This is a genomic window from Bacillus sp. BP-3, from assembly GCF_028401955.1.
Lineage (GTDB): Bacteria > Bacillota > Bacilli > Bacillales > Bacillaceae_G > Bacillus_A.
In genome coordinates, this window is sequence record NZ_JAQOTJ010000002.1 from 57672 (window position 1) to 115342 (window position 57671).

A 57671-nucleotide genomic window follows, 5' to 3' on the forward strand; every position below is an offset into this window, starting at 1 on the left:
ATAAAATGAGCGATTATGCAAAAGAAATATGTGACATTATTTGTAAGGATTAAGATGACTTTTGTATCTCTTTTGTTTTTGGAGAAAAAGGGATAGGTTCTTTTTGGACTTTTTTTGAAACGATAAAAAATTGTCGGCTAACAAATTTAGATTGGTTTTCAACAGCGAAAAATTATGCGACATTAGCGATGTGAAGAAGGAGGTTGATAAAGTACTCGATTATATAGAAGAGCATAGATTGAAATAGAATGTAAGGGCAGGGATAAGCCAGGTGATAGAGGATAACTTTAGAAGATTTTATGTTTAACAGTTTGGAAGTAAAAAGGTATAATTTTAAAAACGAGGGGAAATTTTCACGAAAGAGGGGAGATGAGATTAAATGACAATAGGGATCATATGTTTAATTATAGGAATAGATTTAATTTGGTGGAGTAACGGGAATTTATGGTTATTGATACCTGGCATTCTATTTACAGCTGTGGGTGCTATATTAATCGTGACGTTTATGAAGTTGGATAAAGAAGTAAGAAAATCACAGAAGAATAGTTAGAAGTTATATAAATACAAAAGTGAAACTTCCATTAGTGGAAGTCTTTTTGAAAGAATAGTTTTGTAAGCCTAGTAAACAATTACTTCAAAGTGATAAAAAATCCTGAGAAAGTTCTCAGGATTTTTTATCACGCATTTATATATCTTTAGCGTAATATCGAACTTCTATATCAGAATGGTTAATTTCACCATTGGATTTTTTAACGCAAAGATTGCTGTTATGCAGAATACAACATGCCCGCTACTGGCCTGCTCCTTTTGTTTAAAGCCTGGCATGTGGCAGAAAAAGGCCTTGACCGCTTCTATGCGCGGCCAGACGATCTCGTCCTCCCCTAAAAAAAGGAGTTTTTTTCAATTTGGATTTATATATATTAGGGTTAAAAACAGTTTCTATTTGTTCTCTAAATCTTTAAGTAGATTATTTTCCCATGGAATATCCTTCAATAGAGTTTTTTTATAATTAAACAAGCGCAATACGGAATTAATACTATACTTATCTTTATTCCTGAATTCTATATCATTTGCGTTAAAGTGGCTGCCGATACGAAAGGCGTTAAAATACTCGTGCCAATCTGAATAAGAATGTTGTGAAAGTCGTGCAGCCTGTATCATAAAGTTCTTTGCTTCCTGTTTTGATAAATAACCGAGTCTTCTACCAACCCGACATAAACAAATGCACCATGCATAATCAAACGCTGCAATTCCGGAATCCGTCAAAATATGTAATCCGTAATTAGCAATATAAAGTTTTTCATAGTCAAGGTGGTCTTTCGATAACTGTTTTCGCGCTGCTTCGGAAAGAGGAGTCAATTGATGGCGTATACGATTAAACTCCTGCCGTTTTCCTTCTTCTAAAAACCAAATGATTTTCTCTTTTAACTCCGTCGAATTTTCAATCTTCCATGTCCATAACACGTTCTTCAAAAAACGTTTCCCAATAAGGCGGTCTCTGATAAGGGTGAATTCATATTGGGTAAAGTAGTTTGTAAGATAAACACACTCCAAACAAACGGAAGACAAACAGCGGAAATATAGTTCGAGCTGTTTCTCTTGTTTTCTTTTATATAAAATAGGCATTCTGTCTCCTCCTTATGCCAATGTTTTAAGCCTAATGAATTTCCATGCTTCCCAAATAAGAGGGAGTAGGAGAAGTAATGCATATTTAGATGGCAATGGGGTTAAAACAATAAGAATCATAAAGATCAAATAAACCCAGGTGCGGCTAATAAATATAAATAATAAGTATAGCGCATAGTGAATAATAAACTTCATATTTATTTCTTGTTTCTGTCTCTTCTCTGGAATTTCAGTGTGAACTTGAACGCTGTATGAACGAAATTCTAAGCGTTCCGGATAACGATTTATTACATCCAGCGCCCTAGTGGCTACAGTTTCTATATCACCTGATTCGAACGAATATTTCACTAATAAGAACTGTGCGTCCATATGCTCCGGCTGAACCGAAAGTAGATGCTCACAGTCCTTGATAGCATTGGTAATTTGGCCGCGGCTATAATAAATTTCAGCGCGGTACAGTAAACCATCCGGATTATCTGGATCAATAGAAAGTAAGTCGTTAAAGGATTGTAGCGCACGCTCTTTATTTTCTATACGTAAATAATAAACACCTCGCATGCGTAAAAGTTCAGGGTCTTCTTGATAAAGATCGTATGCAGAATCCAACGAACTCTTTGCTGCTTCTAAGTTATTGTTCATAAGTGCATGCTGGGCTTTTTCACGTAAGTATAAATATGCTTCAAAATATAAATCGTCACTTTTCTTGAAAATATCGTAACGCATTTCTCCTGCGCCGCTAATTCTTTCTAGTAAAAATTGTACTGTTTCTTCACCATATTCAAACTGTAATTCCTCTGTTTGTTCACTAAAGCGAAAAACTTTGTCGATAAGTTCCCAAATCGAACTAGAGAAATGGTAATGATATTCTAAAAAATCTATTAATCTATCTCGAATCACTTCGGCATATTCTACATTCCATATTACATCGGAACTTAATAAATCTTCCCAATTTTTTAGTTCTATTCGTGCAAAAAAATCGTCATACAGTGTCTCGACTTTTTCCATAAATGCGTGAACAGGATGCTCTGAAACGAGAGTGGAAGCAAGTTCAGAGTTATTGTCAATCCAAGTAGGGAATACGTGATTGACGTATGGATCTTCTTCGTTTTCATCTGTTTCTTCTGATTGAATGAGAGATTCTGCCTGCATTTGTTTTGCGTCTTTTATTGCCTTATCAAACGCTTCTCTTAGCCGCTGATATCCTTCTGGGTCATCTTCTGGATGGTGGACTTTTAGAAGTTTTGCGTAAGCTTTTTTGATAGCTGCAACATCGCCAGTAGGTTCAATCTCTAATGTTTTCCAAATGCTCATTAATGAGTAATCCACCTTTCTATACTTTCTAAATGCTCTTTCAATGCAATAGCAGCCTCCTTAATTTTTTTATCATTTTGTGAAGTGAGCACAGTTTCGAATTGTTGTAACAAGATGGAAACTTTCTTACGTTCGTCACCGAGTAGCTCTTCATAGAGACGTTCGCCTTTTGCGAGCAATAAGCGATTTTCAGTCCGGTCGCGGGGATGGATTTTAATTTCTTTCAATTCTAGTAGTCTAGCTTCAATTTCTTTTTCTGTAAGATTTCCGGCATTTTGTTGGATAATTGCTCTTTTTTTCTCTCCAGTCGTTGTACTTATTACCTCGACTTCGAGAATGCCGTTAATGTCATATGTATAACGAATGTCAATCGCCTCTTGTCCAGCAGGAGCAGGAGGGACTTTAATTTTGAGTTCGCCAAGTTTTAAGTTATTTTTAACCAAGCGGTTTTCTCCTTGATAAACATCGACAAGTATGGATTGTTGTCGATCATTGACAGTATAAAGTCGTTCCACTCGGCTTACAGGAATCGGTGTATTTCGTTCAATAATCGGGAAGAAGTATCCGAATTCTTTTTGTCCATTTCCTAACTCTTGAACAACACTAGTTCCTAAAGTATAAGGACAAACGTCCGTTAAGATAACTTCTTCTAGCGCTTTGTTGCGTTCTTTTAAAGCAACTTGAATCGCAGCGCCTAAAGCAACTGTTTCATCAGGATTAATATTTGCATAAGGCATACGTCCAAAAATTTTAGAAATGATGGATTTGATAAGCGGCATTCTGGTCGCTCCGCCAATTAGAATTACAGCATCTAAATCATTAGGATTTAATGATGCATCACGAAGTGCCCGTTCAATAGGATAGCGAAGCCGTAAAAGAAGCGGGGTTACTATTTTTTCAAATTCATTTCTGTTAATAGGAGTTTCATATGTCTCATTATGAATCGTGACTCTCATACCTGCGTTATGTTCATTACATAGTGTGAGCTTACAACGTTCTGCTTGCGTATAAATTAACGATTGAGTTTTCGAATCAAGTGAATTAAAGTCAAGTTGGTGTGACTCTAAGAAATAGGACATTAAGCTTTTTGTGAAGTCTTCGCCTCCAAGGTAATTATCGCCGGCGATGGATTTAACATCCATTACTCCTTCAAATAATTCCAAAATGGAAACATCGAATGTACCACCACCTAAATCAAATACAAGGAATTTTGTTTCTGTTGCCTCCTGGCATAGTCCGTAAGCGATCGCAGCAGCTGTTGGTTCGCTAATGAGTCGTTCAACTTTTAATCCGGCAATTTCCGCAGCACGTTTCGTGGCTTTGCGCTGAGCATCATTGAAATAAGCAGGTACGCTAATTACAGCACCGGTAACCGGTTCATTTAAATATGCTTCTGCATCTTGTTTTAAAGACTTAATGACAAAAGATGAAAGTTCTTCAGAAGAAAAAGTATACACACCTAATTCATATTTTTTCTCTGTTCCCATAAATCGTTTAAACGTTGATACTGTAAAATGCGGATGGGTAATCAGCCGTTCTTTTGCAATACGTCCGACTAAAATCTCACCGTTTTCTTCAACGCTGACGACCGATGGCGTAAGATATTCGTTAAGTACATTAGGGATAAGAATTGCACCATCATCTGTCCAATAAGCTACCAAACTATTTGTTGTTCCCAAGTCAATTCCAATCGTTGCCATGCCGATCACCTTTCTTTTTTTCTATATTTTTCTATATTTTACTATATCATTACAGTAGGGGGAAGTATCTAAAAAATAGAATAGAAAAGCTATAATGGGATATTCAAAAAATGTAAAGCAGAGGGAGATTAGGAGTGTAATAGGGGGATAAATCTTTCAAGAACTATATATAGATTATTATGTAATTCCTCAATCATACTATGAAAAAAAGGCAGAAAAGCATTTTTTCTTTATTCGACGAGATATGACAAATCAAAAAAAGTTTTATTTGTTATAATATTTTTGCATAATTAGATAAATGTGGAATTATGAAAGTTGAATAATAATTAAATCGCAAAGGTAATCTCTTTTGATAGAGAACAAAGTAGAACGTAAGGGTAGGGATAGACCAGATGATGGAAGATAATTTTAGAAGAATTCGAGATTTACTGAAGGTTGGCGATGCTGATCAGGCAAGGAAAGAAGCGGAAATGCTTATAAAGGAAGACCCAAAAGACTCTTCCGGATACTTTTGTTTAAGTCATGTTTATTTTTATGGATTTAACGATAAGAATAATGCAAGTAAGTATTTAGAAGAGGCGCTTAAACTGGATCGTTTAAACGAGCAAGAACCTGCGGTAGTTTCAACAACGAAATTATCACCAAAAGAAATTGAACCACAATTAGCAAGTTTTTTGAGCGCTGAAGCTGTGTTTGAGAAACAGCTGACGGAAGAAGTAGATGCAGTTGCACAACCACAGTTATCACCGAAAGAACATAAAAAAATTCAATCGGATTCAAAAGCTGAATCTCCGTGGTATAAAAAATGGCAAATCTATATAGTCATTACGTTGTCTATTACTCTCGTTTATCGTGCTGGAAAATTATATAACGTTTATCATAAATCAAATGAAAATACGATGCCAAATATAAGCCGAGAAGAGAAGAAAGTTATTACTGAGTCTGCAGATAACATACTTAAAAAAGGACTACCGAAGAACTTCCATGTGACTATGGCTGTACACACATTCCAATTATTTAAAATAAGTGACTTTAACGAGAATTCGCTTCGTATAAATGTATCCGATCAGTATGTACCAATTGTCATGGAAAAGGCTGGGCAACCAAGTGGAGAGAAATTAAAGAATTCACATCCTGATAAATTTTATGAAGAAGAGACAAGTATGTACTTGTCAGTGAAAAGTGATGATAGCACCTTTATATTAGAAATGGAAGAGGGGAAAATTAATCATATTTACGGAGAAAACTGGGATGATAGTGAGCAAGAAATGCAAAAATATCATGAATTACTGAATAAGTTGGAAACACAAGGTGTGGAAGCAAAAGTAAAAGAAAAAAAAGACTAAAGTATAAGCAGGACAATAAAAGTAAGCTGGATGTTTTTTCGCATCTGGCTTATTTTTGTTGTTTGCATCAGGCCGTTTCTGGTGCATCCCCAATTCGAAAAAAAGTGTTAAAATAAAGTGAAACTTTACCTACTAGTGGACTGTGAATGAGTGAAAAAACAACAAAAACCATTTTGTTTAGGTGGGCAAGAGCATCTGCCCATGCATAGAAGCGGTCAGGGCCTTTTTGGTCACATGCGAAGTTAAAACAAAGAGAGAAAGCGACTAGGCTCTTTTTTTCTGCATAGCAGTAACTTAGATATTGAAAAATCAAAATACATTTAGGCAGTAAGTCCTCCGTTTCAAGATTCAAAGGGAAACGAGAAAGATATGGGGGAGATAGCAAAGCCAGTATGGATTTGAGTGAGCAAAGTATGACGGAGAAAGGACGTTACGTTGTGAAAAAAGTAAAGTTTATTCATGCGGCAGATTTACATTTGGATAGTCCGTTTAAAGGGATGGAACTGAATGTGCCTATCTTTATATGGGAAAGAATGAAGGAAAGTACGTTTCGTTCGTTTCTACGCATTGTGGATAAAGCAATTCAAGAGCAAGTTGATTTTGTTTTGCTGGCGGGTGATTTGTATGATGCGGAGACGAGAAGTTTGCGGGCGCAGGTGTTTGTTCGTGAGCAAATGAAGCGTCTGGCGCAATATGATATTTCGGTGTATGTGATTCACGGCAATCATGATCATTTAGGCGGAAGCTGGGCGGCAATTGAGTTTCCGAGTAATGTACATATTTTTACAGAGCCTTATATAGAAGAAAAATCATTTTATAAAAATGGGGAGCTGCTCGCCTCGATTTACGGATTTAGTTATCAGCAGCAAGCTGTGACGGATAATATGACAGAGCAATATAAAAAGATGACAGGTGCACCGTTTCATATCGGTATGCTGCACGGAAGTGTGGAAGGAGATGCGGAGCATAATCGGTATGCACCGTTTCAAATTCGTGAGTTGAAGGAGAAAGGATTTGATTACTGGGCGCTTGGTCACATACATAAACGTGAAGTGTTAGCAGAAGAACCATGCATTGTGTATCCTGGAAATATTCAAGGGCGGCACCGAAAGGAAACGGGAGAGAAAGGTGCGTATGTTGTTTCTTTGTCTTCGCAAGGGACAGAACTAACATTTTTTAGTACGAATGATGTAATTTGGGATGAGATTTCGATTCCGATTGATGAGTTAGAAACGGTCGATGCTTTTATTAGCGCCTGTACGGAGAGTATGAACGATGTGCGAAGAGAAGAGGAAGGTTTGCTTGTAACGATGACGTTTACAGGACAAGGTCCGCTTGCTTCTTATTTGCGTGATGAGAAGCGTGTAGAAGAAATTCTTCATATTGTCTCATCTGGTGAGGAGCGCGGTAATTTTGTACATGTTGTGAAATGGAAAAATGAAACGATTTCGTTTGCGGAAATTGAGAAGTTGAAGAACGAGAACCATTTTATCGGGAATGTGCTGCAGGAGCTTGAATCGTTCTCGAGTATGGATGAGGTGCTACGGACAATTTGGACTTCACCTGTTGCGAGGAAGGTACTTCATTCATTTTCTGAGGAAGAAAAGAAAGAGATTCAAAAGGGCGCCGAGAATATTATTTTAGAGCAATTACTAGAGCAAGAAAGGAGTAAGGGATGAGAGTTGAGAATCTTCATATTTACGGATATGGAAAATTAGAAAATGTCCAGCTGAACCTTTCTATGCTTACCGTATTGTACGGAGAAAACGAGGCGGGAAAATCGACGATTCGTTCGTTTATGAAGAGCATTTTATTTGGTTTTCCAACAAGAGGACAGCGTCGTTATGAGCCGAAGGAAGGCGGGAAATACGGCGGTGCGCTCACGGTTTACACCGAAGAGTACGGACGAATAAAAATTGAACGTCTTCCGAAAACGGCGGCCGGGGAAGTGACGGTATATTTTGCGGATGGAAAAACAGGCGGTGAGGAAGTTTTAAAGCAGCTGCTAAACGGAATGAATGAGCAGTTGTTTGATTCGGTGTTTTCCTTTGACATGCATGGTTTGCAAAACATTCACCATATCGGCGCGGGAGATATTGGCAACTATTTATTTTCAGCAAGTGCAGTTGGCAGCGATGGGTTATTGCGCCTAGAAAAAATGCTGGAGAAAGAAATGGAGCAGCGCTTTAAGCCAAATGGCCGCAAACCGGAAATTAATGTGGCGCTGCAGGAGTTGAAAAAGCTGCAAGATCAACTCGCAGATTGGCAAGGGAAAATTGCCGCGTATGAAGAGCTTGTTGGTAAGAAAAAGAGTATGGAAGAGCGCCTTTCTATTATTCGCACCGAGCAGCAAGAAGCGGGGAAACGAAAGCAAGATTATGAAGTGCTAGAAGCGTTGCAGCCGCTGTTTTTAGAAAAGCGTGCGTGTGAATGTTTTTTAGAACAACATGCAGAGCATACGTTTCCAGTTGATGGTTTGCAGCGTTATGAAGGGATAAAAGTACGGCTTGAACCGCTTCAGCTCCAAGAAGAGGGACTGAAAAAGAAATTGGCTGGTGCACAGTTTGAAATAGAAGCATTACAAGTAAATGAAGAATTGCTTCAACAAGATATGTACGTAGAAGAGCTTCGTTTGCAGCATATGTCTTATGAAGCAGCCCTGCAAGAAGTGCGGGATTTGACGGGGCGCATTTTACATATCGAAGAAGAAATACAAGATTTGCAGCAGCAAATCGGATCTGCATTTGTGCGCGAGGACGTTCTTTCTTTCAATGTGAGCTTAGCGATGAAGGAAACGATTATGCAAATGGTGCAGCAAGCAAATGAGTTAGAAAAGCGTAAAGGGCAGTTAGATGAACGATTTAAAAGAGTGCAGGAGCAGTTAGAGGAACAAGAGGAAGCGGTGAAAAAGCTGCAGTCACAAACATTGCCAGACCGGGAGCGGGAGACATATTTGCCAAAAGTGCAAAGTGCCGCGTCTCGTCAGAAGCGAAATCAAACTGCACCGCAGATGAATAAAACGGCGCTGATTTTATTCACTATGGACGTTTTGCTGCTATTTGCTGGTGTTCTTATGGATAATCGTAAGTTGTTGTTTGCAGGGGTCTTTTTGTTAATTGGCCTTGTTGTTTTTTATGTGATGTATATGAAAGGTTCAGGTGAACAGGAAGGAAATGAAGCGCTTGAACTTCAGTATCGTCTTGAGAAAGATGCTGAAGTGCGGAAATTATTAGAGCGTGAGGAATTTAAGTTGAAGCAAATTGAGCGCGGGTATGAACGTGTTCTTTCTGAATATGACGAGTGGGAACGTGATTTGTTTGGCGTGAACGAACAGGTAAAATTGTATAAAGAGACGTATGCATTGCCAAATCATTTTACGCACGCTCACATATTGCCGGCGTTTGAACGGATCGAAAAGATGCAGCAATTGTACCGCGAGTTAGCAAAGCTGCAAGAGCGAAAAGAAATACAGGGAGACATGATTTCTCAATTTGAACATAAACTAATGAAGCTAACGGTTGTTACAGAAAGAAGTGTCGATACACCGTCGTTATTTTTGTATGGTTTAAGTAAAGATGTGCAGAAAGAAAAGGAAAAGCAATTGCAGAAAAAGCAGCTGGTAGAAAAGACTATGGCATGGGAAGAAGAGTATACGTCAGCGCAGCAGCAGATTCTTCATCTATTAGAAGAGCGTCAGCAGCTTTGGGACATTGCTGCGGCAACTGATGAAGAGGCCTTTTTAACGGCGGCAAAGCAAGCGGAGCAAATTGAAGAGAAACAGCAACAGCTTAATCGGTTAATTCCGCAAATGGACGTATTGGAAGGGCGACTAATGACATCAGCGCTAGAGAGTGGGTATCGTCTAGAAGGATATGAAGAGGAGCGGCAAAAAGAGCAGGGAAAAATAGACGGGCTGATGCGCGAGGAAAAAGAACTGACGCATACACTTGCCGCTCTGCGCCACGATATCGCGCAGTTAGAAGAAGGCCGGACGTATGGTGATGTCCTTCATGAGTGGGAACTGAAAAAATCACAAGTGCGTGAACAGGTGAAAAAGTGGGCCGCATATGCGGCGGCAAAGGCGGTATTAAGCAAAACAAAGAAGTATTATCATGAAGTGCAGCTGCCGCGTATTTTGCAAAAAGCAGAAGCGTATTTTGTATATTTAACAGGCGGAAATTATGTGAAAGTCTTTTCACCAGATGCAGAAGAACCGTTTATTGTAGAACGAAAAGATGGACTGCGTTTTTATAGTCATGAATTAAGCCAAGCGACAGCGGAACAGCTCTATTTATCATTGCGGTTCGCGCTCGCACATACTTTTGAAGGGCAGTATCCGTTTATTATTGATGATAGTTTCGTACATTTTGACGTGCTGCGAACGGAGAGAACCGTGCATCTTATGAAGGAATTAGCAAAAGAACGACAAGTGATTTTCTTTACTTGTCACAAGCATCTTTTATCTTTCTTTGCAGAAGATGAAATTCAACGATTAACGTAGTAAGGGAAAAGTACGATAATATGCTATACTAACTATATCGATGACGGTGGAGGAAAATATATGAAAAAGAAAATTGCACAGTATGAAGTTGGTGAGCAAGTCGATTTATTTTTAATGATAAAATCGGCAACGAAAGGAATCGCGAGTAACGGGAAACCATTCTTAACAGTCATTTTGCAAGATCAAAGCGGAGATATTGAAGCGAAGTTATGGGATGTATCACCTGAAGTAGAGCAGCAATATGTAGCAGAAACAATTGTGAAAGTAGCAGGAGATATTCAAAATTATAAAGGTCGTATTCAACTTCGCGTCAAGCAAATTCGCGTAGCAAATCCGGGTGAAGTAAACGATATCTCTGATTTTGTGGAAAAAGCACCGCTAAAAAAAGAAGATATGGTTGAGAAAATTACACAATACATATTTGAAATGCGTAACCCAAATATTCAACGTCTCACAAGACACTTGTTGAATAAGTATCAAGGGGAATTTTTAGATTACCCAGCCGCAACGAAAAATCACCATGAGTTTGTCTCAGGATTGGCATATCACGTTGTGTCGATGCTTGACTTAGCGAAAGCAATTGCAGCGCTATATCCGTCTCTTGATAAAGACTTATTGTATGCAGGCGTGATTTTACACGACCTCGGTAAAGTCATTGAATTATCAGGTCCAATTTCCACAACATATACGTTAGAAGGAAACTTACTAGGTCACATTTCTATCATGGTAAACGAAATTGGCAAAGCAGCAGACGAACTGCAAATTGAAGCAGAAGAAATATTAATTCTTCAGCACATCGTCTTATCACATCACGGCAAAGCAGAGTGGGGAAGTCCGAAGCCGCCGCTTGTAAGAGAAGCTGAAATTCTGCATTACATCGATAACTTAGATGCGAAGATGAACATGATGGACCGTGCACTAAGTCGCACAAAACCAGGTGAATATACTGAGCGTGTCTTTGCGCTTGATAATCGTTCGTTTTATAAACCGACGTTTCATAATTAAAAGAGAGGGCCGACTAAAAAGTGAACTTTTTGGTCGGCTTTTTTTATTTTTCGATATAATTTAGTACTAGTGGATGAATGATTCCTTTGTCGGATATTGTCGAAAGGTCTTTGAATTGTGCTGAAGCGGTGATATATTGGTGGGGGACATCATCGTAACTAAGAAGATTCTACTCTAGAAAAAAATTATTGTAGTAAAATAAATTGCAATCAATTTTCGATATATTACAAAAATATTGAAAATTACACCAATCGATAATAATATATAAATATCGACAAAAAGGGAAGAGTCGATAACTTATACATAATAGGGGAGGGACTACGTTGAAAAAGAACAGAAAATTAAAAACTTTTTCAGTGTTGGCAACTGGGGCTATGCTAAGTTCTATGTTTGCTTTCGGTGGCCATGCTGCTTATGCAGAATCACCATCAGCGTCATCTAGTTTCATAGATGAGCATTTAATACCGGAGGATCGCTTGGCAAATGCGTTGAAGGAGCGCGGGGTTATTGATCCTTCTGCATCACAAGCAGAAACGGCAAAGGCTGTAGAGAAATATATAGAGAAGAAGAAAGGCGAAAATCCTGGAAAGGAAACAACGCCAGAAGACAGCCTTACGCAAGAAGCTACTGACTTTATGAAAAAAGTAAAAGATGAAAAGATGAAAGAGAAAGAGCAGCAGAATCAAAAAGAGAATGGTGTAGGAAATGGACAAGTACCTGGATTAAATTCTGGAAAGCTAAATGGGAAAGTGCCAACTTCTTCAGCAAAGCAAGCACCTTATAACGGTTCTGTGCGCAAAGATAAAGTTCTTGTGCTTCTTGTAGAATATAGTGATTTTAAACATAACAATATCGATCAAGAGCAAGGATATATGTATTCAAATGATTTTAATCGTGATCATTATCAAAATATGTTATTTGGTGATGAGCCGTTTACATTATTCAATGGCACGAACATTAAAACATTTAAGCAATATTATGAAGAGCAATCAGGCGGCAGCTATACGGTTGATGGAACTGTAACAGAATGGTTGACTGTTCCAGGTAAAGCAGCTGATTACGGCGCTGATGCTGGCAGCGGTCATGATAATAAAGGACCTCTAGGACCACGTGATTTAGTAAAAGATGCATTAAAAGCAGCAGTGGAAAAAGGAATTAATTTAGCTGATTATGATCAATTTGATCAATACGATTACAACAATGACGGCAATAAAAATGAGCCAGATGGAATTATTGATCATTTAATGGTTGTTCACGCTGGTGTTGGTCAAGAAGCTGGCGGTGGAAAGTTGAAAGATAATGCAATTTGGTCTCACCGTTCAAAACTTGGTGCAAAACCTTATGCAATTGATGGCACGAAATCATCTGTACAAAGATGGGATGGAAAGATGGCTGCATACGATTACACAATCGAACCTGAAGACGGTGCAGTTGGTGTATTTGCTCATGAATTCGGTCATGATTTAGGTTTACCAGATGAGTACGATACAAAGTATTCAGGACAAGGTGAGCCAATTGAAGCTTGGTCTATTATGAGTGGCGGTAGCTGGGCTGGAAGAGTTGCTGGAACAGAACCGACAAGTTTCTCTCCGCAAAATAAAGAGTTCTTCCAAAAAAATATGAAGGGTAACTGGGCAAATATTGTTGAAGTAGACTACGATAAACTTCGTGGTGTCGGCGCTGCGATGTATTTAGATCAAAGTGTTACGAAATCAAAACGTCCAGGAATTGTTCGTGTAAATTTACCTGATAAAGAAGTGAAAAACATTGAACCTGGTTTTGGACAGAAGTTTTACTATAGTACAAAAGGAAATGACATCCACACAACATTAGAAACGCCGTTATTTGATTTAACAAATGCAACGACTGCAAAATTTGATTACAAAGCATTCTATGAATTAGAAGCAAAGTATGATTTCGTTGATGTATATGCGATTGCAGAAGATGGAACGAAAACAAAGCTTGATAGAATGGGTGACAAAGATATCAAGAATGGTGTCGATACAACAAATGATAAGTGGATTGATAAATCTTATGATTTAAGTCAATTCAAAGGTAAGAAAGTAAAACTACAATTCGACTATTTAACAGATATTGCGGTATCTTACAGAGGATTTGCGCTTGATAATGCGGCTTTAACAGTAGATGGTAAAGTTGTGTTATCTGATGATGCAGAAGGGCAACCAAGCTTTACTTTAAAAGGCTTTACTGTTTCTAATGGAATTGAATATAAGAAAAATAACTACTATTTAGAGTGGAGAAACTATTCTGGTTCTGACGAAGCACTGCAATATGGACGCGGTCCAGTTTACAATACAGGACTTGTTGTATGGTATGCAGACCAAAGCTTTACAGATAACTGGGTTGGCGTACATCCAGGCGAAGGATTCCTTGGAGTAGTAGATTCTCATCCAGAAGCGATTGTAGGAACATTAAATGGTCAGCCGTCTGTGAAAAGTAGCACGCGTTATCAAATTGCAGATGCTGCGTTCTCATTTGATCAAACACCAGCGTGGAAAGTAAATTCACCATCACGCGGAGTATTTGATTATAAAGGATTACCAGGTGTGGCGAAATTTGATGACTCTAAAGCATACATGAACACGTTAATTCCAGATGCAGGACGAAAAGTTCCAAAGCTTGGATTGAAGTTTGAAGTAGTAGGTCAAGCTGATGATAAGACTGCAGGAGCAGTTTGGATTCATCGCTAAGTTGAAGCTCTTTTCAGAAAGTAAACTTTAGTATATTCGTTTACAGTAATTTACGTGCAACTTAGGAATAAGAGTAGGTATTTTAACTACTCTTATTTCTTTTGTTTTCGTACTTACAACTAGTTTTATCCCGCCTTAATGAGCAGTAAGACTTTGCTGATAGAAAAAATATAGTAGTCATAAAATCTCTCTTTCTTTCATACAGTGAAACTAACAAAGCTTGTCTGATGAAAGGAAGGAAATCGAATGCAAACTTTACCGTGGTGGGTTTATCTTATTATTATTGGAATTGTTGTGAGCGGTTATATGGTCTTATACACGTCCAAAAAAGAGCAAGAAATGGATAATGAGTTTATTGAAAAAGAAGGCGAAGTCTACATGAAACGCCTTGCTGAAGAACGGGAGCGACGTCATCTGGATAAGGATGAGGATTCCGTTTTGCTTTAATAATTAAGAAAGGGGATGTGTAGCCGAACGGTTACCATCCTTTTTCTATTGTGAGGCTTTATAAATAATTATTTTGTGCTATTAAGTCTTGAGATTCTTTTCCCGTCTTTATAGTCAAGACAAGAAACCTCAATCATCAATCCATTAAATACTGTAAAGTAGAAGCCATAACTATTACCTCTCATCTTATAAGGTTCTTTATCTATTTCAATCCCTCCATCTATTAAGCGATTATATACTTGATCAACTTCACTAGGCTCTTCCACTAAGAAACCAATATGAAAAGCTTCTGGGTATGTCGCATCCTTTCCCTCTTTAAATGCTTTTGGATCACTTAATACAAGAATAAATCCATCATTATCACTCATTACTACAAGAGCTTTTCCTTTCGCTTCTAAAAATTGAAAATCAAAAAATGTTTCAAAGAAATTTCTCGCTGCCGTTAAATCATTTACACATAAATTCAAGTGATTTAGTTTCATATACTCATCTCCTTTTCATTCTATTTATATTTCAGGCATTTCATCTTTTAGAACACTTTCATGTGTAAGCTACAGGCTGCCATATTTCAAGAAGGAAGAGGTTAGATTGAGCACAATCTAACCGAATGGCTGGTTATTACTAAGAAAGAAAAAATTATGGAATTTGTCAATTATATGAAAGGTAGAAAGCGGAAATACAACCTAATATTAACTGTTGTTATAATAAATAGAAAAAGGGTTGGAGGAGAGTAATTCATCGGTTTAATCACAAAAAATAGACATATTAGTTAAACTCTTTTAAAGTCCATGAAAGACTTTTGTAACATTTACGAAGGTTTTTGTAATAGATTTGAAAGTGCTTTGAAAGATATTGAAAGTAAGATAAGTTTATCGCTAATATATATGCAAAACACCCTCTAAACTGCATATTTTATTTTTTTAATACAACAAAAATGTCGAATTTGATATTCAATCATTTTTGAATTTTAAGCAACTTATGAGTTCCCAAATACATTTGGTACAAGCATTTTATTAAGTGAAAAACAAATTGCTCAGGTGTGTTAGAAAAATAAGGTTGCTCAAGTTGAGTCTCTCCCCCCAAGTTCCTTTAAACAAAACCCACGGATTGTTCTCCGTGGGTTTTGTATCGTTTTATTTTTTTCAAACAAGTGATTTTGCTATACAAATAAGTAAACTTTCCCATATATGCAAAATTGCATACCATTTTATATTGATAATCATTCTCATTGTAACTATAATAGTTTCAACGAGTGAATTTTAAATTTACTTGTTGAAACCTTTTTATGAAAGAATAGTAGAGGAGGAGTTAGAATTATGAAAAAAGCCATTTTAGCAGGAACATTAGGAATTGCAGTACTTTCGGGCATGAATTTACCAGGATTAGAAGTACCAAAGGCTAGTGCAGCAACTATGGATTTAGAAATTCAAGAGGTTACTAAGTATTATTCTTTGAGTTCATATGAAGTGTCTCAAAAAGAATCTTTTAATCTTAAAAAAGGAGAAGAACTTACAGTTTTTGTAACGAATTCAGGATTCCCGATTTCTTATACAGTCTTTGATGCAGACAATCAAGTAATTGGTACATACAATGCTAATTCACCTTATGGACGCGTATTTAAATCACAAAAAGACGGTAATATTTCTGTACAATTTCAAGCAGGAGTGAATTCTTCATTTATGAAGAAAATGAATTTTACAGCTAAATTTGCTCTTTCTAAATTTAATTAATAATAAGGAATTGTTTATGTTATATAAACAATGAAATAAAGAAGGCGTATCCTGTTTATGGAATACGTCTTTTTTAACTTATGAATACAAAAGGAAATTGTTCTCTTTTCTCGAAAGTGTATGTTAACGAAATGAATTCATTTGTCCACATGGCTACGAAAGGTATAGGAGCAATCTTATCTTATAATCATCCCTATTTATATTTATTTTAACAAGCGAATACTAAAGCTAAGGAGACATACTGTATGGGAAAAAAAGTATTGTTTTTTGGTGATTTTGGAATTGATGATACGATAGCTCTTACATATGCACATTTAACAGATAAAATTGATGTGATAGGAATTGTTGCGGATTATGGGAATGTACCGAAAACAGAAGTGATTAGAAATGTTCGTTTTTTACTTAAAAGTGTAGGGAAAGAATATATAAAAGTTTTTGGTGGGGCTGAACATTCCATGGCTGCAGAGGTTGAAACTTTTTATCCAGAAGTTCACGGCAAGTTTGGGATAGGGCCCATTCACCCAGGACTAGAACTTAAAATGTTTGAGAATTTCTTTGAAGTTCTTAAACTTATTGAACAATACAAAAATGAACTGATTATCGTGAATACGGGAAGGTTAACTTCTCTTGCAAGCTTATTTCTCCTTTATGGAGATGTGATGAAAAATGTCCATTCTTATTATATTATGGGAGGAGCTTTTCTATATCCAGGAAATGTTACTCCAATTGCAGAAGCTAATTTTTATGGTGATCCTAAAGCAGCTAATATTGTAATGAGATACGCAAAAAATCTATCAATTTATCCCTTGAATGTTACACAAACGGCTATCGTAACACCAGAAATGGTCAATTATATTCACTCTAAAGGAAAAACTAAGTTTTTAAAGCCACTTTTAGACTATTACTATTATCAATTTTATCAAAAAAAAGTTCCTGGAATACAAGGTAGCCCAGTTCATGATGTGCTGACTTTGATTGCGCTTAACCGCGATGATATTTTTACGTACTATCAATCGTCTGTGATGGTTAGTATACTTGAGACTTTACGAGGACAAAGCGTAGGAGATTTTAGATCCACCTTTGAACCCGAAACATTCGGTAATCGTCCAAAACATAGGATTGCAATACACATGAATTACGAACAATTTTTTAAGGAGTTTATGACTGTAATGACTGGTGAGCTATTTTAGTGGGAAATCTTATATAGGACTGTGAAATACCATTACATCAAGGTTACACGTTGGTTTAAATCAAAGATCCACCGTTTATAGAAAAGGTGAATCGGAATTATCTATACTTAGTTTTTCGTTATGAATTAACTGCCTAGCAAAATATCTTTTACAGCAATTTAGTAACACATACTTTATGTTTCATCTCGTTCCAAAAGGTACACCTTTATAAACAAAATAAAAAGAAGAACCTAGGATAGATTCTTCTTTTGTAAAATTAGGATTGATTATATGTAATAATTTAAAAATTATATGGCTTTTGTATTGTGATTTGGAATTGGTAATTCCAGTAATTCACTTTGGGAATACAAGTTTAGTAAGTGTTTTTCTATTCCCATACAAATTTCTTCTAATGGAAGATCATTGAAATCTTGACCAAATGGATCTTCAATTTCAACTCCTATTGCTTCAATTCCTAAAAATGCAAAACTAATAAACATAGTTGCCATAATCGTAAACCATCCCATACTATCGACAAGTCCAATTGATAAAGTCCCGCAAAAAATGATAAGTAAACTTTTAATATGTGCAAAATATGCAAAGGGAATAGGGGTTGCTTTAATGCGATCACAGCCGCCTATAGAATTTAATAGATTATCTAATTCATCTTCCATATTCATTAAAGTATTTGGAGGAAGTTGTCCAGATTTCAATCCCTTTGTTATCACGGTTTTCAACATAAAAATAATGGTGAGGGGTAAATAGTTAGATTTCACTAACATTTCTTTTTCTTTATCCGAACATAGTTCTAATAAATCTTTTACCTCAGATAGCTCTTTTTCGTTTCTTAAATGTTGTTTAGCTAGTTTTGGAAAAGCAATTAATAAATGTAGAAATTTTAATTTCTCTTTATCCATAGTATTTCCTTTAGAATCCCAGTAACATAAAAAGCTTACTGATAAATTTCTGGTTGAATTACCGATCCCTCCAAATAATTTTCTGCCTTCCCAATATCGATCGTATGCAGTATTTGTTCGAAATACTAATAATAAGCCTAAAGCTCCCCCTACAATAACCCACGGGGTCGAATTTATATGTATTCCAAAGTAATAGTTAATAAGAACAATACAAATGGAAACACATGAATAAAAAATGACTTGTTTAAAGATTTCTTTTATAATCGTTCCCTTTAACGTAAATATTTGTTTTAAACCTTCTTGATTGTTGTAACGAATCATAGATGGATAAGCCTCTTTTCTTCTATAAGCTGTTTACAATTGATGGTATGAATTTCTCTATCTTCTTAACTATGAATCTAGCAGATTTCATGTATGTATTTGGTAGATGGGGTTATGTGGACAAAACGTAGAAATTATATTCTCATACATTTTCCGGAAGAAAAACTTTAACTTCCTTACGCTAATCAACAGATTAATATTTTTATCATAGTTAGGGTCTTATTGTCAATTACTGATTTTATACACTAAGAGAAATAAACTTAACTGTATTGTTGACCTCAGGAAAGAGTAGGTTTTAAGATTTTGAAATCATTCTGTGGTAGTAATTATTATGGAAACGGAAAAAATACAATTGCAGGTATGATTGGTGGTGAGCATTAGGTAGCATCTTATGAAATGAACGAATGAAGGAAGATGACTGGGAATGTGCTTAGCACGAAATTCGAGCTGAGTTACATAAAAAGATGTCGATTTTTTTCATTGTATGAACGAAGTAAAATGGTTCCACAAATATGTAATATATGATAAAATAATAGAAACGTATGTTCTGTTATGCGGTTACATATGTTAAACATTTTAGAAAGAGGTGCTTGTGATGATTTTAGGTATTAACCCCTATTTGGTAACGAATGGTAATGGGCAAGAGGCTGTTAAGTTTTATGAACATGCATTGGATGCAAAAATTGTAAGCCTTCAAACGTTTGGAGACATGCCTGAAAATCCAGAATTCCCAACTCCTGCTGAGGCGAAAGACCGTGTGTTACATGCACATTTAAAAATTGGCAATACGGATTTGATGATCTCCGACACATTCCCAGGTCAGCCGCAGCAAACTGGATCGCAAGTGACTATCGCTATTCACATACAAAATGCAGAAAAATCACAAGAAGTGTTTGAAAAATTACAAGATGGTGGCCAAGTTATAATGCCGCTTCAAGAAACGTTCTGGAGTCCATCATACGGCCAAGTCAAAGACAAATTCGGCGTAGAGTGGCAAGTTTCAACGCAAGGCGCTAATATGTAAATCAATGTACGGGACTGACGATCAGTCCCGTTTTTTCGTGTTTGCCGATATCAGCAGACATGATATAAAGATTCTTCGGTGGTATTCAACACTAAAACCAGCGAGCACAGCTAAAAAGAAAAGGTCCCATCTTTTCTTTTTCCTTAATTTGTGTACTATAAGAAATAGGAAGATACAAAAAAGGGGACTTTCGAATGGAATTTCATGAACAGAAAATATTACCAGCGGTTCGGCAAATTAAAGATTTAGAGAAGCTATTGCATAGTTCCTATGAATATATCGTTATTCTTGATATTCATGTTGCTCAGTTAAAAAGTGTCATTACTCTTGCAAAGCAGTATTGTAAAAAAATCTTTTTACATGTGGATTTAATTCATGGCTTGCAAAGTGATGCGTATGCAACGGAATATATATGTCAAGAGTTTCGCCCGTACGGGGTGTTATCTACGAGGTCTAGTGTGATTATGAAAGCGAAGCAAAAAGGTGTCGTTGCGATTCAACGTGTTTTCTTAATTGATTCAAGTGCAATGGAAAAGAGTTGTGCTCTTTTAGAAAAGACAAAGCCAGATTATATTGAAGTGTTGCCAGGGGCTTTAGTGGACGTAATTGCGGAAGTGAAAGAGCGGACGGGATTACCTATTTTAGCAGGCGGATTTATTCGCAGTGTGGATGATGTGGAAAGGGCTCTAGGAGCTGGTGCGACAGCGATTACAACGTCGAAGAAAGAGTTGTGGAAACATTTTCATAAAAAGTGACAAAAATATGAAAAAATTAATTGACACCGCTTTCAAATGAGTTTAACATTATAGACAAGTTAATAAACGTGACGGAGAAAAGAAGAGATCCACATTTCATTGTTTCTATAATTTTATAGAAACGTGTATTTGTGGATTTTTTCTTTTGAAAATTCAATTCTTCTCTTTCACTGAAAGCGCTTTAATTTGATTATGGAGGGGTTATATGTCACCATTTTTAGGGGAATTAATAGGGACAGCATTACTAATCATTCTTGGCGGCGGCGTTTGTGCTGGTGTTAGTTTGAAGAAATCATTTGCACAAAATTCAGGATGGATCGTTATTACAATGGGATGGGGCTTAGCGGTTTCTGTAGCTGCTTATGCAGTTGGGTCGATTAGCGGAGCGCATTTGAATCCAGCAGTAACAATTGGACTTGCGTTTAAAGGAGCATTTCCTTGGAGCGATGTACCTATGTATATTGCAGCACAAATGATTGGGGCAATGATTGGGGCATGTATTGTATACTTACATTACTTACCACATTGGAAAGAAACAGAAGATGCAGGAACAAAATTAGGCGTATTTGCAACAGGACCAGCAATTCCAAACACATTTGCAAACCTTTTAAGTGAAATGATTGGGACTTTTATTCTAGTATTTGGTATTTTAGCAATTGGAGCAAATAAGTTTGCAGACGGTTTAAATCCGTTCATTGTAGGTTTCTTAATTGTAAGTATTGGTTTATCATTAGGAGGGACAACTGGTTACGCAATCAATCCAGCACGTGACTTAGGACCTCGTATTGCACACTTCCTTCTTCCGATTCCAGGAAAAGGCGGATCGAATTGGAAATATGCATGGATTCCAGTAGTAGGACCGATTTTAGGTGGATCATTAGCGGGATTATTCCATCAGGTTGTATTTGAAGGAAAGCAAAATTCAGCACTTATCTATGTATCTATTGCAACAGTGATTGTTCTAGCAATCTCTTATATGACAAGCAAACAGAGCGGGAAAAATACAAATAGCAGAAAAGTAGCATAAGGGGGAAATAAACATGGAAAAATTTATTCTTTCATTAGACCAAGGAACAACAAGTTCACGTGCGATTCTTTTTAATAAAGAAGGTAAAATTGTACATGTTGCGCAAAAAGAATTTACACAGCATTTTCCAAAGCCAGGTTGGGTTGAGCATAACCCGCAAGAAATTTGGGGATCTATTTTAGCAGTTATTGCAACTTGTTTAAGTGAAGCAGAGGTAAAACCGGAGCAAATCGCGAGTATCGGGATTACAAACCAACGTGAAACAACAGTTGTATGGGAAAAAGAAACAGGCAAACCTGTATACAATGCAATTGTATGGCAATCTCGTCAAACAGCGGAAATTTGTGACGAGTTAAAAGGAAAAGGCTATGGCGATATGGTTCGCGAAAAAACAGGTCTTTTAATTGACGCATACTTCTCTGGAACGAAAGTAAAATGGATTTTAGATAACGTAGAAGGTGCAAGAGAGAAAGCAGAGCGTGGCGAGTTATTATTCGGAACAATTGATACGTGGCTTGTATGGAAATTATCTGGCGGCAACGTTCACGTAACAGATTATTCGAATGCATCTCGTACATTAATGTATAACATTCATGAGTTAAAATGGGACGAAGAACTTCTTGATATGTTAACAGTACCAGCAAGCATGCTTCCAGAAGTGCGTCCGTCTTCTGAAGTATATGGTCATACAGTTGATTATCATTTCTTCGGTCAAAATGTACCGATTGCAGGGGTTGCAGGTGACCAACAAGCAGCATTATTCGGCCAAGCTTGCTTCGGTGAAGGTATGGCGAAAAATACATACGGAACAGGCTGCTTTATGTTAATGAACACAGGTGAAAAAGCAGTAGCATCTGAGCATGGTCTATTAACAACAATCGCATGGGGTTTAAATGGAAAAGTAGAATACGCATTAGAAGGTAGTATTTTCGTAGCAGGATCTGCAATTCAGTGGCTGCGTGATGGACTGCGTATGTTCCAAGATGCAAGTGATAGTGAAGCGTATGCAGCGCGCGTTGAGTCAACTGACGGCGTATATGTTGTACCGGCATTTGTTGGACTTGGAACTCCGTACTGGGATAGTGAAGTACGCGGTGCGGTATTCGGGTTAACGCGCGGTACGACGAAAGAGCATTTTGTCCGTGCAACGCTTGAATCGTTAGCATATCAAACAAAAGATGTATTATGTGCAATGGAAGCAGATTCTGGCATTGAGTTAAAAACATTACGCGTAGATGGCGGCGCAGTGAAAAATAACTTCTTAATGCAGTTCCAAGGCGACATTTTAGGCGTGCCAGTAGAGCGTCCAGAAGTGAACGAAACAACAGCTTTAGGAGCAGCATATTTAGCTGGTCTTGCAGTTGGTTATTGGAAAGATCAAGAAGAAATCGCAGCGCAGTGGAATATGGATAAGAGCTTTGCACCAGCAATGGAAGCGGGTACAAGTGAAGAGCTATATGCTGGCTGGAAAAAGGCAATTGAAGCAACAAAGGCTTTTAAATAATCATAAACAGTGTTATAATATTGATAAGTTAATAATTCGGTAGGAGATTTGGAGAGACCACGACACGCTATAGAAGCAATTCTATGGTGATGTTTGTGGTCTCTTTTTTTCGTAATAAAAGGGAGGAATTACCATGAAATTCTCAAGTAAACAACGTCAAAATGTTTTAAATGAAGTAAATAAACAAGAAGTAGATGTAATTGTCATCGGCGGAGGAATCACAGGAGCTGGTATTGCACTAGATGGAGCAAAACGCGGACTATCAACGGTTGTGTTTGAAATGCAAGACTTCGCAGCGGGTACATCAAGTCGTTCTACAAAGCTTGTTCACGGCGGTTTACGTTATTTAAAACAGTTTGAAGTGAAGATGGTAGCTGAAGTTGGGAAGGAGCGTGCCATTGTATATGAAAACGGTCCGCATGTAACAACACCGGAGTGGATGCTGCTGCCGTTCCATACAGGCGGTACGTTCGGTGCGTTTAGTACATCAATCGGTCTTCGTGTATACGACTTTTTAGCAGGCGTTAAGAAAAGTGAACGTAGAAAAATGTTTAGCCGCGAAGAAACGATGAAGAGAGAACCGCTTGTGAAACAAGAAGGATTAAAAGGTGGCGGTTATTACGTAGAATATCGTACAGATGATGCGCGTTTAACAATCGAAGTCATGAAAGAAGCAATCAAACATGGTGCAAAAGCAGTCAACTATGCGAAAGTAGACGATTTCTTATATAAAGATGGAAAAGTATGCGGCGTACGTGTAGTCGACTTATTAGACGGAAACGTATATGAAGTGTATGGTAAAAAGATCGTCAATGCATCAGGTCCTTGGGTAGATACACTTCGTGAAAAAGATAACTCGAAAAAAGGGAAAGTCCTGCAGTTATCAAAAGGTGTGCACCTTGTTATCGATCAAAAACGTTTCCCATTAGGGCAAGCAATTTACTTTGATACGCCAGACGGACGCATGGTATTTGCGATTCCGCGCGGAGGTAAAACATACGTAGGTACAACAGATACATTCTATGATAAAGATGCAGCAGTACCAAAAATGACAACAGAAGATCGCACATACATTATTAACGCGATTAACTACATGTTCCCGACTGTAAAGATTACAGAGAAGGATATTGAATCAAGCTGGGCTGGCGTTCGTCCATTAATTTATGAAGAAGGAAAGAGCGCATCTGAAATTTCTCGTAAAGATGAAATTTGGACTTCTGAATCTGGCTTAATCACAATTGCCGGCGGAAAATTAACAGGATACCGCAAAATGGCAGAGATGGTCTTAGACTACGTCACATCGCTCATGCAAAAAGAAGGGCAAGGCTCATACCCAGCAAGTGCAACGAAACATATGCCAATCTCTGGCGGTCATGTTGGTGGTTCGAAAAACTTCCCAGCATTTATCGCGAAAAAAGCAGAAGAAGGAAAAAAATACGGTTTAACAGTAGAACAAGCAGAGCAATTCGCAAAATTCTACGGTTCAAACGTTGACGTACTCTTCGAATTAGCGAAAGAATATAAAGGAGATGCAGAGCGCCATAACATGCCGCTTGACGTACTTCTTCCACTCGTATACGCGATGGAGTTTGAAATGGCAACAAAGCCGGTTGATTTCTTCGTACGCCGTATGGGAGCAGTATTCTTCAACATCCACTGGGTATATCAATGGAAAGATGCTGTTATCAACTACATGGCAGAAGCTTTAAACTGGAGCGGAGAAGAGAAGCTGAAATATACAGCTGAATTAGACGCAGCATTAACAGATGCAGTTATACCAGTCGATCAACAAGATCAGGCATCTGCGTTAGCATAAAGTGAAAACCACACTGTTTCTAAATATTTAGAAACAGTGTGGTTTTTTTATGATTAATTTTTATATTCCGGCTGCTTCTCTAACTTTTTTAGCTTCTACATTATTTAGAACTGTATATTCAGCTTTAAAATTTATAACATCGGCTCCATTTTCATTAAAAAATATTATAACGCTTAATGAAGGTAATCCTTTGTTAGGATTATTAATTTCAAGAACTAAATCTGGTATTTTTCCTCTCACATCAAATTCCTTATTAACATCCCATTTCTTGTTGTTAAAAATCTCATTAATGATACGAATCTTTTTATTCTCATCTGTGTTTGTAAAATGTATATCATTGTTTTCTGTAGGTTTTCCAACAGATAATATAGTATTTGAAAGATTTTCATTTTTACAAGCTACTACGGTTATCACTAGACTAAATAGTAATAATAAATGAGTAATCACTTTCATTAAATCACCGTCCTTTAATTATATATATCTTTTATACATATATTGTCCAGCGCATACTGTTTATAAGTCCCTCACATTTGAATTATTTTAAGAAATTCATTGCCAAATATACTAGTAGAACGATTATATATATTACGAAAACGAGAAAGGGGGACATTGAATCATGCCAAAACATATCGTAGATCTATCAAAATACAATGATAATATCGATTGGGATGTAGCGACGCCGCAACTGGATCTAGCAATCTGCCGTGTTCAATATGGATCAAAGAAGGTAGATCCACTGTACAATGAACATGTTCAAAATTTAGAAGCATATGGAATTCCTCATGCCGCTTATGCTTACGGCTGTTATGTAAGCATAGCAGATGCTATTGTAGAGGCCGAAGATTTTCTAGTACGTGTCAATCCAAATGCAAAGTTTCTTGTGTTAGATGTGGAAGATGATACGCTAGCAAGCTGTGGAGCTACGAATCTAGCAGAAGCAACACAAGCATTTATTACGACTTGCCAGAATGCTGGTTGGAAAGTTGGTTTATATGTATCGCATCATATGTATGGATCTTATGGGTTGCAAAATGTACAAGCTGATTTCTTATGGATTCCACGATATGGAGGAAGAAAACCTAAATATGCATGCGATTTGTGGCAATATGCAGATGGTGAAACAGGGGGATGGCTTGATGGAATTGGAAAAGTAGATTTAAATGCTTTAAATGGAGATAAACCGCTCAAATGGTTCACAAATGCTCAGGAACTGTATCGTATCTTTGTAGGAGACTTCAATTCGATTGGATGGACAGAAGATGTATATCACACAATTAAAGCTATTTTCCCAGACTATGGGATGTGGACGCAAACCCTTGACGATGGAAATCAGCGTATCATTATTGGTGATTTCAACTCCAAAATATGGTGCGATGAAACGTTTGCGAAGTTGAAAGAGATTTTTCCATCATACGGTATGTGGGCCCAGCGGGTTTAGCTACTGATGTATATCATATGGGATGGCACGATAGGAAGGCCTCTTTTCTGTGAATTTTATGAGGTAACTCAAGAAGAAAGGATATTTATATTGTAAATTCCATGATGGAAACATATATGAAATGCTCAATATATCCTTTAAAGAATCAATTTATACTTTTGGGGAAAGTGTCATAAAAAGGGGGCAGCCCCGCAGCTTAAAAGCTGTGAGACTGCCCCAAAATTTTCTTCATTTCTTATAGATCCGGATTGAAGACATCTTTTGATTTTTTTGCAATATCCGTAATTAATTCATTTCTTAATTGCTTTGCTTTTGTAAATGCATCTGTAGCCGTGTCATTACTATATTTATTTAAATACTTAATTGCTTTTTGTTTGTCTTCCTTATAAAGTTCAGTAGCCTTTTTTTCAACCGAACTTTGTTTTGCAAATAACTGATCCTCGTATTTATCCCAATAGTTTTTCAATCCTACTCCAAGTGTGTCTGGGTTTGTTGCAGCTAAAGCAGCTGGTGCACGGAAAGCCCAGTAAGCTGATTGATCATCATATTTGTCATTACCAAGTTTAAAAGCAGTTGGTGTGTCGTATGTTCCTTGATAGAATGGTAAATAAACACTATATTCGGGGCTTGCTAGGCTAAGCCACATAACATTGGCAATATCAGCAGGCATATTAGATCTTAGTTGAATAACATGGGATTCAACTGTACGATCTACACCAACAGCACGCTCATCTTTACCTGTACTTGTAGAAGGGTCATATGGAGTACCTTCATAGTGAGAGCCCAAGAATTTCATCACTTGTTTTGGCGTAATTTTCTGATCCGGAATCATAAATAATGGATAACGTGTTAATTCAGCATCTTGGTTTATAGATGGAGTAAATGTCTTTTGTCCCCACCACTCTCTACGTGTATTGTATTTTTGACCAACATCACCATAAGTTCCAGCGAAATCAAATTTTTGATTATTATCTTTGTTATCGTTTGGTATTAAGCCTTTTTCAACTGCATGAGAAATTAATGTTTTAGAGCCCATGAAGTTTTTCGTATCGGAAAGATTCACATTATCGATTCTTAATCCATTCGCAACAATTAAATAAGCATTATCAGGTACTCTTTCTGCTACCCATTGATGTCCTGTTCCAACCTCAAAGTACCAAATTTCATTCTTATCTGCGATCGCAACACCATTTGCTTCAGCAGAACCATACTTTTCAATGTACTGTCCTAGTAATTCAGCACCTTCACGGGCTGTTTTAACACGTGGTAAAATTAAGGTTGGAATAACTGATTCGCTAACACCTTTTTTCACAAATGGATCAGATGCTTCTGCTTTTTTATTTGCATAGGCACTATTTGTAGCAGAAATAGCTACTCCGTATTCATTTATCCCTGCTTCTTCAAAAGGCCCTTTTGAAGGATCCCAGTCTGGTATTGCAATATATTTATAGGATACCTTTGGTTGATCTACTGTTAGTCCAGTTTCAAATTTCAGTTTTTCCCCTGATTTATGTGTTTTACGAGGGAATACCTTGACATGTTTCGACCATGCACTAGATACGTCTTCATTTCGTGCAATCATGACCGAATCATCTGCGGTTGCTTTTTTCCCTGCAAAAACCGATGTGCAAGCACTTGCAGGAAGGGCGAATCCTCCAACTATTAAGGTAGTAACGGCTGCTGCTACACATGCTTTTTTGATACTATGTAACTTCATTTTGCCTTCCTCCTCTAACATTTCTGGATTTATTTCCTTATTATTCTAACATAATATAATATTTTCGTGAGCGCTTTCACATATTGTTCATATAGAAAAAAGTTAGTCCAAAATCATTTACTCAGAGGAATGAATTATCCTATTCCATCCCTCGCTTTTCTCCTGTTTCCCTTATAAAAAAGATCGAAGGATTACCGGGCATCTATCCTGATTTTCTTTCGATTTGGTTCAAACTTTTTTATTTAAGGACATATGTAGCTTTGAAATAAAGTTTAATCAAAAATGCCTTGCAAACTCGTATTTTACGATAAATAAAAAGAATCCATAAAAGAACAGTAAATTTGAGCTTTTGCAGAAAGTAAATAAGTTGACGAGCCCTTCCTTTTTTACCATAATATTGTAGAAAGGAGGTGGGAGCATGGAAGCATATTTTCGAGCAGCTCCATTAGAACCGTTTGTCCCATACTCGAAACAACACGTTATTGTACTTCTTCTTATTGGTTTAGGGATTTATTTTCTATATCAATATCAGGATTTACTTCGCCAAGAGCAATGGAATATGATGGTTCGATACACAATTGCTTTTTTGTTTATAGGAAGTGAATTTGGATTGGACGTATGGCAAGTGAAGGCGGGGATTTTTCGACTCAGTACATCATTGCCATTTGAGTTATGTACGATTAGCTTATTTTTGGCATCCATTATGATTATAACGAAAAGTTATAGGCTATATGAGATTGTCTTTTTTACAGGAATTCTTGGGGCATCGCAATCACTTTTAACTCCAAATTTACAGTATGCATTTCCGCATTTTCGCTTCATAGAATATTTCATCGCACATGCATTACTCGTGTTGTCACCGCTCTTTATGACATGGGTGGAAGGATATAGACCAACTTTTCAATCGATTAAACGTACGATGCTGTTTTTAAATGCAGTGCTACCAATTATTTTATTCGTAAACTATAAAACTGGCGGGAACTATATGTTTTTAGCGCATAAGCCAGAAACGGCTTCATTACTTGATATGTTAGGTCCTTATCCATACTATATTATTTCATTAGAAATTGCTGCGTTTATAGCATGTCTACTCTTGTATATACCATTTAACAGAAATAGAAGAGGTATGAACAAAAAGTTATTGAGACACATTTAAGTGATCTTAACTCATTTATAAAGGTTTAGATTGATAAGGTGGAACTTCCACTAGTTTGAGGTCTTACTGCCCGCAAATAGCGGGATACATATACACGTTTTTTGAACTGAAACCCGAATTGTGGACATTGAAAAAGTACACAATTCGGGTTTTTTATTGGTAAAATGGTGCCGAAATCGATATATACACGAATTACGTATGATATTTTTTTGCAAAGCACACGTGTACAAACAGCTTGTCCTTTTTGAGCATAATATGATAGTACATTATGCATGGAAGGATGTGACCTTTTTGGTGATGGAAATGATTAATAGATTAGCGGAATTTTCAAACGGACTTTTACTTAGTTTCATTTATTTTACAACCCTTGTTGTTATAGCTGGAATCACGGTGAAAAATTGGAGATCATTCCTTAAGTGGATGAATCTGTTAATCTTATATCATGCTTTTATCTATGTGTGCGTTCGACCGTTTATTTATAAGGTGAATTTTCACGAAGAGTCGCAGTAGAGGAACTATGTAGAAAATGCGGATATCGCAAGGGATTTGGAAAATAGATAGGAAAACGAGTGCCATGCAAAACGTGTACAGTAAAAAAAGATGGACCAAAACAGTTTCTTACTGTTTTGGTCCATCTTTTTTACCATTCTTTTGGCTCGTAGTTCAAGTCTTGGAATAATCGATTGCGCTCTTTTTTAGATAAGTCTCTCCATTGTCCAACGGGTAGATTACCCAAATGAATATTCATAATTCGAGTTCGCTGTAGTCTATAAACATCGTATCCAAGCGCTTCACACATGCGACGAATTTGACGATTTAGTCCTTGTGTTAAAGTGATTTGAAAAACATATTTGGAAAGTTGTTCCATCTTACAAGGCAGCGTTTTCGTACCTAAAATTTTTACACCTTCAGCCATTCGTTTTAAAAATTCAGGAGTAATCGGCTTGTCTACTGTAACAATGTATTCTTTCTCATGCTTATTTTCAGCACGTAAAATTTCATTGACTATATCTCCATCGTTCGTAAGGAGTATTAAGCCATCTGAATCTTTATCTAGTCGCCCAATATTAAAAATTCTTAATGGGTGATTGACTAAATCAACAATATTACCCTTAACATTTTTTTCTGTTGTACTCGTAATGCCAACGGGTTTATTTAAGGCAATATAAACATAATTACTTGCCATTCGTATTTGGTTACCGTTTACACGAACATCATCCCCGGGCTCGACTTGGCTGCCTATTTTCGCAACCTTTCCATTTATCGTGACTTTTCCTTCAGTGACTAATTTATCTGCACCGCGTCTAGATGCTTTTCCAGATTCACTAATGAACTTATTAATACGTATGTTAAACACAACCTTTAGTAGAGAGTTAATAGTATTAGAATATTGGATTTACATTTGATTTTCAAGAGGACAAGCATAATGAATTACAGAATAGCGGAAAAAATAACGAAAAATATATGGAATGTGTTCCTAGTGAGAGATAATTTTGTTTGAAAAAGATGTGTTGGATTTTGTAGGCATATGTGTTGGAAATGACGTATACTTATTAATATTCTACATTGATGCATTTTCTGAAGACTTGAAAACAGGTTTAGCAGGAATGATGCATATGGTATTCATACAATGGTGAAAAATACATACAAGAATCTATAACAAAATGAGGTTAGTACATGAGTCCAAAAAGTTTTAACGATTACGCATTGAGTAAAGAAATTGTAAGAGCACTTGCTAGCTTACAATATGAAAAGCCAACAGAAGTGCAAGAGAAAGTCATCCCAATTGCATTAGAAAAGAAAGATCTTGTTGTAAAATCACAAACAGGAAGCGGTAAGACAGCTTCTTTTGGGATTCCCCTTTGTGAAATGGTTGAGTGGGGAGAAAATAAGCCGCAGGCGTTAATCCTTACACCAACAAGGGAACTTGCTGCGCAGGTAAAAGAAGATATTACGAATATAGGAAGATTTAAGCGTATTAAAGCAACTGCGGTTTACGGAAAATCTCCATTTGCACGTCAAAAATTAGAACTAAAACAAAAGACACATATTGTTGTCGGCACTCCTGGACGTGTATTAGATCATATTGAAAAAGGGACTTTCTCGTTAGAGTGTTTGAAGTATTTGGTGATTGATGAGGCAGATGAAATGCTAAATATGGGCTTTATCGATCAAGTAGAAGCGATTATTGACGAACTACCTACGAATCGAATGACGATGCTATTTTCTGCGACATTACCAGCAGATGTTGAAAATTTGTCTCGTACATATATGGAATCACCAATCAACATCGAGATTCAAGCATCTGGTATTACGACAGATAAAATTGAACATAGTCTTTTAGAAGTGAGGGAAGAAGAGAAGTTCTCTCTTCTGAAAGATATAACAACTATTGAAAATCCAGATAGTTGCATTATTTTCTGCCGTACGCAAGAAAATGTAGATGATGTATTTAGACAGCTAAAACGTTCTGGCTATCCTTGTGATAAAATTCATGGTGGTATGGTGCAAGAGGATCGGTTTGCTGTAATGAATGACTTTAAAAAAGGGAAATTCCGCTATTTAGTAGCGACAGATGTAGCAGCACGAGGAATTGATATTGAAAATATTACCCACGTCATCAACTACGATATTCCATTAGAAAAAGAAAGTTATGTACACCGTACAGGAAGAACGGGACGTGCTGGTAAGAGCGGAAAAGCAATTACATTTGTAACCCCGTATGAAGAAAGATTTCTAACAGAAATCGAAGCGTATATCGGTTTTGAAATCGTAAAAATAGATGCACCTTTAAAAGAAGAAGTTACAAAAAGAAAGGCGGCATTTGAAGAAAAAATAAATGCTAAGCCAATTATTAAAAAAGATAAAAGTGCTAGTCTAAATAAGGGAATCATGAAACTTTACTTTAATGGTGGGAAGAAAAAGAAAATCCGAGTAGTGGATTTTGTTGGTACAATTGCCAAAATTCCAGGTGTTACAGCGGATGATATAGGAATTATTACGATACAGGATAATGTTTCTTATGTTGATATATTAAACGGAAAAGGACCACTTGTTTTAAAAGTAATGAAAAACACAACGATAAAGGGAAAGCAGTTAAAGGTTCATGAGGCAATGAAATAAAAGGTAAACTGTACCCCGAATCATGGACACTTAAAAAAAGCCCTATGATTCGGGAAATGATCTTCCTAAATCATGATTGTCTAACTAAGTGAGACTCATGATACAGTGATGGAAGAATTGACTTTAGTACAGGAAGAATTGGTAATGGTACGAGACCAGCACGTTGTTTTAGGGGTACTGACGCATCGCTATCAAGTTTAAATTTTATAATGCCCCCAAAACGAAAAATTTGTGTCATATATAGAAAGAAGTTCATTTTTATCGTTTTGGGGATACTTCAAAACATTAAGTTGATGGTGGTGCTAGTCCTAAATAACTCTTAGATACTAGTACTAACTAGTCTGTTTATTTTGCTTAACCAATACAGAGAATCATATTAACTTAAGTCTTCTATACTTCTCGACAAAATATATAATATCCTCCACGAGCCATACGTGCATTTGCACTATACAATGTATCTTCTAAATAAAAAGTAATCGGTTTTGTTTTACTTTCAAATCTTAATTTCTCCTTAGACTGTATAGCATAGGTTTCAATAGCTGAACAGATCGTTTTAACAGATGGATAATGAAGAGAATCATCTAGTTCAATATAAAAGCTTTTTCTTAATAGTTTTTTTAAAAATCTTTGCTTTTTCATCCTAACCTACTCCCCCTTCGCTCTTAATATAAATCAATATTCTGAATAATTCGTATTATACCGTAAAATAACCCCTTGTTTTTGAGTGTGAGTGCTGGCAGGAGATTTGGCTAGCCTCCAGGAACTTAACGTAATTGAATATAGAAAAGTGGATTACTTGGATTGATAGGAATGGGGTACCACTGACAAAACGCGAAAATTATACGCTAAGGGATTTATTAGTAGCTAAAACCACAAAGTCTTTACTCTAAGGAGGTACCGCCAGCATTTTCAGAAAAACCCCACGCTAAGAGCATGCAGGGTTTTATACAGTTTTTCAGCTAATTCAATAACAAACGGGAACCTGAAAAACAGCACCATTACGGTAATGTATAAAATTCTGCATGTTTTATAATATCTGATAGTAGGGTAATTCCTTGTTATAAAAGGATTCTAGACGATATCCAACTTTTTATAATGAGACGTTATGTTAACCGAGCATGAATACAGTATACATATAAAATTAATATCAAAAAAATATGAAACTCCCCCTTCATATTTAATTCTAAAGGGGGAAATACCTGAAATATAAATATAATTAAAAGGAGTGAGATAACAATGGAAGCAAGTACCTTTTTAGGACTGTTTTGGGGATGGACGACAGTTATCGTATCGGGAATACTTTTTGTACGTCCATCAGTACTACGTGAACTGAAAAAATTAGTGGTCGAAGACAGGGGATTTGGAATTATGTATGGCTTTCTATCAATTTTCCTAGGATTAGGAACTATTATCCTACATAATGTATGGGCACTCAACTGGCAGGGATTCATTACACTCATTGCATGGCTCGCACTATTAAAGGGGATTTATATAATTGTATATCCTGAACCATCCAAGAAAACCGACTTTGAAATACGAATACTATCTACGCGTATAGCACTCGCTATCATTAGTGTTTTGGCTTTATGGATGCTTATAGTAATCTATATGAAATAATCTGTAATTTGAAATAGCGACAAACAGGCCTCCAATAGCAAATAGGAAGATTTATCCATTTATTTTCCACCGGAAAATGGAAGATCGTAATACCTCCCAAATAATGAATTTGACTAATATTAAACAACTACCAATAACGATAATTATGTAAATGAGCTGTCCATATGGGTAGCTTATTGTATTTTTTGCTTAGCGTGGGTGTTTTCCAAAATGCTGGCGATACCCCGTGCCCATTAAGCTAAAATTAAGTGAAAATCAATTCAACTAGATTTTTTTCTGCTTTCTAAAGATTTGATATAAACTATTTAAAACACTGAGAAGTAAATAGCTTTTGGGTGAGCAAGGAAGAGAATATATGTTGAAGAAGCTTGACAGCTGAAGGATTAAATTGTTGATTGAGTCCCTCAGGTGTCATCAAAACCCCTGTCGAAGACTCTAAACTACTACATAATTGCGTTAATGAAGTACTAGCGACTTTTTAAATTAGCCATACACACAGAGCTACTAACTCTTGAGCACGATATTTACTATTAAACAAATTTCAAAAATAACAGGACTTACTGTGCACACTTTACGTTACTACGAAAAAATTGGGTTACTTAATGAGGTGAGCCGAGATATCAATGGTTATCGTCGATATTCAAAAGTTGATATTTCTTGGATCAATTTCTTAATCCGTTTAAGAGTAACAGGAATGTCAGTCACAGATATGAAACTTTTTTCTGATTTACGAAGTCAAGGTGAACCTACATAAGCACTAGACGAGAATTGTTAGAAATACATCAAAACAAAGTCCTTAAAGAAATTAAAGAGTTGAAGGATAATCTGGTGAAAATTGAAGAAAAGATTGATTACTATAAGAGTATGGGAGAATATGGGGAATAACTATTTTACATTACCATTTATGTAAAAATTTAGAGAAATATCTACTGAAAAAACGCCATTCTTTCGAAAGAATGGCATTTTTTGTTTTAGGGGTATTAATTTTTTCTTAGCTTGATAGCCATGGGACGGTACCCTAAATACAGATTTAATTCATCTTTCTTAACAATGATATAGTTAAATATGGTAAAATAGTAATTAGATTGAAATACAATATACTTGGGGGTTCCTTTTTATAGGGAATCGGTGTAGATTATTTAAAAATTCGCATACGAAATAAACCCTAATTAATATAGATATTACTACCATAATGGGTATTGTATGAAAAAAATATTTTATGAAAGCAAGTGAAGAAAAATGAATAATAAATTAATTCAACGTAAATGGGCATTAGTTGTAGCAATTTTGTTTACAATATCATCTATTAAGGACCTAGCGGGAGGAAATATTGAGCGCGGCCCTTATGGAACGGGACAGTTATTGGGAATTTTATTAATCCCAACATTATTTTATGTTTTGGCATTTAAAAAGAAGAAAGAAAAATAACTTCAAGACAATCTGAACTAGTGATTTATAGTCGCTAGTTTTTTTTGAGGAATCATATTTCTACTCTGTTGAAGCTTTTTTATTAGACGGTCGTTTAGAAATCGATAACAACAGAAGTGAATGTTCTTGTGATCGGGAGAAAAAATTGGATGTTCTCAAATACATCGAGAGGTGCTAGAGGAAGTGCCATCATGTATAATGTGGTTGAGACCGCAAAAGAGAACAATTTAAGTCCCTATCATTATCTTCTATATGGGTCCTGCCGACAAAACGCGGAAATTATACGATATCCGCGTTTTGACGTCGGGACCCCTTTTACAAAAAGTCATAGATGAATTACAACAACATCTGAAAAAGAAATAGACTTTAACGATCCAAAAGCGTGGGTCGTTTTTTTTCTTTTTCAGGGGATAGAATAGATATTAAAGTGAAACGAAAATAAAACTCCTAATCTAATCTATAAACAAGTGCAAAATGGACTAAATGAAAGAAAATTGAAAGCGATAATTGAAAACAATAGGTTAGATTCATAAGCATTTCTTATCTGTACCCTAAAGTTTTGGCTCATTTTACCGAAATGAAAGATATTGTAAGATTAACTTAAGTATGAGAGGAAAGGAAATGATGCCAATGTTTACATTTCGTCATGTCGATGTCGAAAAAGATAAACAGACAATCATTAGATTTTTCACAGATACAGATGAAGAACTTGAATTTCATGAGAGTGAATATATAAAGTATGCAAAGCAAAAGCAATTGAATTTTCCAGAAGGGTTTGTTCTCTTGGAACGTGATCAACAGGCAGTTGGAGAATTAGTGCTTCGATATGATCAGTATGAAGGGCGAGAGATTGGATATGTAAGTTTTGTATATGTAATTCCCGAGGGGAGAGGGAAGGGATATAGTAACGAACTTTTTCAATATGCTGAGGAGCAGTTTAAAAAACGTAATCTATTTGAATATCACCTTCGCGTTGCACAGTCTAATTTGCGAGCAATCAAATTTTATGAAAAACAAGGACTTGAAAGATTGGGAGAAGAGCGAAATTCTTACAATCAGCGCTGCTGGAGAATGGGGAAGAAGATGTAGATAGGGAATGGGACGGTGGTCGTATTGAATTATAAACTTCCTAATAAAATTCATATCATAGGTTCTGTCGGGAGCGGGAAAACAACTTTAGCAAAAATGTTATCTTCGCAGTTAAACATTCCATATTATGAACTCGACAATGTCGTTTGGAAAAGGTCTGAAAAAGGGGATGTAAGGAATACGCCTGAAGAAAGAGATGGGCAGCTGAATGATATTGTCAGTTCTGATGTGTGGATTGTTGAAGGTGCTCATCATACATGGGTATCTCAAAGTTTTCAACATGCAGATATCATCATTTTTTTAGATGTATCGCTTTCGAAGAGGAGATATAGAATAACGAAGAGATTCATTTTACAATTACTCGGACTTGAAAAAGCAAACTATAAGCCAAGTTTCAACATGTATTTGAAGATGTTTAAGTGGACGAGGGATTTTGAAAGAAAGAGTAAAGCGGAGATTTTGCATATGTTAGGGGCATATGGTGATAAGGTGGTTATTTTGAAGGATAATAGGAAAGCTGATATATACGATATAGGATGCAGTGGGGAAGCAAAACGAAAGATATTGTCCAGTTAAAGAAAAATAAAATATGTCGAATAGGTGCATTGACCTGGGGGTTACACCATAGTATATATTTTAAGCCGATAGAGAAAAGTGTAAAAATTGTTTCATCGGCTTTCTAATAAATTTATAGGAGGATATCTAATGAAAAGAGTATTAAGGGAATACATGATTTGGACATATGTAATATTTTATTGTTTTCTTCTACTAATTGCGATAGTAATGAACGTTTTAAAGGCTCAAATGCTAACTAACATATTAATAATTTTATCAGCGTGGACTTCTACATTTGTTTTTATAGTTATGTTTCGTAAAATTAATCCAAAAGGTGATCTAAGGGAATATATAAAAAGTCAATTCAGGGAAAAAATAAAAATTTCAACGGTATTATGGATTATTCTAATTCAATTTTCTATTTTTCTAGGAAGTCTTTTCTTTACAAGTATTGACCAGAACATCCCAATAAAAGCTCAATTAGCTACTTCTTGGAGTACACTACTAGTGACATTTGGTAATCATTTAATTCGCGGTCCATTAGGAGAAGAACTAGGCTGGAGAGGGTATGTATTAAATGAATTGCAAAAAAAATTCACTCCACTAAAATCAGCAATTATAGTTGGCGTGGTGTGGGGATTTTGGCATACGCCACTATGGTTTATATCTTCAGGATATACAGGAATACAATTGGTTCAATATATTATTTGTTTTTTAATTTCTATTGTTTCTGTATCTATAATTATGACGGTATTTTATAATTTGAATCATAATCTAGTTATAACAATGATGATTCATCAATTTTTTAATTATTTTATGGCAATCCAAATTGGAGATAAACTACATACTTTTGCAATTACTACTATATTATATTTTATAGTGGCGGTGGTTCTGATTTTGATAAGTTATAAAAAACCTCAAATAAGAGGTCTTAGTTAATGTTATTTTCCTATTTTCAACCTAATCATAACGATAAAATCTTCTACGTTAACACTCATTAATTGTTTAAACTTTACTACATCGTATTTATGCTTGATTGCAATATATTCGCTCATGATCCCTTTCTTTAGTGTAATCTCATCTATATCTTTATACTCGTAAGTCGCAGTTCATTCATTTCCTGCAACTGAATCTGCACAAAAAATAAGTTTGCTTTTGGTTGCTGCGAGAATACCTGATCGTATCGTTTGTCTATATATAAATACTTCCAAAGAACATCGCATATGTGCTAGAACCTTATCGCTAGTATTTAGATTTTGCTTAATCATTTCTAAATTTGCTTGCATTTAAATCCCTCTCTAATATTTGTAATATTCCTATAATTATAACGTACTTATTGATTATAATCATTTGAAATTCCACCATAAAATCAAATAGATCTATTATAAAACAGTCATAAAAAAGAACCCTAAGCTCTTAGGCTTAGGGTTCTATCTTTAAGTTTATATAAATCTATTTTGTCGTTTTTCGTCCTACTAATACCCAGTACAGAGATAAGCTGAAAAGGGCAATTAGTACGAGAATGAATAGGATGTTACTAAACATGGAAGTATCCGCAGTATTTACCATTCCTAGGAAACTCTTTTTCATTGCGGAATTGTCCATCATTGCTGCTGTGTAAGCAATTCCGATTGACATCGCAACGTTAAGTGTTAAGTTATAAAATCCGATTGCTGTTCCTGTTTTTTCTTTGTCGATTGTACAAATGCAAGACTCAAGTAATGGTGCATACATGAATGCAAATGAACTAGAGAATAGAATCATAGATATTACGAATACAACAACAGAAGTTTTGATAAAGAATCCGCCTAATAGTAAGCTGATCATAATGCTGCACATAGCGATTGTAATACATTGTTTACTTCCCATAACCTTTGCAACTTTTCCAGAAAGAGCTCCGACGATAGTCGCTGCGATATAGCCTGGAATTAATAATAGTGAAATCGTATCTAGCTGCAAACCGTAAATCTTTTCAAGCAAGAATGGAAATAGGAAAATGTATGCTAGCTGTACAGAGTAAATGATAAATGCAACGCCAAGTAATGAGATAAACTGCTTATTTTGGAAGAATGAAATTCCGATAAAAGCTTTTGAGTTCTTACTAATATAGGTAAGGAACAAGGCAATTGCAACAATAAACAAGATCAGGTACATCCAATTGAAATCTGTAATGTATAGTAGTAGGGACGCTGAAATGGCTCCAACTAGGAATAATCCTAATACATCTACATGACTGTTTTGCGCTTCTTCCTTAGGAAGATATTTTAAAATGAAAGGAAGAGTTAAAAGCGTTACTAAAGAAATTAAAAATAGAGTTGTCCAATGGAAATATGTTGAAACATAACCTCCAGTTAATGCACCGATAAGCTGTGAAAGAGCAAAACTACTTGTACTTAATCCTAAAAATTTCTTTTGTTCATCTGCAGGTAAATGCTTTGTGACAAATATTACATATAACGTTTCAGCTGATGCTAAACCGGCAGTTTGAATAATTCGTGAAATAACAACTAGTAAAAACGAATGTTGAAAAATATATCCCATGACAGAACCGACGCAGATTAAAATAATCCCAACAGTAAAAAGTTTTCTAAAACTAATAGAATCCGCTAAAGCAGCGTAAACGACTGCTCCAATTCCAATCACAAGACCAGCTAATGTTGCTTGCCAGCTAACTGTTGTCGCTGAAATGTTAAAATCCTTTGCCATATCAACAGAAATAATTTTAAACGAATTGTCAATTACTAAACATAATAGAAATAACAGTAAGGTAAAAGGTACTGCTTTCTTAGCACTATATTCCTGAGTTTTTTTCATGCTTACATCTGCATTTATTGTAGACATAGCGATATTCCTCTCCTTTTGTGATCTAGGAATGATCTTCCTAAATCATGATTGTCAAATTATCAATTAATCGGATGGCTTCAATAATTTCTAGGCCATTTGCTTCATAGGTGGGATTTCCTTGTGCACAGTTGTACCCATTTTTGTGTTTTCCTTTTTATAATGTTTAAAAGGAAGCGGTTGCACGAATGACTGAAAGTATGCTGATTCCGCTTTCATAATCACGCGTGATAACACTTTACACTATCGTATAGCTTGTATACATCTAAAGAGTGAAAAGGATACCATGCTTCTTATGATGCTTACAGGAAAGCATGGGTATGAATAACGAAAAACATCTTACATTTTGATTCCGCTTTCATGATTGTGCAAAATAACTCTTTGTGATATACGATATTGTATACTTGTCTAAAAACTTGTATATATCTTAACAATGAAAAGGATACCATACCTTTTCGTTGCTCACAATACATCTTTCTTTCGGAATTTGTCTGTTTTGTTACAAAAAGAGCGATGTATTTCGTATGAAATACATCGCTTGTAGGGTAAAATGAATAGTTGAAATTCATCAGATCCAGAAATAGATATACAAAAACGCTAACCTTTCTTACGATTCTACAGAAAGAATAGCGTTTTTCCGTTATATAGATACAAAATTATTTTCGTTTGATAACGATGTATAATAGCCTTTTATATGTAATTTCTTTTTTGTTTGGAAAAATCTTGTAACGAAAATATGAGTGTTATCAGAACCATTACAGAAGTAAATACAAGGGCTACTATATTTACTAAATCAGTGAATTGTATTATGACAATAAAAAATGAAAAAATTGCTGCAATAAAAGGAATGGCTTGTCTCGTTCTTTCTATACAATAGTTTTGTCTTTTACCAAGATATATCATAATTGTACCAATAATTAATAATAAAGGAGCAGTAATAAAAATTCCAAATAAGCCGAAACTATCTTCAACAAACCAAGGTAAAGATCGCATCCTTGAGGAAAATATAAATAAGTTTAGTATTAAAAGGAATAATTGAATAAGGGATAATTTTACATTTATGTTCGTTTGTTTCATGTTGTTTAACCTCCTAAAAATCTAAAAATTGAACATCATTACTTATGTTTATATTATTATATAAAAATTAAAAATCAACTATCTAAAAACCTTACGTACAAATTACGATTTTGTAAGGTTTGATAACTGAAAAATAAGCTGAATTCTCATAGGCAACTGTGGAAAGATAAAATTTTTATTTTGGGGATACTTCAAAATATTAGCTTGATGGGCCACTAATATTCTAAATAGGTAAGGTTTATAAATATTATATTTTAGGCATTAAAAAAGCCAGACATCCAATTCAGGATATCTGGCTTGCTTTCATATTAAAAAAGACATGACACTACCTACATGATATAAAAAACTGAATTATAAGTCTATATTTTTTTTCTTGAAAATGAAAAAATAAGAGTGTGCACAAGAAACGTAACGTTACGACCAATATAGAAAAGAGGGCGTACGATGAAAAGAACAATGACGACTGATGAAGCAATTAAGCGTTGGAACAAACATGCTGACTATTTTACAGCAGGCTATGATGAGCATGGTGGTATTCATAGAGAGGTATTGTTAAATCCTGCGATTTTTTCGTTAATAGAAGATGTTAAGGGAAAAAAACTTTTAGATGCTGGATGTGGAGAAGGTTATTTAAGTAGAATCTTTGCCAAGCAAGGGGCTACTGTGACTGCGGTTGATTATGCGGAAAAGATGATTGAAATTGCGAAACAAAGAACGAAAAGCGGTCAAGCAATTGAATATAAACAAGGAAATTGTGAGAAACTCGATTTTCTAACAGATGCACAGTACGATTTAATCGTTTCGAATATGGTCATCCAAGATTTAGAGAATTATGAGGCAGCATTAAGCGAGATGTACAGGCTCTTAAAGCAAGGTGGTACCTTTATTTTCTCTATTCTTCATCCTTGTTTTGTCACGCCAAATAGTGGATGGATAGGGCGTGAACAAGTCGATCAACAATATTGGAAGGTTCAGCGTTATTTCTATGAAGGGGTATATGATCAAAGGTTTCCGATAAATTCCGATGAAAAAGTTGTATTTTATCATCGCACATTGACGAGCTATTTTAAAGCGATTCACCAAGTAGGGTTTACTTTAGTAGATGTTATCGAACCGATGCCTTCTGAAGAAATGCTGAAAAAGTATCCGCAATTTGAAGAGGATCTACACTGTGCGGACTTCATCGTATTTAAATTAAGAAAATAAGGGACCATGCATGAGAAGGAGGGAAATGTGTGCGAATATTTCATGTGAGTGAAGAGAGTGATATTCAAGTGTTTCATCCCCGAATCCCGACTCGAACGGATATAGATCCATCGAAAGGGCTTGTATGGGCAATAGAGGATCGATGTTTACCAAATTTTTTGACACCTAGAAATTGTCCACGTGTTTGTTATCACGTTGGTCCAAATACATCTGAAAGCGACAAGCAAACGTATCTATCATCAAAATCAAGTGCGCATGTCGTCGTTATTGAAAACAAATGGTATGAAACGATGAAACATACGAAATTATACTTGTATGAATTTGATACAAAAGAGTTCACACTGCAAGATGAGAATGCTGGCTATTATGTAAGTGAAACATCGCAAATTCCAATTGCCAAATGGGAAGTAGTTGACTTATTTCAAGAATTGTTTACACGTAATGTTGAACTGCGTTTCGTAAATAACTTATGGGATATGTTTGATGAGATTCAAAACACAACGTTTCATTGGTCCATGTGTAGAATGCAGTTTGCACAGCCGAGGTTTGAGGAGTAATTTGTAATCTAATGAGAGAACCCCTTTTGAATTATTTTTTCAAAAGGGGTTTTTAAGAACTTCATCCCATTACTTCGATGTTTTAATCTTAATCTGACTAAATTCGATTGGTATATAATATTTATTATAAACAACAGGATATTTATCGCTAATATAGACACTTTCTAAAATCAAATCACATTCTTCTCCGTGGAAAAGTTGATATTTCAATGACGACGGTGTATTGACGGAGTTAGAACGTTTAATTTCTATGGTAGAGGAATTAGCCAGTTCATATATTTTTTCCTCCAACATTTCTAATACTTGCTTCTCGTTTTGTAAGTCAAGATTTAACTTCGAAACAGCTTCGATTGGCATCATTGTAAAAGCAAAAGCTACGATTTTATCGTTGCTTTTATACCAGCGTTCCAATGCAACGACTGCAGTCATTTCTTGGTTTAATACTTGCTTGGCATAGTCTGTGACTAGATCAATTCGGAAAATCAGTTCGATATCGTCTATTTTTTCGGTATAGCATTTATATAAGGGATTCCCTAACTTCTCCAAGCCATCCATACTTTCGTTAAGGTGAAATTTTGTAATGAAATTTCCTTTTCCATGGATATTTTTCACCAATCCATCTTCCTGTAACAGTGCTAAAGCATGCCGTAATGTCATTCTGCTTACACCGAATACTTTGGCTAATTCTGGTTCTGTTGGAAGCTTACTGTCTGGTGGAAAGGTTCCATCCATGATTAATTTATACAACTGGTCATACACAGTGACGAATAACGGCTTTTTTGGTTTATTAAGTTCTTGAAGTTTATTTTTCATTTTCTTATACCCCTATAGCTTTTCAAATTCATAACTATATATTTCTTTTTTGTTCTATTGTAACTTACTTTTATGTGGAAATTAATACGCTTTCAAAAAATCATTAATGAATATGAAATAAAAACTATACTAGATACGAGGACATTAAGATTTTATCACGAAATGAATGTAAAAAAGGCGATGAACATAAAACTGGAGTTTTTCAATTCAATCAAGCATTGAAAGGAAAGTCATATGGAAAATATATTATTGAAGTATTTGAGTAAATTTACAACGTTTAATGAAGCGGAGCAACAGGAAATTGTTAAAGAGATACTGATTGAAGAATATAAAAAAGGAACAATGCTCCTTAGACAAGGAGATGTTCCTACGAAATGTTACTTCGTATTGCAGGGCTGCGTCCGGCAGTATTCGATAGATGAGATGGGGAAAGAAGTCACATCTAATTTTTACACAGAAGAACAAGCGATTGCGAATTTTAATCATCATAAACAAGATAAGTCATCGTCGTATTCTTTGGCTTGTATAGAAGACTGTATATTGGTCGTTGGTGATCTTGATGCCGAAAAGGACATGTATAACAAATATACACAATTGGAAACAATGACCCGCAAGATGATTGAGGAAAAACTAGGTGATATGCAAGATGAATTAGCTTCATTTATTGCCTCTACACCCGAAGAGCGCTACAAGTCACTATTACGGAAACGACCTCATTTAGTCGACCGTGTCCCTCAACATCAGTTGGCGAGTTATCTTGGGATTACCCCAGAGTCATTAAGTCGAATTAAGAAGCGAATCTATAAGGGAAATTGTTAGGAAGTTGTTATTCATTTTGTGAGGTTTTTCCGCCTCTCAGCAAGAGCCATACACCAAAGCCAAGTTCTCCAGCAATCATTGGGATGCTAAATACAATTTGAAGTATGGAAATAACTTTGTCATATTCCGGAGAAAACGTGTTACATAAGTGAATGACAATATAGCCGATTGCAGCAAGTAGTAATAAGATGCTAATGACTTTGGGTATGCTGGCTGACTTGAACGTTAAGTAGCCGACAATTATGAGGTGTCCACCAAAAATGATTAAACCAATCGACCAAATCGATTGAAATGCTTCTAAAAATAGCATGATATGTGCCTGAAGTTGATCAATTTTAAAGAATGATAGATAAGTTGTATTTTTCGTGAGAAGCAGTACAAATAGCAAATTGAGTATGGCAACTCCTAATATCGTCGCATAGATAAGACGGAGCCATGCCCCAAGCAATGAAAGGTTTTTATGAATGGGCTTTAGGAAAATATAGAAAGCCCAGGCCACCACAATATCAGTGATTAGGATGATGAACCAGCCAAAGATTTCCGCCTTGAAAAGGAGAGGTGCCGCCATGATATTGTGATAGGTGGCACTAGCATCCCCTTTTACAACGAGGCTTGCATGGGCGAATCCAGAGGAAAAAAATGCAACAAGTGCCATGATGATAAGGGATATGCCAGCAGTCAGAGCAACTTTTCGCTGATTTGATTGTTCTTCTACTGAAACGGTCATAAACGAACCTCCTATGTTACATCGTTTTAGTTATATTTTAACGAGGAGGATATGATGTGGCATTGACTTAAATCAAGAGTGTGAAAAATAGTAACAACAGTTTCCTCAAATAAGCATGTTCCCATTTATGAAAAATTATGCTGTAATAGTGAAGGAACAATAGTTAGCACTGTTCTAAGTAGTCAAAGAAGTGAGGAATTGAGATTGAAAAAGTTTAAGAAGTTTTATTTAGAGATTACGAGTGTATGTAACCTCGCATGCAGCTTTTGTCCACCAACAGAACGGCAGAAGCAATTTCTTTCTGTGGAGGATTTTACAAAGCGATTAGATCAAATTAAGCCTCACACAGACTATATTTATTTACATGTAAAAGGTGAGCCGCTGCTTCACCCTAAAATAGGTCAATTATTAGATATCAGTCATGAAAAAGGATTTAAAGTGAACATTACAACGAATGGAACGCTAATTAATAAAAAGAGAGACAAATTATTAAATAAACCTGCGCTCAGACAGATGAATTTTTCGCTTCATAGCTTTGATGGCCATGAAGGTTCTACAGATAAGGAAGGATATGTACGAAGTATACTTTCTTTCATTAAAGAAGCAACGAGTCAATCAGATTTGATTGTTTCACTCAGACTATGGAACTTAACGCAAGACAATAAGACGAATCTCGAAATAAAGCGAAACAGAGAGTTGCTAGAAATCATTGAGAAAGAATTCGATTTACCATACAAAATTGAAGAGAAGATCACACCGGGAAGCGGCGTGAAAATTGCGGAACGCATTTATATTAACCAAGATTACGAGTTTCAGTGGCCTGCACTTCATGAAGAAGAAGACGATGGAAAGGGATTCTGTTATGGCCTTCGCAATCAAGCAGGTATTTTAGCGAACGGGACGGTGATTCCTTGTTGTTTAGACGGTGAGGGTATTATTAATCTAGGGAATATTAACAATGATTCGTTTTCAGAGATTATCGAAGGGGAACGAGCGACAAATCTAGTAGACGGATTTTCACGAAGAGAAGCAGTAGAAGAACTATGCAGAAAATGCGGATATCGGAAAAGGTTTGGGAAATAGATTGGTAAATGGCTGGGAGAGTAGCTTAGACAAATGCATCCTGGCTATTACCAATGTTGAAATCGTAATGAGACATTAAGACTATTAGGCTTAATGTCTTGTTACGATATTTTTATGTTTTCAAATAGATTTCAAGGAACAAAAATGTAGTATGAAATGAAAATTAGTTTAAAGAGTTAAAAAAGTCTATAAATATACATTATAGTTTGTTATATTCATATTAATAAATATAGTTTGCGAAAACAAAAAAATAGGGGGACTTATTTTGAAAAGAACTTTACCTTTAGTATTAACTATGTCACTTATTTCAGGGAGCTTTGTTACAATTCCTTATACGAAAGTTTCAGCCGAAACGGTATCGTTGACGCAAGAAACATTGAAACAAAAGACAGATCAGGCAATTGCAAGTGGAAATTTTGAAGATCATTTGAGTTATCTTACAACGTATTTAAATGAAAAGGTTGGAGAACTTACTGAAGCGAATTTACAAAATAAGCTTACAGATCCAGTATTTGCAGCAGCTTTGGCTCAGTGGCAATTTATATCACAAACAGGTGCAGCAGCAATGGATGCATTTGCTAAAAAAGATTCTGCTCATCAGAACTTTCTTAGCTGGGCTATGAAAAATACAGATGTAATGAATACTTATCTTGAAGGTGGCAGTTCAACTGGAAAAAATCCAGTCAATGCACTTGAAATATGGAATACAATCTGGAATACAGATGCAGATTCTCATGAAGGATTGTATTTAAAATTAGCGATAGCTACATCGTTAGCTCATGCTGAACCAATCAAATATTGGACAAACAATCAACCTATTAATCCATTAACGAGGTACCAATATTATAAATCAGCAGATCAAAATAATGAGTTACTTCCTGTCTTTAGAACATATGATGTTTGGCATTTAAGATTAGTAGTGAATACTTGGTCACCGGAAGAAGATTTAACTTGGGCAAGAAATATGATTAATACGGAACATCCAGAACTTAAAAGCCAAGATAAGATAGGAACAAGTGCATATTTGATTAAGTATGTAACATATAACAAAGATGGGGTTAGCGTTCAAGCTGGAAATGATAAATTTTATGGTTTAGGTTGGAACCTTTCCTCCATTTACAGAGATGGTGCGGTATGTGGCGGTATTTCAAAGTTTGGTGTACAAGTAAGTCAAGCCTTTGGTGTGGCAGCTATGCCTGTTGGGCAGCCTGGTCATTGTGCGCTTATCTGGAATGACAAACCATCTTCTTGGAAGTTAGGAAATGATATATTTGGATGGGGTGCGTCGGAGCATCATGGTGGAACTGTTATTCCTTGGTCAGATGATAGTTTGAAAAATCAAGTACCATATATATTATTATTTGAAGATGCTGAATTGAATCAATCAAAATTAGATCAATCAGAGCGATTACGCTGGTTAGCTAAGGCGATGACTTCAACAGATAAGAAAATTGCAATTTATAAAACAGCTACCAATATTTTACCAATTAATGTTTTAGTATGGAAAGATTACGTGTCTCTTATGTTACAAAATCCAAATGTAACAGATAGTGAGTGGCAAGAATTAAACAGTGGTATCATTTCCGCTTTGGCAAATGAGCCAAGACCGATGATGGATCTTCTTACTCAAATTCGAAGTCATGTTCTGAATACAAGTGATAGAGCTAAGCTGCAGCAATATGTTTTAGATATATCAAATGCATTTTCCGCAATAACGAATATAAATGAAAAACAAGTAGCTAATAACATAACATCCAAAATGCCAAGTATGGGATTATGCCTTGCTACTTTTAGTTTTGATGGAGTAAATGCAGGGAAATTAATGGGAATTAAAACCGATACAGAATACAGTGTTGATGGGGGAAAAACTTATAAAGCCGCTACAAGTGATGATATGCTTCTTAGTAATGAAGAAATAGCAGCAATCAATTCAACGAATGGTATTTTAACAAGAGTGATTGGAACAACGGAGCCTTTATTAATTCCAATTGGACAAGCTGCTAAATTAAATGTTTCTTCAAATGATGATGAAAACTTAGTCTTTGGTATAGACGGTACGATGGAGTTCAGTATAGATCAAGGTTCAAATTGGACAAAATATAATCCAGCTTCTCCTAACTTACCGGATTTAACAGGAAATGTTACGTTAACAGTTCGAAAGTTTGCTGTTGGAACAACGCCAGCAAGTAGTGCTGTTAACTTGAAATTTACTGATACTCCTGTAGTAGGATTAATACCGCACACAAATTTATCAGTTGTAGGTTTCTCAAGTCAGCAAGGTTCAGGTGGTAATGCTGCTAAAAATGCAGTTGACGGAAACGGGGCAACAATGTGGCATACGTTATGGAATGGAAGTGATAAAGCTCCATACATTACGATAAAGCTCAATGAAGTTACTAGCATATCACAATTAGCTTATGTTCCAAGACAAGATGGTGGTTATAATGGCAACATAACGAGTTATAATATATACACAAGTATGGATGGAGTTAACTTTACAAAGGTTGCTACTGGAACTTGGGCAAATAATAACCTTACAAAGAATGTAAGCTTCAGTAAAACTGATGCTCAGTATGTAAAGCTTGAAGTCGTATCAGGATACGGTGGATTTGCTTCCGCTTCAGAAATAAAATTATATAATAACTAATTGAAAGAGAGACTGTAGTGAAAGACTTGCGGCAGTCTCTTTTCTATGGATTTTATCCCGCCATTCGCGGGCAGTAATACTCCCATCTTAAAATTTGGCGAATGCATTGTCTAGTTCCAGTGGCTAGAATGTTCGGTGGCTTCGCTTCTTCCTATGAGGTAAAAAACACCTCTACGTCAGAAGCTCCATCCCCCTCACATTCTGGACGAGCCACTTCCACATTTCTTTGTTGTCCAGTTCCAGTGGCTAGAATGTTCGGTGGCTTCGCTTCTTCCTATGAGGTAAAAACACCATCCTTTCTGTATATTTCTACAAAAAGAATAGCGTTTTTTGTATTTGAGGGTATTAAAATTTCTTAAGTTGAGGGTCATGTAAGGTGGCCCTTAATAGAAGGACAGTAATGATAAACCATTAAATAAGGTAGATGACAAATCCTTTTCCTTTAAATAAGTAGGTTATTTGATTCTAAATAAATTTACACTTGTTTTACTTTTCTACGGAAAAGTGACACTTTTATCCTATGCTTAAAGGCGGATTGAATTCCTGCATAGGCTTTCCAGTATCACTGAATTTGTAATGAAAAGTTTTGAACAATTGAAAAAATAATAGTTGAAATAGTGAAAGGTGGGAAGGAGTTTATTTTTAATAAGCGAAATATTGTATTGTCTTATCCTAAATTATTTGTAAAGGTGGATACATAATGACAGTAAAGAAGCTTTATTTCATCCCAGCAGGTCGTTGTATGTTGGATCATTCTTCAGTTAATAGTACACTTACACCGGGTAAACTATTAAACTTACCTGTTTGGTGTTATCTTTTGGAGACAGAAGAGGGACCTATTTTAGTAGATACAGGCATGCCAGAAAGTGCGCTTAATAATGAGAATCTTTTTAGAGGTACATTTGTTGAAGGACAAATTTTACCTAAAATGAATGAGAACGATAGGATCGTAAATATTTTAAAGCGTGCTGGATATGAGCCAGAAGATCTTCTTTATATCATTAGTTCTCACTTGCATTTTGATCATGCAGGAGGAAATGGCGTTTTTACAAATACACCAATTATTGTACAGCGTGCTGAATATGAGGCAGCACTCCACAGAGAGGAATATTTGAAAGAATGTATATTGCCGAATTTAAACTATAAAATCATTGAAGGCGATTATGAAGTAGTGCCAGGTGTTCAATTAATATATACACCGGGACATTCGCCAGGGCATCAGTCATTATTAATTGAGACGGAAAAATCAGGTCCAGTGTTACTAACTATTGATGCATCATATACGAAAGAAAACTTTGAAGATGAGGTACCGTTTGCTGGATTTGATCCGGATTTAGCTTTATCTTCAATAAAACGTTTAAAAGATGTTGTTAGGAAAGAAAATCCGATTCTTTTCTTTGGACATGATATGGAGCAAGAAAAGGGCTGTAAAGTGTTCCCGGATTATTTGTAATATTGCATATAAAAAGTCATGGGCTCGTTAGCTGTAAATGTATAATAAAGTAGCACCGTTTATAAAAAAGATTGATCAAAAGTCCTGTATTGATGCAGGACTTTTTTGTCTTGCAATTGGACCATATTTTGGAGTAAGGAAGTCAATTGGAACAAATCACACAAAAAGTAGGCCGAATTCTCATAAATAACTGTAAAAAGGTAAAATTTTCGTTAAGGGGGGTGTCTCAAAGCACATCTTTAAATCAAATTCTTAATTCAACTCGTGTCATGGAGTTTTGAGAATCTCTCAGCGTATAAAAACGTTAGAATGTGCGTCCTACCGAGGAATCTTTACCATAATAATTAAAACTTACATTTGCGATTATATGAACTTATAGAACTAATGCTTGCGTTATTTGAATTACTTACCGTTTAATCGCATCAACAATTAGCGATGGAAAACCAAGTTTATCTCCTTGATTTCTAGAATCATACCTTTTTGAACGGAAAATAACACCATCGTTCGCATCCCATTCCTTGTAATAAAATTGCCCATTTTCATCACAATATTCAAGTAAAACTACTTCAAATCCAGCAGTTTCAAACATTTTAGTTAATGTTTTATAATTATGAACTATTTTATGGGTTGCGGCTGGATGGTCTTTAGGTCCAGGTCCGCCTACTTTAACTATATTTTGGTAGGTTTCATCTGGGAAAAATGCATCAGGGACGCCACAACGAATATGACCTGATGGTTTTAAAAATTTATAACAAATCTTAGCTGCTTCTATACCTTCTTCGTACGTAAGATGTTCCCAAACATGTTCTGCTAATATAGCTGAAATAGAGTTATTATCAAATCTAATTTCCCATTGGGACTCATTTAATAAGTTAAGTTCTTCTTCTTGCGTTTGTATCCATCCTGGATTATTGTTAAATACTCCAGCACCAACTACTACTTTGATTTCTTCTTTTAATAACATTTTATTCTCCTCCTACTTTTTACATATATAAAATCCTACATCTTTCGGATCACGCCATACTCTACCATTACGTGCTAATATATTCTCAGCTTCAAATTTCAACCAATTTATCATATCAGTGTATAGGTCTGTATCGTGAGGTACGTTTAAAGATGGAAACATACTGATAATATAATTCACGATTGGTTCAGGTTTTTCAAAAATTAATGAATTAGAGATAATTTTTTCTTCCACTTTATTAAACGTTGAACTTAAAATTTCTTTTGCATTTTCTATGCAAAATGGTGCGACTGGTGAAACTCTTTCAGGAAAACCAAATTCAATTAGCATGTTATTACAAAGTTCTCTAATTTTCGGTAATGTTTCACGTGAATTTGTAGTAGTAAGTAGTCCTCCATTTGGCTTAATTACTCTTTTAAAACCTTCAATTGTACTTTGAGGATTTGGAACATGATATAGCATATGTCTTGCGACTAACCAATCATACGAATTACTTGAAAACGGAAGCTTTCTTGCATCTCCAATTATCCACTCAATATTTAGATTCTTTTGTTGAGATAGTTTATTTGCTTCTTCAATCATATTAGATGACTGATCAAGTCCAGTAAGATGTCCTTTATGACCCATTGTTTGTAATAGGGAAAGGAATGCACCTGTCGCGCATCCAATATCAAGAATCTTTTCATCATGTGTTAAATTTAATAGCTTGATAACCCACTCATCTAAATTAACACGTTTTTCTTCGTACAAAACATGTGTATCCATTCGTACTTGCAAATGAGTACTAGCTCCATATTGACGCTTAACATCATCCATTTTTTGTGTTTCCACCTTTGCACAAAAATTTTGAATAGCATGAGTTAGAAATTCTGTTTTGTTTATTCCTTCATATACTAATGCGTCTTCAAAGTTTTCTAAAATTGTTTCATTAATTCTAAAATGAATACTCTTTCCTTTGATGGTGTTTACCTCCCTATGTTTTATTAATAAAAACATAGCATAATTTAAAATTTTCAGTAAGCTTTTGTGTACACAAATTGTTTAAATTCTTTTTTATTGAGTAAACAAGTTCTCCTAATATTTTTAAATAAGTCTCAAAAAATATATTTTGATTCTTATTTTCTACACTACATGGGGTACCGTCAGGAGAATGCTTTAGGAACACTTTTGGACATAGCTATCGATAGCTATGTTTTTTCATTTTCCTTATAGAATCCTTATAATTGTCATTTATTCTAGACTTACCAAATGCAAGGGGGAAGTTTAGAATGAGTGAACTGATTTTAGAAACAAAGAATCTTTGTAAAGTATTTCAAAAACAAAGGGTAGTACAAGATATTTCACTTTCTGTACCGAAACATTCAATCTGTGGATTATTAGGTGCGAATAGAAGAAAGTGAAATTTGTGCTTTGGATAAACAGTTAAATCTCATTAAAGAGGTTAAGGACATACCGAAATGTATTCATGGTGATGAGGCTGCTTTGAAAAGAGCGATTATGAATGTAATGATGAATGCAATTGAATATTCTCCAGTAAATGGTGACTTGATGTTTTCAGTTGAAACTAGTAATAGTAAGGTCCGGTTCATTATCGAGGACTCAGGAAGAGGATTTACAAAAGAAGAAATGAATGCAGCGACAGAGCAGTTTTATAAAGGAGATAAAAGTAGAAATTCAAAACATCATCATGGAATCGGACTATATATTGCCAAAAACTTTGCAAAGCAGCATGGTGGAAATATTTACTTAAGTCATTCAGAAAAGCTAGGCGGGGCAAAAGTTATTTTAGAAATAGCGATGTAGTGGAGAAAACGCACGAAACTTTGTTTTCATATAGTTTTTCTAGCTAACTATGCTAATGATGCTTATGCCTTAATGCGGAATAAAAAATTCAAAAGCCTGGGTGAGGAAACAACCTCATCCAGGCTTTTCTTACTGTCTTATTTCGGTAATGTGAATTTCACTTTGTGCCCTTTTGAAATGTCTTTTACTTCTTTATTTCTCATAGGTCCTATTTCGATTTCAAAGTTTTTGTCTTTCCAAATCTTTTCATACTGCTCCTGATCTAAGATGTAAACTTGTAATAACTCGCCAGCTGTTCCGGCTTTGATCAAATCATTATGCTTGTAATTCAGCAACATACTTTGGCTGAGCGTATACTGTGCGCCATCATTCACTCTTAGTGTAGAATTTAATGAAGATAACCCGATATCTTCAGATCCTTTGTGATCAAGTTTAAATTGAACTGTCAATAAAACAATGCCATTTTTAAAGTTTTCAAATCGAGGAGCTTCAACGGAATTTGGCGTGAATTTAGTGAATTGGTATCCATCTAGCGTAACATTTGTATCACCTAGTTGTTCACTTTTATTAATGTTTGATTGCTCTTTTAGCATTTTCTTCTCGCCCATGTTATCAACAGTTGTTTTATCTTTATAAAAAGTTTTATCTGCTGAAACCTTTTCAGAACCTTGCTTATTTAAACTTAACGCAAATTTCCCCGGACTTCCGATTGGAGCATCAAATTTTCCTTTATTAGCTTGCGCTTCAGGAACCATTGCTGATACCGTTGATAGCTCCAAAATTTTTGCTAAATCATCTTTACTGAATGGATAAGCAACATAACCAGAAACGCTTTTTCCTGCTTCTACTAAATAATTATTCTTTGGAGACAATTTTTCAGATAATTGTTCTTCTTTTGGAATTAAATCTTTATAATTACTGTAATCCTTTTTAGCGCCTGTAAATGTTATGTTTAAAGTTGGCATATAATAAGCATCTTTATTTGAACTATTCTTTACGGTATAGTGTGCAAGAATAACTCCGCCATTTGTCTGCCTATTAAAAGGAATGTCAAAATCGGTATGAAAATCATTCAATTCAACTAATGTATAGTTATCAAGCGATACTGAAACATCTTGCAATTTATGTACTTGCGATTCTTTGTTTTCATAAAGAACTTTTGTTTTACCTTGTGTTTCTTTCTCCATATAAGAGATAAGTTTTGAGTAATCATTTGAACTAGCTTTCGTATTTTCTGATTTTTTTTCTTTTGCTGTATCTGTTTTTTCTGTCTTACTTTCTTTTTGCTCTTTATTTGCCTTATCACTTTGACCGCAGCCAGTTATCATAAGAGCTGCAACCATCACGACAGAAAATAAAGAAATTAACTTTTTCGACATTTCATTTCCCCCTATTTGTTCCATGTCAAACACTTAATATGAATAATAGAATGATTCGTTATCCTCTATTATCTCTACGTTTCATTATAGAAAAAATTTTTCCATGCGCCACCTTTTTTAGTATATTGTTCCATTTAAATGGATAAATGTGTATGTTGGGAAGTGCACTTTATGCTATAGTTTACTATCGCTTTGAATTGAACGATCCCCACCTAAAATCCTAACAGATTTTAAGTAATCGTTATTAAAACTGTCGAACTTCGTGCCCTTTGTAGGAATTTAACGTATTTTAGAGAATATTTTCATGTCAGGGAGTAAGACAAAATTTCAATTTGAGGAGAATTTCATATGATAAGGGAATGTCAGTTTGAAGATTTAGAGCAGCTTATAAAAATAAGTAGTATGGAAGTAATAGATGCTGATTTGGATAACATGATGAATATTTTTAAGGAAACGAAACACTTTTTAGTGTGGGATGAATTAGGAGTAAAGGGTTTCGCTTTTGTGATTATAAGAAATGAGGAGAAAAGAGAGTGGGATGTCCAAGTTTATGTAAATCCAAGAGAAAGAAGAAAAGGAATCGGTACGTTACTTCATCAAGAAATTTATAAGATTGTAGAAAGTGAAAATCCGAGTGTTTTCGTTACAGAAGTAAGAGTAGATATAGAAAATCCAGCTTCTTTTTACGAAAGATTAGGGTATAAAAAATGGTTTGGATCACCAAGTATGTGTTATACGGGCGGAGTTCAACCAGATGTAGATATCGAATTCATTCCGTATGAAGATAAATTTTACAAACAATATGCCGAGTGCAGGGCAGAATGTTTTTACGACATAGCTGTGAAAAATGATTTTAGGCCTTATGTAATCCCGCTAAGTGAACAAGACAAAAAGGCGTTATCGAATAAGCCGATATATGTAACGTTACATAATGAACAACTTGTAGGAGCTGTTACCGCCCAAGATGGATATTTAGATCATATTATGGTTTCACCGGCATATCAAGGGAAGGGATATGGTAAAAAAATTACGCAATTTGGGATAAATAAAGCATTAAGTAAAGGGGCTACTTCCGTTCAACTTTGTTATATAGAAGGGAATAGTAAGGCGGAGAATCTGTATCAATTGTTAGGGTTTGAAACGGTTCAAGTTATGCATGTGTATAGGAAATTTATGGAATACTGATACATACGAACAACCATCATTTTGTAGTTTAATAACCTTATTAACTATAAAAAGTTATTTTATCTGAAAATTTAATTTTTAATACTTTTTAAAACTTCTAAACTACCTTATAATATAGTTGTAAAAATTAGGAAAGGGGACAGGGGGCGTGGAAGTTTCTTATTTAAAAAGTAGAAAAGGTGTATTGGCAACAGGTATTGTTTTACTTTGTATTATAGGATTCATTATAACTGGACTATTACTCCGGCATTCTAAAGATGATGTTCGAGAAAAGGTACAACAAGCTTTTGAAAAACAAGATGTTGATGTTTTCTTATCAATTTTACCGAAGGATGCACAATCTTCTCCATTTGCCAAAGATGGCGTAAAATCATTTTTAAAAGAATCAAGTAAGTATAAGCAAATGTATCCAATAATGGTAGATGCTATGGATATAGAAAAGACTAATGTAGCTCCTCAAGCATTAGAGGTACGAACTAAAGGCGTATTACCATATACAATAGTAAAAGAGGGAAAAAGTTGGTTATTTTTTGATAATTATGTTGTTAGACCAGCAAAAGTGAAAATTAATTTAAAAAATATAGATAAAGATGTTGCTTTATCTTTGAATGGAGAGAAAATTAAACCTTCTGTTTTTGATAAAGCCTTTTTACCTGGGAATTACGAGCTAATAGGAGTAAAGAAATATAAATGGACGACTGTAACAGATAAAACAACTATACATGTAGGAGGAGACGATCAAGTAAAAGATGTGTCACTTAATTTGAAAGGAAACGAGTTAGACTTATCGAAAGAATTTATAGGTTCAGAAATTATGTTTAAAGGAAAACCTACAGGTATTAAAGTTGGTGATGAGGAATCAAAAAAATTTGGTCCAATTAATGAGAAAGATGAAAAAGAAATACAATTAAAAGCAAATTTTCCTTGGGTGAAAGATGGAATTTCTAAAATTAATGATAAACCAAAAACTTCTCTATGGACGTTAGAAAAGTATATGTTTAAAGTGGATGAAGACAAAGTTAATCAATTTTTTCATACGTTTTTGAAAGAATATGGGGATGCGAGCATAAAACAAAGTATTGAACCCTTCACTACAATAACTGAAAAGTATAAAAATAAACAAGCAGAATCTTTTGCTTCAGCAGCTCGTAATACACTCTTTGAGCCTTGGAAAGGAACCCTGGTAAAATCATATTTAAATAAAGAAGTAGTAAAGATTGTATCAAATGAGAAAGGCTACCCTATTTTAAAAATGGAAGGGGTAGCAAAATACCACCTTTCAGCTGGCAAGTATTCTCCTGAAAAAGATCAACTCTCAAATGTTCAAATTACAGCATTATATGATACAGATCAAAAAGCGTGGAAAATGAATGAGGTTCATATCGATTTAACTTTTGCAGGGGAAATCGATAAGAATGAAGAAGGAAAATATATCATTACAAACGTTCAATAAACTAAAAAAGAGCTTGCCGAAAGCTCTTTTTTAGTTTATCTCTTAACTCGCTTCATTTTACTTACAAAAAGACTAACGATACCGATAGCAATTAACGAATAACCCATTGGTAGTAAATAAAATGGTTCTACAAGTTTACCATCCGGAGCGACTGTAGATCCGGCAGTATTAAAACCAACGATACATCCAATTCCTAAAATAAATGGTAGTGAAGCTAAAATATATTTTTTCATATTCAACCTCCATGTGTAGGTGTTTTTTATAAATAACTGTTTTATAGTTGTAATTATAGTACTGTCATATAGTTAGCACTATTCATATAGGTGACAAAAAGCTTACAGATTTGTAAGAGGGAAAAGTGATATATGCAGTTTTCAAATGAATGGGTAAGTTACAACAAGTAATTGAAAGATTTAATTTGAATGTATTGGAAATTGAGGATGTTCCGCAGTGTCTTTTCGTTCGGCGGTTTATAAAATTAAGCTAATGGATCATCGTACGGTTTATATCAAAATTCCCTATTCTAAAGCAAAACTTGAACGTGAGTATACGGTGTTTGAACGATTGCGCGATGAGTTTTCTGTACACGAAAGTTTCTTCAGAAGAACTGAAGAAACTTTTCGTTCATATA

At 35.4% G+C, this 57671-nt stretch carries 52 protein-coding genes and 5 pseudogenes; 36 read left to right on the forward strand and 21 right to left on the reverse strand.

Annotated features, from left to right (window positions below):
- The first annotated feature begins 379 nt into the window (after positions 1 to 379).
- Positions 380 to 550, forward strand: coding sequence for a hypothetical protein (locus PLX19_RS03170; RefSeq protein ID WP_272187061.1), 171 nt, complete (start codon positions 380 to 382; stop codon positions 548 to 550).
- Positions 551 to 939: 389 nt separating this feature from the next.
- On the opposite strand, the gene PLX19_RS03175 is transcribed toward PLX19_RS03170, so the two are convergent.
- Genes PLX19_RS03175 through PLX19_RS03185 form a run of 3 tightly spaced genes read right to left on the reverse strand, consistent with a single transcriptional unit; the run spans position 940 to position 4637 of the window.
- Positions 940 to 1626: a DUF1266 domain-containing protein gene (locus tag PLX19_RS03175; RefSeq protein WP_272187062.1), complete on the reverse strand. Its 687-nt coding sequence runs from the start codon at positions 1624 to 1626 to the stop codon at positions 940 to 942.
- A gap of 12 nt (positions 1627 to 1638) precedes the next feature.
- A complete protein-coding gene (locus tag PLX19_RS03180) occupies positions 1639 to 2937 on the reverse strand; it encodes a J domain-containing protein (RefSeq protein WP_272187063.1) in 1299 nt (432 codons plus the stop codon).
- The gene (locus PLX19_RS03185; RefSeq protein WP_272187064.1) at positions 2937 to 4637 is read right to left on the reverse strand and encodes a molecular chaperone HscC; all 1701 of its coding nucleotides are present in this window, start codon (positions 4635 to 4637) and stop codon (positions 2937 to 2939) included. The genes PLX19_RS03180 and PLX19_RS03185 overlap by 1 nt, the downstream gene beginning before the upstream one ends.
- Positions 4638 to 5032: 395 nt before the next feature.
- On the opposite strand from PLX19_RS03185, the gene PLX19_RS03190 reads away from it, so the two are divergent.
- The 6 genes from PLX19_RS03190 to PLX19_RS03215 all read left to right on the forward strand — a co-directional run bounded on the left by PLX19_RS03190 (position 5033) and on the right by PLX19_RS03215 (position 14647).
- Positions 5033 to 5983 (forward strand): tetratricopeptide repeat protein, encoded by a 951-nt coding sequence (locus PLX19_RS03190; protein ID WP_272187065.1) that lies wholly within the window; start codon positions 5033 to 5035, stop codon positions 5981 to 5983.
- A gap of 437 nt (positions 5984 to 6420) precedes the next feature.
- Positions 6421 to 7662 (forward strand): metallophosphoesterase family protein, encoded by a 1242-nt coding sequence (locus PLX19_RS03195; protein WP_272187460.1) that lies wholly within the window; start codon positions 6421 to 6423, stop codon positions 7660 to 7662.
- A complete protein-coding gene (locus PLX19_RS03200) occupies positions 7659 to 10484 on the forward strand; it encodes an ATP-binding protein (RefSeq protein WP_272187066.1) in 2826 nt (941 codons plus the stop codon). The genes PLX19_RS03195 and PLX19_RS03200 overlap by 4 nt, the downstream gene beginning before the upstream one ends.
- A 60-nt stretch (positions 10485 to 10544) precedes the next feature.
- The gene (yhaM, locus tag PLX19_RS03205) at positions 10545 to 11489 is read left to right on the forward strand and encodes a 3'-5' exoribonuclease YhaM (RefSeq protein ID WP_272187067.1); all 945 of its coding nucleotides are present in this window, start codon (positions 10545 to 10547) and stop codon (positions 11487 to 11489) included.
- A gap of 323 nt (positions 11490 to 11812) precedes the next feature.
- Positions 11813 to 14200, forward strand: a complete 2388-nt coding sequence (locus PLX19_RS03210; RefSeq protein WP_272187068.1) for an immune inhibitor A domain-containing protein — start codon at positions 11813 to 11815, stop codon at positions 14198 to 14200.
- A gap of 246 nt (positions 14201 to 14446) precedes the next feature.
- Positions 14447 to 14647 carry a sporulation YhaL family protein gene (locus PLX19_RS03215; protein ID WP_272187069.1) on the forward strand — a complete coding sequence of 67 codons (201 nt, stop codon included), beginning with the start codon at positions 14447 to 14449 and terminating at the stop codon, positions 14645 to 14647.
- A gap of 68 nt (positions 14648 to 14715) precedes the next feature.
- On the opposite strand, the gene PLX19_RS03220 is transcribed toward PLX19_RS03215, so the two are convergent.
- A complete protein-coding gene (locus PLX19_RS03220; RefSeq protein ID WP_272187070.1) occupies positions 14716 to 15129 on the reverse strand; it encodes a VOC family protein in 414 nt (137 codons plus the stop codon).
- A gap of 834 nt (positions 15130 to 15963) precedes the next feature.
- On the opposite strand from PLX19_RS03220, the gene PLX19_RS03225 reads away from it, so the two are divergent.
- Complete coding sequence (locus PLX19_RS03225; RefSeq protein WP_272187071.1) at positions 15964 to 16377, forward strand: hypothetical protein; 414 nt, start codon at positions 15964 to 15966, stop codon at positions 16375 to 16377.
- Between the two features lie 245 nt (positions 16378 to 16622).
- Positions 16623 to 17567 carry a nucleoside hydrolase gene (locus tag PLX19_RS03230; protein ID WP_272187072.1) on the forward strand — a complete coding sequence of 315 codons (945 nt, stop codon included), beginning with the start codon at positions 16623 to 16625 and terminating at the stop codon, positions 17565 to 17567.
- Positions 17568 to 17854: 287 nt separating this feature from the next.
- On the opposite strand, the gene PLX19_RS03235 is transcribed toward PLX19_RS03230, so the two are convergent.
- Entirely contained in the window at positions 17855 to 18784 is a 930-nt protein-coding gene (locus PLX19_RS03235) for a bestrophin family protein (protein WP_272187073.1), read from the reverse strand.
- A gap of 2 nt (positions 18785 to 18786) precedes the next feature.
- Between PLX19_RS03235 and PLX19_RS03240 the strand changes: the two genes are divergently transcribed.
- The 6 genes from PLX19_RS03240 to PLX19_RS03265 all read left to right on the forward strand — a co-directional run bounded on the left by PLX19_RS03240 (position 18787) and on the right by PLX19_RS03265 (position 24910).
- On the forward strand, positions 18787 to 18915 hold the full coding sequence (locus PLX19_RS03240; protein ID WP_272187074.1) for a hypothetical protein: 129 nt from the start codon (positions 18787 to 18789) through the stop codon (positions 18913 to 18915).
- Between the two features lie 464 nt (positions 18916 to 19379).
- The gene (locus tag PLX19_RS03245; protein WP_272187075.1) at positions 19380 to 19808 is read left to right on the forward strand and encodes a VOC family protein; all 429 of its coding nucleotides are present in this window, start codon (positions 19380 to 19382) and stop codon (positions 19806 to 19808) included.
- A 194-nt stretch (positions 19809 to 20002) separates the two neighbouring features.
- A complete protein-coding gene (locus tag PLX19_RS03250) occupies positions 20003 to 20563 on the forward strand; it encodes a glycerol-3-phosphate responsive antiterminator (protein WP_272187076.1) in 561 nt (186 codons plus the stop codon).
- Between the two features lie 205 nt (positions 20564 to 20768).
- On the forward strand, positions 20769 to 21590 hold the full coding sequence (locus PLX19_RS03255) for an MIP/aquaporin family protein (protein ID WP_272187077.1): 822 nt from the start codon (positions 20769 to 20771) through the stop codon (positions 21588 to 21590).
- A gap of 13 nt (positions 21591 to 21603) precedes the next feature.
- Entirely contained in the window at positions 21604 to 23094 is a 1491-nt protein-coding gene (gene glpK / locus PLX19_RS03260; RefSeq protein ID WP_272187078.1) for a glycerol kinase GlpK, read from the forward strand.
- A gap of 133 nt (positions 23095 to 23227) precedes the next feature.
- Positions 23228 to 24910: a glycerol-3-phosphate dehydrogenase/oxidase gene (locus PLX19_RS03265; RefSeq protein WP_272187079.1), complete on the forward strand. Its 1683-nt coding sequence runs from the start codon at positions 23228 to 23230 to the stop codon at positions 24908 to 24910.
- A gap of 60 nt (positions 24911 to 24970) precedes the next feature.
- On the opposite strand, the gene PLX19_RS03270 is transcribed toward PLX19_RS03265, so the two are convergent.
- Entirely contained in the window at positions 24971 to 25363 is a 393-nt protein-coding gene (locus PLX19_RS03270) for a hypothetical protein (protein ID WP_272187080.1), read from the reverse strand.
- 163 nt (positions 25364 to 25526) lie between these two features.
- Here PLX19_RS03270 and PLX19_RS03275 point away from each other — a divergent pair, with 163 nt between their 5' ends.
- Complete coding sequence (locus PLX19_RS03275) at positions 25527 to 26348, forward strand: GH25 family lysozyme (RefSeq protein WP_272187081.1); 822 nt, start codon at positions 25527 to 25529, stop codon at positions 26346 to 26348.
- A 235-nt stretch (positions 26349 to 26583) separates the two neighbouring features.
- Here PLX19_RS03275 and PLX19_RS03280 read toward each other — a convergent pair whose 3' ends face one another.
- Positions 26584 to 28065, reverse strand: a complete 1482-nt coding sequence (locus PLX19_RS03280; RefSeq protein WP_272187082.1) for a C69 family dipeptidase — start codon at positions 28063 to 28065, stop codon at positions 26584 to 26586.
- A gap of 418 nt (positions 28066 to 28483) precedes the next feature.
- On the opposite strand from PLX19_RS03280, the gene PLX19_RS03285 reads away from it, so the two are divergent.
- On the forward strand, positions 28484 to 29221 hold the full coding sequence (locus tag PLX19_RS03285; RefSeq protein ID WP_272187083.1) for a YwaF family protein: 738 nt from the start codon (positions 28484 to 28486) through the stop codon (positions 29219 to 29221).
- 640 nt (positions 29222 to 29861) lie between these two features.
- On the opposite strand, the gene rluF is transcribed toward PLX19_RS03285, so the two are convergent.
- The gene (gene rluF / locus PLX19_RS03290; RefSeq protein WP_272187085.1) at positions 29862 to 30578 is read right to left on the reverse strand and encodes a 23S rRNA pseudouridine(2604) synthase RluF; all 717 of its coding nucleotides are present in this window, start codon (positions 30576 to 30578) and stop codon (positions 29862 to 29864) included.
- Positions 30579 to 30898: 320 nt separating this feature from the next.
- On the opposite strand from rluF, the gene PLX19_RS03295 reads away from it, so the two are divergent.
- The gene (locus PLX19_RS03295; protein WP_272187086.1) at positions 30899 to 32344 is read left to right on the forward strand and encodes a DEAD/DEAH box helicase; all 1446 of its coding nucleotides are present in this window, start codon (positions 30899 to 30901) and stop codon (positions 32342 to 32344) included.
- A gap of 70 nt (positions 32345 to 32414) precedes the next feature.
- Here the strand turns inward: PLX19_RS03295 and PLX19_RS03300 are convergent, their stop codons facing one another.
- Both PLX19_RS03300 and PLX19_RS03305 read right to left on the reverse strand, forming a co-directional pair.
- Positions 32415 to 32582 carry a hypothetical protein gene (locus PLX19_RS03300; RefSeq protein WP_272187087.1) on the reverse strand — a complete coding sequence of 56 codons (168 nt, stop codon included), beginning with the start codon at positions 32580 to 32582 and terminating at the stop codon, positions 32415 to 32417.
- A gap of 152 nt (positions 32583 to 32734) precedes the next feature.
- Positions 32735 to 32983 carry a DUF4318 domain-containing protein gene (locus PLX19_RS03305; protein ID WP_272187089.1) on the reverse strand — a complete coding sequence of 83 codons (249 nt, stop codon included), beginning with the start codon at positions 32981 to 32983 and terminating at the stop codon, positions 32735 to 32737.
- Between the two features lie 597 nt (positions 32984 to 33580).
- Here PLX19_RS03305 and PLX19_RS03310 point away from each other — a divergent pair.
- Complete coding sequence (locus tag PLX19_RS03310) at positions 33581 to 33961, forward strand: hypothetical protein (RefSeq protein ID WP_272187090.1); 381 nt, start codon at positions 33581 to 33583, stop codon at positions 33959 to 33961.
- A 316-nt stretch (positions 33962 to 34277) separates the two neighbouring features.
- Here the strand turns inward: PLX19_RS03310 and PLX19_RS03315 are convergent.
- Positions 34278 to 34490, reverse strand: a pseudogene (locus PLX19_RS03315) (IS4 family transposase); the annotation flags it as partial.
- Positions 34491 to 34523: 33 nt separating this feature from the next.
- Here PLX19_RS03315 and PLX19_RS26015 point away from each other — a divergent pair.
- The 6 genes and pseudogenes from PLX19_RS26015 (at position 34524) to PLX19_RS03345 (ending at position 37972) form a co-directional block, all read left to right on the forward strand.
- Positions 34524 to 34715 (forward strand): MerR family DNA-binding transcriptional regulator, encoded by a 192-nt coding sequence (locus PLX19_RS26015; protein WP_334313755.1) that lies wholly within the window; start codon positions 34524 to 34526, stop codon positions 34713 to 34715.
- 485 nt (positions 34716 to 35200) lie between these two features.
- Positions 35201 to 35389: a hypothetical protein gene (locus PLX19_RS03325; protein WP_272187091.1), complete on the forward strand. Its 189-nt coding sequence runs from the start codon at positions 35201 to 35203 to the stop codon at positions 35387 to 35389.
- 76 nt (positions 35390 to 35465) lie between these two features.
- Positions 35466 to 35643, forward strand: a pseudogene (locus tag PLX19_RS03330) (IS66 family transposase); the annotation flags it as partial.
- 367 nt (positions 35644 to 36010) lie between these two features.
- Complete coding sequence (locus tag PLX19_RS03335) at positions 36011 to 36478, forward strand: GNAT family N-acetyltransferase (RefSeq protein WP_272187092.1); 468 nt, start codon at positions 36011 to 36013, stop codon at positions 36476 to 36478.
- Positions 36479 to 36493: 15 nt separating this feature from the next.
- The gene (locus PLX19_RS03340; RefSeq protein WP_272187094.1) at positions 36494 to 37054 is read left to right on the forward strand and encodes a shikimate kinase; all 561 of its coding nucleotides are present in this window, start codon (positions 36494 to 36496) and stop codon (positions 37052 to 37054) included.
- 129 nt (positions 37055 to 37183) lie between these two features.
- Positions 37184 to 37972 carry a CPBP family intramembrane glutamic endopeptidase gene (locus tag PLX19_RS03345; RefSeq protein WP_272187095.1) on the forward strand — a complete coding sequence of 263 codons (789 nt, stop codon included), beginning with the start codon at positions 37184 to 37186 and terminating at the stop codon, positions 37970 to 37972.
- Between the two features lie 2 nt (positions 37973 to 37974).
- On the opposite strand, the pseudogene PLX19_RS26100 reads toward PLX19_RS03345, so the two are convergent.
- The 4 genes and pseudogenes from PLX19_RS26100 to PLX19_RS03360 form a co-directional block, all read right to left on the reverse strand.
- Positions 37975 to 38124: pseudogene (locus PLX19_RS26100) on the reverse strand (hypothetical protein); the annotation flags it as partial.
- Positions 38125 to 38142: 18 nt separating this feature from the next.
- A complete protein-coding gene (locus tag PLX19_RS03350; RefSeq protein ID WP_272187096.1) occupies positions 38143 to 38319 on the reverse strand; it encodes a hypothetical protein in 177 nt (58 codons plus the stop codon).
- 166 nt (positions 38320 to 38485) lie between these two features.
- Positions 38486 to 39874 (reverse strand): MFS transporter, encoded by a 1389-nt coding sequence (locus tag PLX19_RS03355; RefSeq protein ID WP_272187097.1) that lies wholly within the window; start codon positions 39872 to 39874, stop codon positions 38486 to 38488.
- Positions 39875 to 40564: 690 nt separating this feature from the next.
- Entirely contained in the window at positions 40565 to 40951 is a 387-nt protein-coding gene (locus PLX19_RS03360; protein WP_272187098.1) for a hypothetical protein, read from the reverse strand.
- Positions 40952 to 41395: 444 nt separating this feature from the next.
- On the opposite strand from PLX19_RS03360, the gene PLX19_RS03365 reads away from it, so the two are divergent.
- Positions 41396 to 42157, forward strand: coding sequence for a class I SAM-dependent methyltransferase (locus tag PLX19_RS03365; RefSeq protein WP_272187099.1), 762 nt, complete (start codon positions 41396 to 41398; stop codon positions 42155 to 42157).
- A 29-nt stretch (positions 42158 to 42186) separates the two neighbouring features.
- Complete coding sequence (locus tag PLX19_RS03370) at positions 42187 to 42714, forward strand: DUF6886 family protein (protein ID WP_272187100.1); 528 nt, start codon at positions 42187 to 42189, stop codon at positions 42712 to 42714.
- Positions 42715 to 42783: 69 nt separating this feature from the next.
- Here the strand turns inward: PLX19_RS03370 and PLX19_RS03375 are convergent, their stop codons facing one another.
- Positions 42784 to 43527, reverse strand: coding sequence for a GntR family transcriptional regulator (locus PLX19_RS03375; RefSeq protein ID WP_272187101.1), 744 nt, complete (start codon positions 43525 to 43527; stop codon positions 42784 to 42786).
- 234 nt (positions 43528 to 43761) lie between these two features.
- On the opposite strand from PLX19_RS03375, the gene PLX19_RS03380 reads away from it, so the two are divergent.
- A complete protein-coding gene (locus tag PLX19_RS03380; RefSeq protein WP_272187102.1) occupies positions 43762 to 44346 on the forward strand; it encodes a Crp/Fnr family transcriptional regulator in 585 nt (194 codons plus the stop codon).
- 7 nt (positions 44347 to 44353) lie between these two features.
- Here PLX19_RS03380 and PLX19_RS03385 read toward each other — a convergent pair whose 3' ends face one another.
- The gene (locus tag PLX19_RS03385) at positions 44354 to 45073 is read right to left on the reverse strand and encodes a DUF4386 domain-containing protein (protein ID WP_272187103.1); all 720 of its coding nucleotides are present in this window, start codon (positions 45071 to 45073) and stop codon (positions 44354 to 44356) included.
- A 204-nt stretch (positions 45074 to 45277) separates the two neighbouring features.
- Here PLX19_RS03385 and PLX19_RS03390 point away from each other — a divergent pair, with 204 nt between their 5' ends.
- From PLX19_RS03390 to aiiA, 3 genes are all read left to right on the forward strand, one after another.
- Positions 45278 to 46156, forward strand: a complete 879-nt coding sequence (locus tag PLX19_RS03390) for a radical SAM/SPASM domain-containing protein (RefSeq protein ID WP_272187104.1) — start codon at positions 45278 to 45280, stop codon at positions 46154 to 46156.
- A gap of 295 nt (positions 46157 to 46451) precedes the next feature.
- Entirely contained in the window at positions 46452 to 48803 is a 2352-nt protein-coding gene (locus PLX19_RS03395; RefSeq protein ID WP_442869024.1) for a discoidin domain-containing protein, read from the forward strand.
- A 700-nt stretch (positions 48804 to 49503) separates the two neighbouring features.
- Complete coding sequence (gene aiiA / locus PLX19_RS03400; RefSeq protein ID WP_272187106.1) at positions 49504 to 50256, forward strand: quorum-quenching N-acyl homoserine lactonase AiiA; 753 nt, start codon at positions 49504 to 49506, stop codon at positions 50254 to 50256.
- 406 nt (positions 50257 to 50662) lie between these two features.
- Here the strand turns inward: aiiA and PLX19_RS03405 are convergent, their stop codons facing one another.
- Together PLX19_RS03405 and PLX19_RS03410 are read right to left on the reverse strand one after the other, a co-directional pair.
- Positions 50663 to 51220 (reverse strand): class I SAM-dependent methyltransferase, encoded by a 558-nt coding sequence (locus PLX19_RS03405; RefSeq protein ID WP_272187107.1) that lies wholly within the window; start codon positions 51218 to 51220, stop codon positions 50663 to 50665.
- A gap of 12 nt (positions 51221 to 51232) precedes the next feature.
- Entirely contained in the window at positions 51233 to 52216 is a 984-nt protein-coding gene (locus PLX19_RS03410; RefSeq protein WP_272187108.1) for a class I SAM-dependent methyltransferase, read from the reverse strand.
- 272 nt (positions 52217 to 52488) lie between these two features.
- On the opposite strand from PLX19_RS03410, the gene PLX19_RS03415 reads away from it, so the two are divergent.
- A complete protein-coding gene (locus tag PLX19_RS03415; protein WP_272187483.1) occupies positions 52489 to 52620 on the forward strand; it encodes a hypothetical protein in 132 nt (43 codons plus the stop codon).
- Positions 52607 to 53023: pseudogene (locus PLX19_RS03420) on the forward strand (ATP-binding protein); the annotation flags it as partial. The gene PLX19_RS03415 and the pseudogene PLX19_RS03420, both read left to right, overlap by 14 nt.
- 137 nt (positions 53024 to 53160) lie before the next feature.
- Here PLX19_RS03420 and PLX19_RS03425 read toward each other — a convergent pair.
- Positions 53161 to 54402: a DUF5068 domain-containing protein gene (locus tag PLX19_RS03425; RefSeq protein ID WP_272187109.1), complete on the reverse strand. Its 1242-nt coding sequence runs from the start codon at positions 54400 to 54402 to the stop codon at positions 53161 to 53163.
- A 348-nt stretch (positions 54403 to 54750) separates the two neighbouring features.
- On the opposite strand from PLX19_RS03425, the gene PLX19_RS03430 reads away from it, so the two are divergent.
- Positions 54751 to 55587 (forward strand): GNAT family N-acetyltransferase, encoded by an 837-nt coding sequence (locus tag PLX19_RS03430; RefSeq protein WP_272187110.1) that lies wholly within the window; start codon positions 54751 to 54753, stop codon positions 55585 to 55587.
- A gap of 148 nt (positions 55588 to 55735) precedes the next feature.
- A complete protein-coding gene (locus tag PLX19_RS03435; protein WP_272187112.1) occupies positions 55736 to 57040 on the forward strand; it encodes a hypothetical protein in 1305 nt (434 codons plus the stop codon).
- A gap of 35 nt (positions 57041 to 57075) precedes the next feature.
- On the opposite strand, the gene PLX19_RS03440 is transcribed toward PLX19_RS03435, so the two are convergent.
- The gene (locus tag PLX19_RS03440) at positions 57076 to 57273 is read right to left on the reverse strand and encodes a DUF3955 domain-containing protein (protein ID WP_272187113.1); all 198 of its coding nucleotides are present in this window, start codon (positions 57271 to 57273) and stop codon (positions 57076 to 57078) included.
- Between the two features lie 149 nt (positions 57274 to 57422).
- On the opposite strand from PLX19_RS03440, the pseudogene PLX19_RS03445 reads away from it, so the two are divergent.
- A pseudogene (locus PLX19_RS03445) lies at positions 57423 to 57631 on the forward strand (aminoglycoside phosphotransferase family protein); the annotation flags it as partial.
- Between the last annotated feature and the right edge of the window lie 40 nt (positions 57632 to 57671).

What these genes read in the sequence shown, in the direction of transcription:
- PLX19_RS03170 (WP_272187061.1), top strand. Translation starts at nt 380, where the DNA reads ATGACAATAGGGATCATATGTTTAATTATAGGAATAGATTTAATTTGG.
- PLX19_RS03175 (WP_272187062.1), bottom strand. Translation starts at nt 1,626, where the DNA reads ATGCCTATTTTATATAAAAGAAAACAAGAGAAACAGCTCGAACTATAT.
- PLX19_RS03180 (WP_272187063.1), bottom strand. Translation starts at nt 2,937, where the DNA reads ATGAGCATTTGGAAAACATTAGAGATTGAACCTACTGGCGATGTTGCA.
- PLX19_RS03185 (WP_272187064.1), bottom strand. Translation starts at nt 4,637, where the DNA reads ATGGCAACGATTGGAATTGACTTGGGAACAACAAATAGTTTGGTAGCT.
- PLX19_RS03190 (WP_272187065.1), top strand. Translation starts at nt 5,033, where the DNA reads ATGGAAGATAATTTTAGAAGAATTCGAGATTTACTGAAGGTTGGCGAT.
- PLX19_RS03200 (WP_272187066.1), top strand. Translation starts at nt 7,659, where the DNA reads ATGAGAGTTGAGAATCTTCATATTTACGGATATGGAAAATTAGAAAAT.
- yhaM (WP_272187067.1), top strand. Translation starts at nt 10,545, where the DNA reads ATGAAAAAGAAAATTGCACAGTATGAAGTTGGTGAGCAAGTCGATTTA.
- PLX19_RS03215 (WP_272187069.1), top strand. Translation starts at nt 14,447, where the DNA reads ATGCAAACTTTACCGTGGTGGGTTTATCTTATTATTATTGGAATTGTT.
- PLX19_RS03220 (WP_272187070.1), bottom strand. Translation starts at nt 15,129, where the DNA reads ATGAAACTAAATCACTTGAATTTATGTGTAAATGATTTAACGGCAGCG.
- PLX19_RS03225 (WP_272187071.1), top strand. Translation starts at nt 15,964, where the DNA reads ATGAAAAAAGCCATTTTAGCAGGAACATTAGGAATTGCAGTACTTTCG.
- PLX19_RS03230 (WP_272187072.1), top strand. Translation starts at nt 16,623, where the DNA reads ATGGGAAAAAAAGTATTGTTTTTTGGTGATTTTGGAATTGATGATACG.
- PLX19_RS03235 (WP_272187073.1), bottom strand. Translation starts at nt 18,784, where the DNA reads ATGATTCGTTACAACAATCAAGAAGGTTTAAAACAAATATTTACGTTA.
- PLX19_RS03240 (WP_272187074.1), top strand. Translation starts at nt 18,787, where the DNA reads ATGGATAAGCCTCTTTTCTTCTATAAGCTGTTTACAATTGATGGTATG.
- PLX19_RS03245 (WP_272187075.1), top strand. Translation starts at nt 19,380, where the DNA reads ATGATTTTAGGTATTAACCCCTATTTGGTAACGAATGGTAATGGGCAA.
- PLX19_RS03250 (WP_272187076.1), top strand. Translation starts at nt 20,003, where the DNA reads ATGGAATTTCATGAACAGAAAATATTACCAGCGGTTCGGCAAATTAAA.
- PLX19_RS03255 (WP_272187077.1), top strand. Translation starts at nt 20,769, where the DNA reads ATGTCACCATTTTTAGGGGAATTAATAGGGACAGCATTACTAATCATT.
- glpK (WP_272187078.1), top strand. Translation starts at nt 21,604, where the DNA reads ATGGAAAAATTTATTCTTTCATTAGACCAAGGAACAACAAGTTCACGT.
- PLX19_RS03265 (WP_272187079.1), top strand. Translation starts at nt 23,228, where the DNA reads ATGAAATTCTCAAGTAAACAACGTCAAAATGTTTTAAATGAAGTAAAT.
- PLX19_RS03270 (WP_272187080.1), bottom strand. Translation starts at nt 25,363, where the DNA reads ATGAAAGTGATTACTCATTTATTATTACTATTTAGTCTAGTGATAACC.
- PLX19_RS03275 (WP_272187081.1), top strand. Translation starts at nt 25,527, where the DNA reads ATGCCAAAACATATCGTAGATCTATCAAAATACAATGATAATATCGAT.
- PLX19_RS03280 (WP_272187082.1), bottom strand. Translation starts at nt 28,065, where the DNA reads ATGAAGTTACATAGTATCAAAAAAGCATGTGTAGCAGCAGCCGTTACT.
- PLX19_RS03285 (WP_272187083.1), top strand. Translation starts at nt 28,484, where the DNA reads ATGGAAGCATATTTTCGAGCAGCTCCATTAGAACCGTTTGTCCCATAC.
- PLX19_RS03295 (WP_272187086.1), top strand. Translation starts at nt 30,899, where the DNA reads ATGAGTCCAAAAAGTTTTAACGATTACGCATTGAGTAAAGAAATTGTA.
- PLX19_RS03300 (WP_272187087.1), bottom strand. Translation starts at nt 32,582, where the DNA reads ATGACACAAATTTTTCGTTTTGGGGGCATTATAAAATTTAAACTTGAT.
- PLX19_RS03305 (WP_272187089.1), bottom strand. Translation starts at nt 32,983, where the DNA reads ATGAAAAAGCAAAGATTTTTAAAAAAACTATTAAGAAAAAGCTTTTAT.
- PLX19_RS03310 (WP_272187090.1), top strand. Translation starts at nt 33,581, where the DNA reads ATGGAAGCAAGTACCTTTTTAGGACTGTTTTGGGGATGGACGACAGTT.
- PLX19_RS03325 (WP_272187091.1), top strand. Translation starts at nt 35,201, where the DNA reads ATGAATAATAAATTAATTCAACGTAAATGGGCATTAGTTGTAGCAATT.
- PLX19_RS03335 (WP_272187092.1), top strand. Translation starts at nt 36,011, where the DNA reads ATGATGCCAATGTTTACATTTCGTCATGTCGATGTCGAAAAAGATAAA.
- PLX19_RS03345 (WP_272187095.1), top strand. Translation starts at nt 37,184, where the DNA reads ATGAAAAGAGTATTAAGGGAATACATGATTTGGACATATGTAATATTT.
- PLX19_RS03350 (WP_272187096.1), bottom strand. Translation starts at nt 38,319, where the DNA reads ATGCAAGCAAATTTAGAAATGATTAAGCAAAATCTAAATACTAGCGAT.
- PLX19_RS03355 (WP_272187097.1), bottom strand. Translation starts at nt 39,874, where the DNA reads ATGTCTACAATAAATGCAGATGTAAGCATGAAAAAAACTCAGGAATAT.
- PLX19_RS03360 (WP_272187098.1), bottom strand. Translation starts at nt 40,951, where the DNA reads ATGAAACAAACGAACATAAATGTAAAATTATCCCTTATTCAATTATTC.
- PLX19_RS03365 (WP_272187099.1), top strand. Translation starts at nt 41,396, where the DNA reads ATGAAAAGAACAATGACGACTGATGAAGCAATTAAGCGTTGGAACAAA.
- PLX19_RS03375 (WP_272187101.1), bottom strand. Translation starts at nt 43,527, where the DNA reads ATGAAAAATAAACTTCAAGAACTTAATAAACCAAAAAAGCCGTTATTC.
- PLX19_RS03380 (WP_272187102.1), top strand. Translation starts at nt 43,762, where the DNA reads ATGGAAAATATATTATTGAAGTATTTGAGTAAATTTACAACGTTTAAT.
- PLX19_RS03385 (WP_272187103.1), bottom strand. Translation starts at nt 45,073, where the DNA reads ATGACCGTTTCAGTAGAAGAACAATCAAATCAGCGAAAAGTTGCTCTG.
- PLX19_RS03395 (WP_442869024.1), top strand. Translation starts at nt 46,452, where the DNA reads ATGTCACTTATTTCAGGGAGCTTTGTTACAATTCCTTATACGAAAGTT.
- aiiA (WP_272187106.1), top strand. Translation starts at nt 49,504, where the DNA reads ATGACAGTAAAGAAGCTTTATTTCATCCCAGCAGGTCGTTGTATGTTG.
- PLX19_RS03405 (WP_272187107.1), bottom strand. Translation starts at nt 51,220, where the DNA reads ATGTTATTAAAAGAAGAAATCAAAGTAGTAGTTGGTGCTGGAGTATTT.
- PLX19_RS03410 (WP_272187108.1), bottom strand. Translation starts at nt 52,216, where the DNA reads ATGTTTTTATTAATAAAACATAGGGAGGTAAACACCATCAAAGGAAAG.
- PLX19_RS03415 (WP_272187483.1), top strand. Translation starts at nt 52,489, where the DNA reads ATGAGTGAACTGATTTTAGAAACAAAGAATCTTTGTAAAGTATTTCAA.
- PLX19_RS03425 (WP_272187109.1), bottom strand. Translation starts at nt 54,402, where the DNA reads ATGTCGAAAAAGTTAATTTCTTTATTTTCTGTCGTGATGGTTGCAGCT.
- PLX19_RS03430 (WP_272187110.1), top strand. Translation starts at nt 54,751, where the DNA reads ATGATAAGGGAATGTCAGTTTGAAGATTTAGAGCAGCTTATAAAAATA.
- PLX19_RS03440 (WP_272187113.1), bottom strand. Translation starts at nt 57,273, where the DNA reads ATGAAAAAATATATTTTAGCTTCACTACCATTTATTTTAGGAATTGGA.